This is a genomic window from Vibrio sp. JZG120 (assembly GCF_053890955.1).
The window spans coordinates 1-48874 of sequence record NZ_JBSRRK010000020.1; the positions used below are offsets into that span (position 1 = coordinate 1).

Genomic DNA, 48874 nt, shown 5'->3' on the forward strand with positions numbered 1-48874 from the left:
GGGGTGGAGCAGCTTGGTAGCTCGTCGGGCTCATAACCCGAAGGTCGTCGGTTCAAATCCGGCCCCCGCAACCAAATACAAGACGATAGATTGAATGCTTATTTATTAGCACAATCCTAAGTCGTCGACGGATGCGCCGCTTGATTCAGTTCCTGCTTCTCGCAACCAATCACATCGCTCTTTTCATAATGCTGCGAAGCATGAATCCCCAAAAACTAAATTTTATCCGCATCATATGATGTCGGACGATTTCGTTTGTGTTTAAAACACGATATGAATCGGCTGGCGTACAAGTATGATGAGGTTCTGCATGTTTTATCTACTTTAATTAACAGAGTTATCCACATACGTCGTTCTGTGGATAAGTTAGTTGATAAAGTGTTTTTAGCTTGACTTTTTGCGATGGATAAGAAAGATCTTTTCGCTGAAGGAAAGTCGAAATAATAACGAAACATTGATTAAGTCTTTGTTAAATAAGAGAAAAATAAGTTTTTTGTCGGATCGGATACGTTAAAATACGATCATTAACTGGTATTTTTTTGATCCTAGTCATTTCTCCAAGCTGTGTTTAACTTTTTTCTGCTAGCTTGTTTTTCTTGAATCTCAAATTTTTTTCCACATTACAAAATTGAGAACAAGGTCATGAATTGAACATGTAAAAGTGCTTTCAATCTCTTGCATATAGACTACGCACTATGCGTCTCTTGGTAGCCCCTTCTCGACGATTCTTATTAAGCGCTGCTTTTTCGTCTCTGTAGATGCTTTATTCTCAATGGGGAGTTGATTCAGTTGCTCGGCCAAAGCCCATTTGATGTGTTCATCAAGTAATTTATTTTCACCTTGTCGACTTTCTAACGCATCAATGACTCGTTGACTGTATTCTGCATTACCAAGTGCGACAGCAATATTACGCAGCCACTGTATATGACCAATGCGACGAATAGCGGAGCCTTCCATATTTTTTAGAAAAGTCGCTTCATCCCAGTTAAACATGTCTACGAGGTCCGGGTTTTTGAAACTATCGCGACGATGGAAATCACTCTGCTCCGTTATGTCGGCGTAGCGATTCCATGGGCAAACCAATTGGCAGTCATCACAGCCATAAATGCGGTTACCCATTGGCTTGCGAAACTCTTCAGGGATCACGCCATCGAACTCGATGGTGAGGTAAGAGATGCAGCGTCTAGCATCAACAACTTTGTCTTCAACGATGGCTTGTGTTGGGCATGAGGTAATGCATGCTTTGCATTTACCGCACTGATCAACGCTTGGTTCGTCAACGGGAAGTGGCAAGTCGATAAGTAACTCGCCTAAAAAGAACCACGAGCCACAGTCTTGATCTAAAATCAGGGAATGTTTCCCTGTCCAGCCTAAGCCTGCTTTTTGGGCGAGTGGTCGCTCCAATATTGGTGCGGAGTCGACGAAAGGTCGGTAACCATACTGACCAACTTCTTGTTCAATAAGTTTGCCAAGTTTATTCAGTTGTTTTCTGACGAGCTTGTGATAATCACGCCCTAATGCATAGCGACTAATATAGGCATGATTTTTATTCGCTAGGTTCGAAGCGAATTGTGCTTCTGGTGGTAGGTAGTCCATCCGAACGCTGATCACACGAACGGTTCCCGGGAGTAGCTCATTGGGTCTAGCTCGCATCATACCGTGACGAGCCATCCAGTTCATTGAGCCGTGATAGCCTGCATCGAGCCATTTTTGCAGGGCGGCTTCATGCTCACTCAGATCAACGTCGCAGATCCCAACTTTTTGGAAGCCGAGCTCTTTTCCCCAAATTTTGATTTGTTGTGCGAGTTGTTCGTAGTTCATGCTAACCACCGGAATAAAAGGGGGGCGGATCTTAACGGATCTCTGGCTTTGGTGCTACCCAGTTAGGGACGTTTTTGATGCTGTGAATACTGCTTATTGAAGTCATTTGCATATATTCTAAATCTAGGTCGATACTAAGGTGATTAAGATACCGTTCCTTGAATACTTTTTTCGCACATATGACATTTGAAAGCTTGTCTCTCAAAACCAACACGGTTTACTATTCCTGTTCTTTTGATTTTTATATAGTCAACGATCATTAGTTAGAGAAGCATCAATGAGCACGAAACAATTCAATTTAAAAGATGAGCACGAAACGGTTGCACTAGGTACCGCTCTGGCTCACCTTTGTTCGCAACAAACCACAATTTATCTGCATGGTGATTTGGGTGCAGGTAAAACAACCTTTAGTCGTGGTTTTGTCCGTGCTCTTGGCCATCAAGGTAACGTGAAAAGCCCAACTTATACTCTAGTCGAACCGTATCAGTTGGATCAGTGGCAAGTGTACCATTTCGATCTTTATCGTCTTGCGGATCCTGAAGAGCTTGAGTTCATGGGGATTCGAGATTACTTCACAGATGATGCAATTTGCTTGGTTGAATGGCCTGAAAAAGGGCATGGTTTGTTGCCACAACCGGATCTTGATGTGAACATTCGCTACCAAGGTGAGCAGCGTGTAGCCGAACTAACAGCTAATAATGATTATGGTGTGCAGTTACTCAGTCGATTGGAGCTATGTTGAGTTTTTCAAATTTTAGAGTAGTGGCGACGTTTGTCGCCACTTTTCTCCTTCTCATCCCCAATTTAGCATTTGCTAACGTCGTTAAGAGTTTTCGAGTTTGGCCTTCTCCTGATGAAACGCGTGTTGTCATCGATTTAGGCTCGGAAGCTGACTATTCCTATTTCTCTTTATCCGGACCGGATCGTCTTGTCGTGGATTTAAAAAGCACGACCATGCAGGCCAAACTGCCTGTTACTGTTACGGACAGCCCGGTTTTAAAGCTAGTTCGAAAAAGCTCTCCGCCAGAGAAGGGCACCTACCGTTTGGTGTTTGAACTGAAAAAGAGCGTTCAAGCGGAATTGTTTAAATTAAGCCCAACACCTGGCGGGCAATATGGTCACCGTTTGGTGATTGACCTGCCGCACGGTAAGAAAGCATCGACTTCAGCTTCTAAACCGAGCAAGCCAGCGGCGACCAGCAAAGACATGAGTTCAGTTCAACGAGCTCAAGAAGTCTTGATCGTTATCGACCCTGGTCACGGTGGTGAAGATCCTGGCTCTATTGGCCCTTCACGCCGTAAGTACGAGAAAGACGCGGTATTGAGTATCTCAAGAAAAATTGCTGCTCAGCTCGATGCTACGCCTGGGATTAAAACGCGTATGACACGTACCGGAGATTACTTTGTGAATCTAAACCGTCGTGTAGCCATTGCCCGTGAAAATGATGCGCACTTACTGATTTCCATTCACGCTGATGCGTTTACCTCACCGAAGCCTCGCGGAGGTTCGGTTTTCGTGCTGAATACCCGTCGTGCAAATACTGAAATTGCTCGCTGGGTTGAGAACCATGAGAAACAATCTGAAATATTAGGTGGTTCGGGTAATGCGTTCTTCACTAAGACCAAAGATCGTAACGTGAACCAAACTTTGTTGGACTTGCAGTTTAGTCATTCACAAAAAGAAGGGTATAAGCTGGCAACAGAAATCCTTGGTGAGATGGGACGTGTTGCGCACCTGCATAACACCAAACCGATTAATACTAGCCTTGCTGTTTTACGCTCTCCGCAGATTCCGTCTGTATTAGTGGAAACGGGCTTTATTTCTAACCCAACAGAAGAGCGGTTGCTGTTTCAACGAGCGCACCAAGATAAGTTAGCTCAGGCGATCACTAAGGCGGTCGTTAAGTACTTAAAAGATAATCCACCAGAGGGTACGGTATTCTCGCCTTCAGCGAAGCCAATAGTGCATACCGTAAAACGTGGCGAGTCGTTATCGGTGATTGCGAATAAATATGGGCTTAGCTCTAAAGCGCTGATGTCGGCAAACAACTTGAAGTCGACTGGATTAGCAATTGGTCAGAAGCTCAAAATCCCTTCTGCTGGCACGATTAAAGTACCAAGTAAACCGATTACTGTTGAGACAGAAACCATCATTCATAAGGTTAAGTCAGGTGAGTTCTTAGGTAAGATTGCGAGTCACTATAAAGTGAAGGTTTCAGATATCCGCCGTGAGAACAACTTGAAGTCAGATACCTTGTGGGTAGGACAAAAGTTGAAGATAACCGTTGCTGTCAAAGATAAGCCGATCCGTAAGCACAAAGTTTCTCGAGGTGAATACCTTGGTAAAATAGCGTCCAAATACGGCGTCAGCGTTTCGAATATTCGTAAAGCGAACAACTTACGCTCTGATCAGCTGGCGGTTGGGCAAGTTCTTATCATTCCAAACAAGTAGGTGAGCTTTTAACTCATTATGACGATTAAAATTTTGCCAGCTAGACTTGCAAACCAAATTGCAGCAGGGGAAGTGGTCGAAAGACCCGCCTCTGTAATTAAAGAACTGGTTGAAAATAGTCTTGATTCTGGCGCAACTCGAATCGATATTGATATCGAGAAAGGAGGCGCAAAGCTGATTCGTGTTCGTGATAACGGCAAAGGTATCGCGAAAGATGAACTCGGCTTGGCGCTCAGTCGTCATGCTACATCTAAGATACATACCTTGGATGATCTTGAAGCCATCATGAGTCTAGGTTTTCGCGGTGAAGCGTTAGCCAGTATTAGCTCAGTCTCGCGTTTGACGCTCACATCGCGTCCTGCGGCACAAGAAGAAGCCTGGAGTGCCTACTCCGAAGGGCGTGATATGCAGGTGAAGCTTAAGCCTGCAGCGCACCCGATTGGTACGACTGTTGAGGTGTTGGATTTATTTTTTAATACTCCAGCGCGTCGCAAATTTCTTCGTACGGAGAAAACCGAATTTGCTCATATTGATGAGTTATTGAAACGCATTGCGTTAAGTCGCTTTGATGTCACCATCAATGTGCGTCATAACGGCAAGATCATCCGTCAATATCGCGCGGCGAAAAATCAGCTTCAAACCGAAAAACGTATTGCAGCTGTCTGCGGTAATGCGTTTGTGCGGCATATGCTCAGAATCGAGCTTGAGCATCAAGGGTTAAAGCTACATGGTTGGATTACCACTCCAGAGGGAGCAAGGCAGCAAAGCGATTTACAGTATTGCTATGTGAATGGCCGAATGATGCGTGACAAATTAATCAATCACGCGATTCGTCAAAGCTATGAAATGAGCTTAAAGCCAGATCAGTTCGCTGCCTATGTGCTCTTTATTGAGTTAGACCCACACCAAGTGGATGTGAATGTCCACCCCGCTAAGCATGAAGTGCGCTTTCACCAAGCTCGTTTAGTGCATGATTTCATCTATCAAGCTTTGGCGGATGCACTTGCGCAAAGCGCCGTGATTGATAAACCACAGGTTAATGAATCGGCATTTCATCGTGTGGAACCGAATGAGTCCGAAGAGGTTGAGCATTCGCCTGCGCCTGAAAAAATGCAAAGGCCGACACCTTCACCAGTTCCAGAGCGTGTTTATCAAGCGATAGAGAGTACACCGGCTTATCCTGGACGCAGTGATTATGAAGTTAAACCTCGCGATCGCAGTCCTAGGGATACTTCCGTGCGAGAAGCTCGCGTTGCGGACTCGTTCAAGCGTACTGATTGGGTGGAATCCAAACCCGCACCAAAGCCAAGTCACAGTAAAGAGCGCCACGTAGAACCAGCCCCAACTAAACAAGAAGTACGCGCTTATCACGAGCTGTTGAAAACGCCAGAGTTTGAGTCTCAACCCGTAACGCCGATAGAGCCCCAAAAGGCAACTTCGAATGCATCACTTCCATCGATTAATGCATTAGGCAAAGCGCTAGTGATGGTCGATGAGCAATTTGTTTTGATGAGCAGTGACAGTGGGGCGGCGTTAGTCTCGTTACCTAGAGCGGAATTTTATCGTGTAAAAGGGCAGCTCACTCCAAGCGATGGCGCGCTTAAAGCACAGCCTCTACTCGTTCCTCTATCTATTAAGTTAGAGGCCGAGTTAGTGAAGCTGGCTCAAGATTATCAACAAGATTTGGCGTTACTTGGCATTCAATTGAAAGCGAGAAATGAGCAAGCCTTAATGGTGATGGGCGTTCCCGCGCCGCTACGTCAACAAAACTTACAAAATCTAGTACCAGATCTGTTATCTTACGCGCAATCTTGTGTGAAGGAAGGTATAGCAACAGCTCAGATGCTGTCTGAGTTGATAGATTGGCTCGCATTGCAGGTCACGACAGTGAAGAGTCACTATACTTTTTCTGAAGCAATTCAAATTATTGCGGAACTTGAACAGCTAAGAGATGGTCAATTGCCATTAGAAGATACAAAATTTGTATCCGCTGTTGATTTCTCTGCCACGATAGCCAAATTAAAACCATGACAGATAAACTACCTTTGGCGCTATTTTTAATGGGGCCAACTGCATCAGGCAAAACTGAGTTGGCGATTCGTCTTCGTCAAAAGTTCCCGGTTGAGATCATCAGTGTTGATTCTGCTTTGATCTATAAAGGGATGGATATCGGTACGGCGAAACCGGATGAAAAAGAGTTAAGTTTAGCGCCTCATCGCTTGATTGATATTTTGGATCCGAGCGAATCTTACTCTGTAGCCGACTTTCGTCGTGATGCATTGAAAGCGATGGATGATATTGTTGCAGAAGGAAAAATTCCACTCTTAGTGGGTGGGACAATGCTGTATTATAAGGCGCTACTTGAAGGTTTATCCCCACTTCCTGCTGCAAATCCTGAAATTCGTCAGCAAATTGAACAAGAAGCATTGACTAAAGGTTGGTCAGTGTTGCACGATGAACTCAAAGAGGTTGATCCTGTGTCAGCAGCGAGAATCCATCCCAATGATCCCCAACGTTTATCTCGGGCATTGGAAGTTTTTCGTATTTCAGGTAAAACTTTGACTGAATTGACTCAAACGAAAGGTGAAAGCCTGCCATACCGAGTCAAGCAGTTTGCAATAGCTCCCAAGGATAGGGCAGAACTTCACCGTCGAATTGAACTTCGTTTCGAAAAGATGATGGAAGCGGGCTTTGAAGAAGAAATGAAAGCGCTACATTCGCGAAAAGATCTTCACCCCGATCTTCCTTCCATACGATGCGTCGGTTACCGACAGATGTGGGAGTATTTAGATGGGGAGTGTACACGTGACGAAGCAGTATTTCGTGGCGTATGCGCGACTCGTCAATTGGCCAAGCGTCAAATCACCTGGTTACGCAGCTGGGATGACTTAACTTGGTTGGATAGCGAGAACATTGAACAGGCATTAGAAACGATGTCGGAAGCAATAGCATCTGATTGACATAGCTGTGTATAATGTGATCGTTTTTGCGTGAACGCACTCTCAAAGGATCTGTTGTTGGCGGTTTTTATACTATGCTGCTAATTACTTAGAGTGCATTTTTGATTCGTTTAGCTCAGATGCAAAAGCAGTATCTTTTGCATTGCACCACTAGCTAAATAATTACAACTACAAATTAAATAAGGAAAATAAAATGGCTAAGGGGCAATCTCTACAAGACCCATTTCTAAACGCGCTACGTCGTGAGCGTATCCCGGTATCTATCTACCTTGTGAATGGTATTAAACTACAAGGTCAGATCGAATCATTCGATCAATTTGTGATCCTGCTGAAGAATACTGTTAACCAAATGGTGTACAAGCACGCGATCTCAACAGTTGTGCCGGCTCGTCCAGTGAGCCATCACAGCGGTGAACGTCCACAAGGTGAGCGTCCACAAGAGAAATCAGAAGATTAATTCTTCATCGAGTATTTTTAAAATAAGGAGTTGATTGCTTGTTTGACCGTTATGAATCCGGTGAGCGAGCCGTACTTGTTCATATCAACTTCACGCAAGAAGGTGAATGGGAAGATCTGGCTGAGTTCGAAATGCTGGTTTCTTCTGCTGGGGTAGAGGCGCTACAAGTGGTAACTGGTAGTCGTCAATCCCCACACCCGAAATACTATGTCGGAGAGGGTAAGGCCCAAGAGATTGCTACTGCGGTACAGTCGACAGGTGCCGAAATTGTGATTTTTAATCACGCCCTCTCTCCTGCCCAAGAACGTAACCTCGAAGCACTGTGCCAATGTCGAGTTCTCGACCGCACTGGTCTTATTCTCGATATCTTTGCTCAACGAGCTCGAACACACGAAGGTAAGCTACAGGTAGAGCTGGCTCAACTTCGTCATATCTCTACTCGTTTGATTCGTGGTTGGACGCACCTTGAAAGGCAGAAAGGGGGTATCGGTTTACGTGGCCCGGGTGAAACCCAGCTGGAAACCGACCGTCGCTTATTGCGTGACAGAATCAAAGCCATCCTGCGACGCTTAGACAAAGTAGCGAAGCAGCGTGAACAAGGGCGCCGCGCCCGAAATCGAGCTGAAATCCCAACGGTTTCACTTGTGGGTTACACCAACGCGGGTAAGTCGACACTCTTCAACCGTATTACAGAAGCTGGCGTGTATGCCGCTGATCAACTATTTGCTACTTTGGACCCGACTTTACGTAAGATAGAGTTAGCAGATGTTGGGCCTGCCATTTTGGCAGACACGGTTGGTTTTATTCGACACTTGCCTCACGACTTGGTTGCGGCCTTCAAGGCAACCTTGCAGGAAACGCAAGAAGCTGACATTTTGTTACATGTTGTTGATGCCAGTGATGAGCGTTTTCGTGAGAATATTCAAGCTGTTCATGAAGTACTAGAAGAGATCGACGCACATGAAGTGCCGACTCTGGTTGTCATGAACAAAATCGACAATCTAGATTCGCAGAAACCACATATAGAACGAGACGAGGAAGGCGTACCTCGCGCAGTTTGGGTTTCAGCAATGGATGGGTTGGGCATTGATGTCCTGTTTGAGGCACTGACGGAACGTCTGGCGTCACAAATGGTCGAGCATCAGTTGCGAATTCCTCCACAGTATCAAGGACGATTCCGTAGTACCTTCTTCCAAATGAAGTGTATTCAACGTGAGGAATATGACCAGGATGGTAACTTGTTGATCGATATTCGAATGCAGCAAGTAGATTGGTCTAGACTTGAAAAAAGAGAAGGGGCAGTTTTGACTGGCTTTATAGTCACTTAAAGGACTGCTACAGTATAACGTCATATCAAATGATGGAGCTTTCTAATGGCGTGGAATGAGCCTGGAAATAACAACGGCAACAATGGCCGCGATAATGACCCTTGGGGTAATAATAATCGTGGTGGCCAGCGTCCTGGTGGCCGAGATCAAGGTCCGCCAGATTTAGATGAAGTGTTCAATAAACTGAGTCAAAAACTGGGTGGCAAGTTTGGTAAAAAAGACGGCGGTGGTTCTCCAATCGGCGGCGGTGGTGGTAGTGCAATTGGCTTTGGCGTGATTGCTCTTATTGCTGTTGCAGTTTGGTTCTTCGCTGGTTTTTACACCATCGGTGAAGCAGAGCGTGGTGTTGTGCTGCGTTTAGGTAAATACGATCGTATCGTAGACCCAGGCCTTAACTGGCGCCCTCGTTTTATTGATGAATACGAAGCGGTAAACGTACAAGCGATTCGTTCACTACGTGCATCTGGTCTAATGCTGACTAAAGATGAAAACGTCGTAACAGTCGCGATGGATGTTCAGTACCGAGTGACTGACCCGTACAAATACTTGTACCGTGTAACCAATGCAGACGATAGCTTGCGTCAAGCAACGGATTCTGCACTACGTGCAGTAATTGGTGACTCATTGATGGATAGCATTCTAACCAGTGGTCGTCAGCAAATTCGTCAAACTACGCAAGAAACACTGAACCAAATCATTGATAGCTATGATATGGGTCTGGTACTTGTTGACGTAAACTTCCAGTCTGCGCGTCCACCAGAGCAAGTGAAAGATGCGTTTGATGATGCAATCGCAGCTCGTGAGGATGAAGAGCGTTTCATCCGTGAAGCTGAAGCATACAAGAACGAAATCTTGCCGAAGGCAACGGGTCGTGCTGAACGTTTGAAGAAAGAAGCACAAGGTTACAATGAGCGTGTCACTAACGAGGCTCTTGGTCAGGTAGCACAGTTCGAAAAACTACTACCAGAATACCAAGCGGCACCAGGTGTAACGCGTGACCGTCTGTACATTGACGCAATGGAAGAGGTGTACTCAAGCACTTCGAAAGTGTTGATTGACTCTGAATCAAGCGGCAATCTTCTGTACCTTCCAATCGATAAGTTGGCGGGCCAAGAAGGTCAGGCAGACACAAAACGTAAATCGAAGTCATCTTCAACCTACGATCAAATTCAACTGGAGTCTGAGCGTACACAAGAAGACACTTCGAACACGCAGTCTCGTTCAACAGGTTCACGTCAAGGGAGATACTAAGAATGCGTAAGTTAATGATCCCTGTATTGGTAATCGCACTGGCATTAATGTTGATGTCTTTGTTTGTGATTCCTGAAGGTGAGCGCGGTATCGTGGTTCGATTTGGTCGTGTTCTTAAAGACAACAACGACATCACTCGAATTTACGAACCTGGTTTGCATTTCAAGATGCCTCTGTTTGACCGTGTGAAACAACTTGATGCACGTATCCAAACGATGGATGGCCGTGCAGACCGTTTCGTAACGTCTGAGAAAAAAGACGTTATTATTGATACCTACGTGAAGTGGCGTATTGAAGACTTTGGTCGTTACTACCTAGCAACAGGCGGTGGTAATTCGCTAACGGCGGAGGCACTACTTGAGCGTAAAGTAACAGATGTGCTTCGTTCTGAAATCGGTGCTCGTGAAATCAAACAGATTGTATCTGGTCCACGTAACGATGATGTACTACCAGAAGATGCAAGTGCAGATGTTGTCGCAACTGAAGCGGCACGTGAAGCGCTTGAGATTGATGGTGAACGTGACCTAATTATGTCTGAAGTATTGAAAGACACGCGTGAAAGCGCGATGAAAGACTTAGGTGTTCGTGTTGTTGATTTCCGCATGAAGAAAATCAACCTGCCTGATGAAATCAGTGAGTCTATCTACCGCCGTATGCGTGCAGAGCGTGAGTCTGTAGCTCGTAAGCACCGTTCTCAAGGTCGTGAGAAAGCGGAAGTTATTCGTGCTCAAGCTGAGCTAGAAGTGGCAACCATTCTAGCTGAAGCTGATAAGACTGCTCGTGTAACACGAGGTGAGGCGGATGCTGAAGCTGCGAAGATTTATGCTGAAGCATACAACAAAGACCCTGAATTCTTTAGCTTCCTACGTTCGCTACGTGCGTATGAGAAGTCCTTCAGCTCTAAGAGCGATATCCTGGTACTTGATCCGAAGAGTGAGTTCTTCCAATACATGAACCAGTCGAAGGGCGGCATGGAGAAATAATCTCAGCGTCAAATGAAACACAAGGCTCCTTAGGGAGCCTTTTTTGTATCTGATGCTAAGTGCTAGCTCATCATTATGGCGATTACGGCTCCAGCAACTACTAGGCAGCCACCGATGCGTCGTAGCTGATTGTTGGGCTGTTCACTTAATTGAGCCACCATATTCCGCCAACCGTTTGGAGCAATGAGTGGTCCAATGCCTTCCACGATCAAGACGAGCCCAATCGCCAACCATATGGATTCAGACATACCGCTTTCCAGTCGAATAAAGAAAACTAAATACTATCAGTGATATGCTGATTTCAAAATGAGCAAAGCAGCAAGATGACATTCTGGTAGCAACTCTGTGAACAAAAAATGACTGCAAGAAGCGTGATTCGGTGCTAGAATCCATTTTTAACTAGCAATCAGACTTGGAAAGATGGGAAATAACGTAGTCGTTCTAGGCACCCAATGGGGTGACGAAGGTAAAGGTAAAATCGTAGACCTTTTAACTGAAGATGCAAAATACGTGGTACGCTACCAAGGCGGTCACAACGCAGGTCATACTCTCGTAATTGACGGTGAAAAAACCGTTCTTCACTTAATTCCATCAGGTATCCTTCGCGATAACGTAAAATGTGTTATCGGTAACGGTGTTGTACTATCACCTGAAGCTCTACTTAAAGAAATGAAACCTCTTGAAGAGCGCGGTATTCCAGTACGCGAGCGTCTTTTCATTTCTGAAGCATGTCCGCTAATTCTTCCTTACCACGTTGCAATGGACCAAGCTCGCGAAATCGCTCGCGGTAAAAAAGCTATCGGTACAACAGGTCGTGGTATCGGTCCAGCATACGAAGATAAAGTTGCTCGTCGCGGTCTACGCGTTGGCGACCTATTCGATATGGAATCGTTCGCTGAGAAGCTAAAAGAAGTCATGGAGTTCCATAACTTCCAACTCGTTAACTTCTACAAAGCGGAACCAGTAAGCTACGAAGCTGTGCTTGAAGAAGCAAAAGGCTACGCAGAGCTACTTACTTCAATGGTTATCGACGTAACTGACGAACTAGACGCAGCACGTAAGCGCGGCGATAAGATCATGTTCGAAGGTGCACAAGGTACGCTACTTGATATCGACCACGGTACTTACCCATACGTAACGTCTTCTAACACGACTGCTGGTGGTGTTGCTGCAGGTTCAGGTTTTGGTCCTCGTCACATCGGTTACATCTTGGGTATCGCGAAAGCGTACTGTACTCGCGTTGGTGCAGGTCCATTCCCGACAGAACTATACGATGGTCTAGATAAGCAAGATCCAATTGGTAAGCACTTAGGTGAAGTTGGCCACGAGTTCGGTGCGACAACTGGTCGTCTACGCCGTACAGGTTGGTTCGATGCTGTTGCTATGCGTCGTGCAATCCAAATCAACTCTGTATCTGGTTTCTGTCTAACTAAACTAGACGTACTAGATGGTCTAGAAGAGCTAAAAATCTGTACTGGTTACAAGATGGAAGATGGCTCTGTGCTAGAAGTTTCTCCGATGGCTGCTGAAGCATTCGAAAAAGCAACGCCAATCTACGAAACAATGCCTGGTTGGTCTGAGAACACATTCGGTGCTAAAGCGCTAGAAGATCTACCACAAGCGGCTCTTAACTACATCAAGCGTATTGAAGAGTTAACAGGTGTGCCTGTAGATATCATTTCAACAGGTCCTGACCGCAACGAAACTATCATCAAGGTTCATCCATTCGAAGCTTAATTGATAGTCGTTAAAGATTGCAAAAGCCGACCTTCTGGTCGGCTTTTTTGTATCTGAACAAAAACGGCAGTGATTCTCATATGGCAAATTTTTGCCGCTGAGTCTAAGTCAGAGGCAAAAATTGTCTAAAGCTTAGCTGGTTTTTGCCGATAAGGTTATCAAGCAGAGGAGATCCTTCATCGATCTTTGGTTTCTTAGATACCTTAAAGAGTACGTTTATGAAGTTACGAACAGTGGCTGCTTCACTGTTATTGACCTTGGTAGCTACCACAGCGAAAGCCAATGTTGCTGATGTGGGGGCGCCAGTTCCTATCTACACCGAAGCAGAGCTGATAAAGCTTATTGAGCAAAATAAGCACTTACAACGTGTGCGCGCTGATAACTGCCAGCTGGTGGAGGATATCGTTGCTCGTGCGACTCGAATTAACTTACCCGCTTATGAATTTCTATACGGAGATATGTTGGCTTGGGGTGTGTGTGTTGAGCAAGATGTCGAACTGGGTCTTTACTACATAGAAAATGCAGCACATCAAGGATTACCAGCCGCGCTAGAGCAGATTGGTCGATACTATTCGCGTGGCACTTTAGTGCAGCAAGATAAAGAGCGAGCGATTCCTTACTTGCGAGAAGCCGCCTCAATGGGAAACCTAAATGCGCGTATTCATTTAGCCGAATTACTCCTGCGTGATTACGGCAGCCCACTTGATTACGAAGATGCGTATCGTTGGCTATATAACTCTGTCACAGCAGATAAGCGGCAGCATAAGCGCATCACTGTATTGAGAAATGGCCTCGAGCAGCGCATGCCACAAAACGTTATTGCTCGAGCTAAAAGGCGAGACACCTTTTGGTAACGTCCTATCAAGGCAAACAACTTCATACAACAAAGCTCACATAATGTGGGCTTTGTTGTTTTCCCGAAGAGTAATCTTGAGCGATTAAACGACTTTGTGTGGACCGAAGCATTCGTAATGGAATTGCTCTTGTGGTACGCCAAGTTCTAATAGTTGTTTCGCTACGTGCTGCATGAACCCGACAGGGCCACAGAAGTACACCTGCACGTTATCTTGCTTTAATGCGGCTTCAATTTCATACAGATTGACAAAACCCTTGAAGTGGAAGTCTTCACCTAGCTTGTCTTCTGCCGTTGGGTGGTTATACCAAACGAGCGCGTTCATGTTTTCTTTCGCCGCGACTAGTTGGTTCACGTGTTGCTTGAAAGCATGCTGTTGACCATTTTCTGTTGCATGAACCCAAGTTACAGGTGCTTGATGTGCTGAGAGACTTTCTAGCATGGACAGCGTTGGCGTAAGTCCTACACCTGCAGAAATTAGAACAACGGGTGTTTGTGGTTCGGCATCCATAAAGAAATCACCGGCAGGGGCGGCAAGCTGCACTTTTTCGCTAATGTTCAGGCTATCGTGCAGGAAGTTCGATACTTTTCCGCCTTCTTCACGTTTTACTGAGATACGGTAGGTGTTCTCTTGGACCGCAGAAGATAGGCTATATTGGCGAATTTCTTGGTTTTCTAACTGGTCACTGTTGATATAGATGCCAAGATATTGTCCCGGTTTATACGGTGCTACTTTTTGGCCATCGGTTGGCTTAAACACAAAGCTGCAAATGTGTTCGCTCTCTATTTGTTTATCGACTAACTCAAATTCGCGTAGACCGCGCCAACCGCCTTCCAAAGCTTCATTTTGTTGGTAAATTTGTTCTTCGCGCTGAATAAATACATTCGCAAGTACGCCGTAAGCCTCAGCCCAAGCATCCAACACTTCCTGACCTGGATTAAACAACTCATCAATCGTCGCAAGTAAGTGTTTACCAACGATTTGGTACTGATCTTCTGTGATCAAAAAGCTCGTGTGTTTATGCGCAATTTTTTCTACTGCGCCAAGTAGGGCTGGCAAATTTTCAATATTGGCAGCATAGGCGCAGATGGCGTTGAATAGCGCTTCACGCTGATCGCCGTTACGCTGGTTACTCATATTAAAAATATCTTTCAACTCAGGGTTATGAGTAAACATACGTTCATAAAAGTGTGCGGTCAGTTTTGGTCCCGTTTCGGCGATAAGTGGTGCGGTCGCTTTGACGATCTCGATGGTTTGATTGCTGAGCATATGGGCTTCCTACTTTAAGTTGTATTTATAATGCATGTTTAAAGTTGTATCTCAAATGTATCTTTCGATCAAGAAAAGATTTACACTTTTATCGATAGCTCAAGTTTGGCGTTTTAGTGTCACCAGCGAGTTATTGAGTCGCACTTTGGGAGAGAATATGCAGTTAACGAGCTTTACTGATTATGCGTTGAGAACCTTAATTTTCTTGGCTTCGTTGCCGGAAGATGAGTTAACTAATATCACTGAAGTGACGGATTTATTTGGTGTGTCACGTAACCATATGGTTAAAGTTATCAACCGTTTAGGGCAACTAGGCTATGTCCACACCGTGCGTGGAAAAAACGGTGGTATTCGGCTGATGAAACCTGCTTCTGAAATCACAGTAGGTGGTGTCGTGCGAGATTTAGAGCCGTTAGATTTGGTCAATTGCGGCGTAGATTTTTGCCATATTACCCCTGCCTGTCGCCTCAAAGATAAATTGGCAAAAGCAAAAAGTGCCTTTTTGGCGGAGCTGGATGATTGCACGATCGAATCCTTGCTGAGCGACAATTCTGAGTTGTTGATCTTACTGGCTCGTCCTTAACTCATTTGCACGTCTAGAGTCGATCTCGATCATTCTTTTTTCAAAGCAATTCTGTAGCTTATCGAGAGACTCAGATATACTAGCCATATACCTTCCTTGCTAGATAGGCGTGCCTATGTCAGACAATATTCCAAACGATCCTTTTGCAGATCGTGAATCCAAAAATTACGAAAATCCAATTCCAAGCCGAGAGTTTATCATCGAGTTTCTAGAGCAAGCGGGCGTTCCAATGAATCGCAACGACTTGTATGAGGCACTAAAGCTTGAGGGCGAAGAGCAATACGAAGGGTTGCGTCGTCGGCTACGTGCGATGGAGCGAGATGGTCAACTGGTGTTTACCCGCCGTCAGTGCTACGCATTGCCTGAAAAACTTGAAATGGTGAAAGGTTACGTGATTGGTCATCGTGATGGCCACGGTTGGGTGCGTCCAGAAGGCAGCGTCGGCAAGGATGATGATATTCTGTTACCGCACCATCAAATGAAGAACATCATCCACGGTGACTTTGTTTTAGTGCAACCTACAGACAACAGCAAGCGCGGTCGTCGTGAAGGGCGCTTGGTTCGAGTGTTAGAGGAGCGTAATGATCAAATCGTCGGTCGTTTCTTCCTCGAATATGGTTATTCCTATGTTGTCCCTGATGACTCGCGTATCAGCCAAGATATTCTGATCCCAAATGAGCACAAAGCGGGTGCACGCATGGGTAACGTGGTCGTGATTGAAATTACTGATCGTGGCTCACGCTCACGTGGCATGATGGGTAAAGTGGTTGAAGTACTTGGTGAAAATATGGCACCAGGTATGGAAACGCAAATTGCGATTCGTACACACCAAATCCCTCACGAGTGGCCAGAGGCCGTCGATAAACAAATCGAAAACTTAGGCGAAGAAGTACCAGAAGAAGCCAAAGTTGGTCGTGTGGATCTACGTGAGTTACCACTTGTGACCATTGACGGCGAAGACGCACGAGACTTTGATGATGCTGTTTACTGTGAGAAGAACAAAGAAGGTGGTTGGCGTTTATGGGTAGCGATTGCTGACGTCAGTTACTACGTTCGCCCTGACTCTGCGCTGGATAAAGAAGCCATCAACCGTGGTAACTCGGTGTACTTCCCATCGCAAGTAGTGCCAATGCTACCGGAAGTGCTATCAAATGGTTTGTGTTCACTTAACCCACAAGTTGATCGCTTGTGTATGGTGTGCGAAATGACCATCTCAGAGACGGGTAAACTATCGGGCTACAAGCACTACGAAGCCGTGATGAACTCGCACGCTCGTCTCACATATAGCAAAGTGAGCGCGATTCTAGAAGGGGATGAAGAACTACGTGAGCGCTACCAGCCGCTTGTTTCTCATCTAGAAGAGCTGCACAAGATGTACAAAGTGCTGAAAGAAGCACGAGATCAACGCGGTGCAATCGAATTTGAAACCGTTGAAACCAAATTTATTTTCAATGCGGAACGTAAAATCGAAAGCATTGAGCCAGTAATTCGTAATGACGCGCATAAGATCATCGAAGAATGTATGATTTTAGCCAACATTGCTTCGGCATCGCTGGTAGAAAAAGCGAAAGAGCCCGCGCTCTATCGTATCCACGAATCTCCAGGTGAATTACGCCTGCAAGGTTTCCGTGACTTCTTAAGTGAACTTGGTCTTGAGCTAAAAGGTGGTTTAGAGCCTTCACCAACGGACTATGCCGATCTCGCACGTCAAATCTCCGGGCGTCAAGATCAAGAGTTGATTCAGACTATGCTGCTACGCTCAATGAAGCAAGCGGTATACAACGCAGATAACGCGGGGCACTTTGGGTTGGCATTGAAACGCTATGCGCACTTTACGTCGCCAATTCGTCGTTACCCTGACTTGTTACTTCACCGTGCAATCAAGTATCTGATTGCTAAAGAAGAAGGTAGTAATCAAGATCGCTGGACACCAACAGGTGGCTATCATTACTCGTTTGACGACATGGATTTTTACGGCGAACAATGTTCGATGACAGAGCGCCGTGCTGATGATGCAACACGTGATGTTGCGGATTGGCTGAAGTGTGAATATATGCAAGACCACGTCGGTGACGAACTAGACGGTGTTATTGCTAATGTCACTAGCTTTGGCTTCTTTGTACGTTTAACGGATTTGCACATCGATGGTTTGGTACATATTTCTACCCTTGCGAACGACTACTATCAATTTGACCCGATTGGTCAACGACTTATTGGTGAAAGTTTCGGTAACATCTACCGCTTAGGCGATGCAGTAAAAGTAAAAGTACTGGCTGTTAACCTCGATGATAAGCAAATTGACTTTGAATTGGTCGAAACAAGTCGTAAGCTACGCGGCGAAGGTAAGACTGCGAAGAAACGCGCAGCGGAAGCAAAACGCAAAGCGAAAGATAAAAAACGCGCTGCGACTCGCTCTTCATCGAAAGAAGGTGGCGCGGCTCGTGCAGTTCCTGCGATAGAGCCAACTAAACGCCCAGAAGAAACGGGCGCAGTGAGTAAGCGCAATGGCCCCAAACGTGATGACGCCGAAGGCAAAAAGAAGCCTAAAGTGAAAAAAGCACGTAAAAAAAAGCCACACAGTAAGCCGAAGAAAACCAAGCGCACTAAAAAAGAAGCGTAGTAGGCTGAAGCGCCAGCTCAGTTCAAACTCAGCTGGCGCAGGCAATACGACCCGAACAACAGGTTAAACAATGAGTAACGAATTTATCTACGGCATTCACGCAGTGAAAGCGGTATTGGAGCGCGAACCAGAGCGTTTTATCGAGGCATACGTTTTAAAAGGTCGTCAAGATGATCGCCTAATGCCAATCCTAAATGATCTTCAGGTTTGTGGTGTCTCTATTCAACAAATGACGCGTAAAACACTGGATGACAAAGCGCGTGGTGCAAATCACCAAGGCATCATTGCTCGCGTAAAACCAGCAAAACAGCTGAACGAGAACGACATTGATGACATCTTAGCGCAGCATGAATCACCGCTACTGTTAGTGCTGGATGGTGTGACGGACCCGCACAACCTTGGTGCGTGTTTGCGTAACGCAGATGCGGCAGGCGCTGCGGCGATCATCGTACCGAAAGATCGTTCTGCACCAATGAATGCCACGGTAAGTAAAGTAGCATGTGGCGCTGCAGAGGTTGTGCCTTTGATTCGTGTAACCAACCTTGCACGTACAATGCGTACGCTACAGGAAAAAGGTATTTGGTTTGTGGGTACGGCTGGTGAAGCTACGCACGACATTTATCAAGCTAAGCTTACTGGTCCTCTTGCTATCGTGATGGGTGCTGAAGGTGATGGTATGCGTCGTCTTACTCGCGAAACCTGCGATGATTTAATTAAGATCCCTATGGCGGGCAGTGTATCAAGCTTGAACGTATCAGTGGCTTCTGGTATCTGTTTGTTTGAAGCGGTTCGTCAGCGTTTGGCTACCCAAAAATAAGGCGAGCACACTAAGCGTCGCTGAGTGTGACACTGAGTGACATCAAGATTAAGCACACAGGATGGGGAACCATCCTGTGTTATTTTAGCTAGGGAATTTATGACCCAACAAGATATTAAATTGATTGCTTTTGATCTGGATGGAACACTGCTTGATAGCGTGCCAGATCTTGCCGTAGCGGCCGATCAAGCAGTTCAGGCGTTAGGCTATCCTTCTGTATCAGAAGAGCAGGTGCGTGATTACGTTGGTAATGGTGCAGATATATTGATTGGACGTGCATTAAGCCAAAGCATGACCATCAGCAGTGATTTGAGTGATGAGCTGCGTGCTAAAGCGCGTGAGCTGTTTGATGAATACTACAAGCAAAGCGGCCATAAGCTAAGTCACCTTTACCCAACAGTAAAAGAGACGCTTGAAGAGCTACACCAAGCTGGTTTTACGATGGCGATTGTGACGAACAAGCCCTCGAAATTCGTACCAGAAATTCTAGAGCAGCATGACATCGCCAAGTACTTCGTAGACGTATTAGGTGGTGACGCGTTTCCAGAGAAAAAACCAAACCCGGTGGCGCTGAACTGGCTAATGGAAAAGCACCAGGTAAAACCAGCAGAGATGCTGATGGTTGGTGATTCGAAAAACGATATCTTGGCGGCGAAAAATGCGGGTTGTGCTTCATTTGGTTTAACTTACGGTTATAACCATGGCGAGCCCATTTCAGCTTCGAACCCTGACGTAGTGGCGAACCGCCTCGCGGAATTACTGGAAGTCGTCGCTGTTTCTGCATAACGGCAACAAAAGATCTTCCAAAATACTTGTTAATGAGTACACTGAGTAAACCGTGCGCTAAAAGCCGCACGGTTTTTCATTTTAATTAGATTAAGAAGTCAAAGGAATCATTCTAATGAGCAAACCCATTGTATTGAGTGGTGTTCAACCGTCAGGTGAACTAAGTATCGGTAACTACTTGGGTGCTCTACGTCAATGGCAGCAGATGCAAGACGATTATGATTGCCAATACTGTGTAGTAGACCTTCATGCGATTACGGTTCGTCAGGATCCTAAAGCACTGCATGAAGCGACATTAGACGCACTGGCAATTTGTCTGGCAGTTGGTGTTGATCCGAAGAAGAGCACGCTATTTGTTCAGTCACACGTACCAGAGCATGCTCAACTTGGTTGGCTTCTTAACTGTTACACGCAAATGGGTGAGCTGAGCCGTATGACTCAGTTTAAAGACAAATCGGCACGTTACGCAAATGACGTAAACGTGGGGCTGTTTGATTACCCTGTGTTGATGGCAGCAGATATTTTGCTTTACGGCGCACACCAAGTGCCAGTTGGTAGCGACCAGAAACAGCATCTTGAGTTAGCACGTGATATCGCAACGCGTTTTAACAACATCTACTCACCAGAGAGTCCGATTTTTACCGTTCCTGAGCCGTACATTCCAACAGTCAATGCACGTGTGATGAGTCTTCAAGACGCGACGAAGAAAATGTCGAAGTCAGATGATAACCGTAAGAACGTGATTACTCTGCTTGAAGAGCCAAAGTCGATCATCAAGAAGATCAACAAGGCGCAAACAGACACCGAAACCCCACCAAGCATTCGCCATGATATCGAGAACAAAGCGGGTATCGCGAACCTAATGGGACTTTACTCTGCGGCGACAGGAATGAGCTTTGAAGATATCGAAGCCAAGTACAAAGGCGTAGAAATGTATGGCCCATTTAAGAAAGATGTTGGCGAGGCGGTTGTAGCAATGCTGGAGCCAATTCAAGCAGAATACCATCGTATTCGCGCTGATCGTGCTTACATGGATGAGGTAATGCAGCAAGGTGCAGAAAAAGCATCGGCTCGCGCTGCTGAAACGCTGAAGAAAGCATACAAAGCGGTAGGCTTTGTCGCTCGCCCATAGTCGCTAAGAATAGATTACAAAAAGCTCCACGTTGGTGGAGCTTTTTTTATACTTTTTACTGGAATGGCGTGTCTTTCATGCAACGTTCCATATCGTAATATTCAACACGTCCTCGAGCACCTAAAAAGGTGGACTTCACCACCATGCCTCTATCAATGAAGTAACTGAGCTGCACGCATGATATATCGTAGCTAAGTTCTTTAATTCTTGCTGGGATCCAGTAGGTTCCTGGTGTTCTTAGACGCTGGGTAAAAGTAATAACACCCTCGTCACTGACCTCTAACTCTTCAATTCCATCCAGCTCATTTTTGGCTGATTCGATGATGTTTTGATTCGCGGTAGGTTGAAGTGGCTCACTGGCGGTCAATTGACATCCCGTTATCAAGCCAAGTAAGAAGAGAGCTAGCGCACTGCGTTGAATTTTTTTCATTTATCGTTCCTGGGTTTACAGCTAATGAGATCTTAATGTCTCGCGCAGGTGTTATATCTTTTGTGTATGAATTTGGCTAGTGAATAAGGAGAAGTTATTGAGCAAATGATGAAAATTTTGAAGTATGAGGGTCATGCGTAAGAAAAAGCCGAGCGAATAATAGGTGACTTAAGTTTAGACATGGCTATAAAAATGAAAATCAAAGCTTTCTAAATTAGTGATTAATTATATTTTCATTTATAACAAAGTGAGCTTGGTTAATAAGCCACTTCACGAGCGATGTATTTTCTACTCCTTAACATGAAGTGAAAAAATAAACTGAGTAATTAATCTAAATTTTGATTTGTTTATCAATAGCGTTATGTATTTATTACAAAAAATGTTTGAATGGGATGTTCTGGCATATTTTCTTACATTCACATGTGATTCATTTCACGGCTTTAATTGCTCATTCTTATTTATTTCATAAATAAACCTGATAGTAGACGCAAATGGTAGGCTCTGATCAGAGCTAAGTTTGCATTTACATAAATATCAGGTATGACAATGGACACGTTAATCAAACCCTCAATACTCGCACTAACCATCGCCAGTGCACTTAGCGCAAACGCGAACGCAGAGATTATTATTTCCCAGTATGTGGAAGGCGGCGCTTATAATAAAGCGGTCGAGATCGCCAATACAGGTGATACTGCGGTGACACTCACAGGCTATGAATTAGCAAAATCTTCGAATGGTGGCGGCTCGTGGGGCAGCACTCTTGATCTTAGTGACGTAACGTTACAAGCGAAGCAAGTGTATGTGCTTGCTCATGGCGATGCGAGCGAAGCAATAAAGGCGGTTGCGGATTACACTGATAAAAATGTAGCGAACTTTAACGGCGACGATCCGTTGGCACTTCTTAAAGATGGGGAAGTGCACGATATATTAGGTGTGATGGGGGACGTGGATTTCGCTAAAGACACCACGTTAGTTCGTAACAGTGATGCGCTTACACCTTCAACTACCTACCAATCCACTCAGTGGACAGCCTTACCTAAAGATAATATTGATGGTTTAGGGGAATTAAATACAACTGAGCCACCTGCGCCATTTGCTTGTGAAGTAGGTGGACAAGAACCAGCCTTTACCACCATCCAAGAGATTCAAGGTGAAGGTGCTTCTTCTCCATTTATTGATGGTTACCCTTACATCACGACCGAAGATCACTTCGTAACTGGTGTGGTCAGTGCGGTAACAACAGGCTTAACTAAAGGCTTCTACCTGCAAGCACTTGAGAATGATGGCAACGACAAGACATCTGAAGGTTTGTTTATTCACACCGATGTTGCCGATACAGAGCTGAAAGCCGGTGATGTTGTTTGTGTGAAAGGGAAAGTACAAGAGTATTACAGCAACACTCAGCTTTCTTCTGATGCAAACAGTTATATAAAAACAGGCACATCTAACGCCTCTTTGGTTACTCCGTTAACGATTAAGGAAGGGGAAACACTACGTGATGCACTAGAGCGTCATGAAGGTATGCAAGTTGAGCTCAGCTCGGCTAGCGAACTTTTCGTTACTCGTAACTTTTCTTACGATTATGACTCTCGACGCAACAACATGATGTTGTCTCATGAAGCACCGTTGTTTAAGCCGACTCAATTGCATGCAGCAGAGAGTGACGCTGCGGTTGCCCTTGCCAAAGAGAATGCGGCCAACCGTATTTACTTGGAATCGGATAGCAAAGCGCCAAATGGTCAAATCCCATATTTCCCAACGTTTGCACAAGATCTTGACCAAAATGGCTCTTCAGAGCAGCACATTCGCCTAGGCTCTCGTGTCGAAGGCCTGCAAGGTGTGGTGAATTACAGCTACAACGAGTACCGCCTAATTGCGACCAATGAAGTCGATAGCAGCAACTTTGTCACGTCAGGTGATGACTTTGACGTTGCGCGTAAAGCGGCGCCAGCCATAGCCGATTCTGATTTACGAGTAGCGAGCTTCAACGTTCTTAACTACTTCACTTCGGTTGCTGACAGCGGGCACGACAACCCAACCGGGCAAAATCGTGGCGCAACAAACCTTGATGAGTTCTTGATCCAGCAAGCGAAAATCGTTTCAGCGATGAATAAGATGGACGCGGACATCATTGGCTTGATGGAAGTGGAAAACAACGGCTTTGGTGATGGTAGTGCTATCCAAAACTTGGTTGATGCTTTAAACGCTGAGATTGATGACGTGGAAGATCATTACACGTATGTCGAAATCGAAGAGCAAGATAAATACCAAGAGGAATACTTTGGCAGTGATGCGATCATGGTGGCGATCTTATATCGTGCTAACGCAGTAACACCAAAAGAAGCAGCAAAAGTCATTGTGACGCCAGAGCAACATATTGCAGAGAACACCATTACTCGTAAAGAGGGCACTGAAAGTAACCCTGCATACGACAAATATCAACGCCATAGCTTATTACAGACCTTTACAGTGAAAGAGACTGGCGAAGATCTTTCAGTGGTCGTGAACCACTTTAAATCGAAAGGTTCTGAATGTATTGAAGAGTGGATTGCTGGTGTAGAAGACTCAGAACCCGCGGATCTGCAAGGTAACTGCAACAACTTCCGTGTTTCTGCTGCGAAAGTCGTTGGTGAAGCGCTGAAAGATATTGATGGCGATGTGCTCGTTATGGGCGATTTGAACGCTTACGGCAAAGAAGATCCGTTACTGACCCTCACTGATTACTCACAAGAGAAATACGGCCGTGATATCTACACTGCCGCTTACACAACCATTGGTGGCGGTGAGCTTCAAGTAGAGAAAACCAAGATTGAAAAAGGCTACGGTCTGCACAATTTAAACACCTTGCTGCATGGCGCTGATACGTTCTCATACACCTATTCAGGTGAGTTGGGGAACTTGGACCATGCATTGGCAAGCAGCAGTTTAGCGCAAAAAGTGGTGGCGATTGAAGATTGGCACATCAACTCACTAGAAAGTAACTTGTTTGAATACAGCAGCAAATACACGGGTGACATGCCGAAGTACAAAGATGCGTTCTCAGCGTCTGATCATGATCCAGTGATTATTGCTATTGATTTGCCAGATGATGATATCGATTTACCGAAAGCGGGTGAAAACTTAGCTATTGATGTACGTCTACCACCAACTGCGGTTGCGGGCGATATTGTGACAGTGAACTTAACAGCATCTACGCAAACGGCCGCGACAAGCAGTGATGCAAAAGTTTACTCGGCTAGCCAAACCTTGACTCAAACTGACATTGACGCACGCAGCGTGAATATTGAGTTTGAACAAGCGCCAGAACAAGGTAATTACCAGTTAGAAGAGAAAGTGACAGACTCGACAGGCAACGTCGTTAAGTTTAGCTCTGTTCGTGATGTCTCAATGACGCAAACTGAAACGGGTGCAGAAGGTTCGAAGGACTCAGATGGTGGTTCGTTTGGTTTTGGCGCGCTACTCGCGATGCTTGGACTTGGCTTAGTACGTCGCCGCAACTAAGCCTTTATCTCCTAAAATACAGCTGTAAAGACCAAAGGCCAGCCGATGCTGGCCTTTTTATTGCACAAAGACTTGCCTTTCTAGTTTGGTGTTGCAAAATACCGCCCTTAATTGTCGCAAACCAGACAATCATCTCTTAAGTCTTGCCTAAACGGATTGGAGCAGCTGACACTCTATGTTGTTGATCATCGATAACTACGATTCTTTCACTTACAACCTCTACCAATACTTTTGCGAGCTTGGCGCTAGTGTAAAAGTCGTGCGTAACGATGAAATCGACATTCAAGGGATTGAAGCGTTGAACCCAACTCACTTGGTGATCTCACCTGGACCGTGTACGCCAAACGAGGCAGGTATCTCTCTACAAGCTATAGAATACTTCGCTGGTAAGCTTCCAATATTGGGTGTTTGCCTTGGTCATCAAGCGATAGCGCAAGTGTTTGGTGGGGAAGTCGTGCGCGCTCGACAAGTAATGCATGGGAAAACGTCACCTATTCGTCACAATGGTCGCAGTGTGTTTAAAAACCTGAATAACCCACTCACCGTAACCCGTTATCACTCTCTCGTGGTGAAAAACGGTACGTTACCCGATGTGTTTGAACTGACCGCATGGACTGAGCTGCCGGATGGAAGTATGGACGAAATCATGGGTTACCAACATAAAACTCTGCCAATTGACGCAGTGCAGTTTCACCCAGAATCGATCAAAACAGAGCAAGGTCACGAGTTGCTCGCGAACTTTTTAGCACGTAAAGCGATCTGATCGCGATCACTTTTCTTAACAAATCATTCATCTTTTTGCCGAGGTGAGTGGATTGCAAAACTATGCGGTTCATTCTGGCCTCTTTGTCTATTCATGTCTTTTTAAACCTTCTATCCCCTGTATTACATAACATTTATAAAAAATCGCTTCTCTATTTTACTTTCTTGATGCATAAATAGTCATAAGCAGTGATTAATGGAAGTTGCTTTCGAGAACGAAAAGAATAAATCACTATTGAAATGGTTAATTAAATGTAAATACAATGCCGCAATAGCTTAAATGCAAAACATTATTTGCTGGCAAAGAGCGCCGGTTAAATTCGCTTATCTGCTACGCATGCGGTATCAAGAAGGAATGTGCAATGACAACGGAAATTAAAGTAGAGCGCGGTTTATTCGATGAGGTAATGGTACCTTGCTATAACCCGATGGAAATGATCCCTGTTAAAGGTGAAGGTTCACGTGTTTGGGATCAGGAAGGTAATGAATATATCGACTTTGCTGGTGGTATTGCAGTGAGCTGTCTTGGCCATTGTCATCCAGTAATGGTAAATGCATTAACAGAGCAAGCTAATAAGCTTTGGCACTTAAGTAACGTGATGACGAACGAACCAGCACTTCGTCTGGCGAAAAAGCTAACAGAAGTGAGCTTTGCTGAGCGCGTATTCTTTGCTAACTCTGGCGCAGAAGCGAACGAAGCGGCACTTAAGCTGGCACGTCGTTACGCTGCTGACGTACATGGTGCTGAGAAATCAGAAATCATCGCATTCAAACAAGGCTTCCACGGTCGTACGTTCTTCACCGTAACGGTTGGTGGTCAAGCGGCTTACTCTGACGGTTTTGGTCCTAAGCCTGGTGACGTTACCCACTTACCTTACAATGATATCGAAGCACTACAGGCACACATGTCTGATCGCACATGTGCGGTGATGATGGAGCCGCTACAAGGTGAAGGCGGTATCGTGCCACCAACGCCTGAGTTTGCTCAAGCAGTACGTGAGCTGTGTGACAAACACAACGCGCTACTGATCTTCGATGAAGTGCAAACCGGTAATGGTCGTACAGGTAACTTCTACGCTTACCAAGGTTTAGGTATTACACCTGATATTCTAAGCACCGCGAAATCACTTGGTGGCGGTTTCCCAATCGGTGCAATGCTGACTACTGCAAAATTAGCAGAGCACATGAAAGTCGGTACACACGGTTCAACATACGGCGGTAACCCACTCGCGTGTGCTGTAGCAGAAGCAGTTGTGAAAGAAGTTACTAAGCCTGAAGTGTTGGCTGGTGTGCTAGAACGCGAAGCGATGTTCCGCGAAGGTCTAGAGAAGATCAATGCTAAGTACAACATCTTCTCAGAAGTGCGCGGTCAAGGCCTATTGCTTGGCGCTGCACTAAATGAAGAATGGCAAGGCCGCGCACGTGATGTTCTCGTCGCTGCGGGCAAACAGGGTCTAATGGTATTGGTTGCGGGTGCCAATGTCGTACGTTTCACACCATCACTCGTTATCACACAACAAGAAATTGAAGAAGGCTTGGCGAAACTGGATAAAGCGATCGCGACTTTAGTTTAAGCGCGATATCAGTTTCAACGTCAACGCAGCCCCCCGTCAAGGATCTCTGATGGGGGAATTGTTCCTACAATATAGTTAGGATCTTCTTGCATCTGGAGGGAGTATTGATGCTAGTAGTTCGCCCTATCGCGATGTCGGATTATGACGCGCTGCACACTTGTGCGGTGGAGTCTGGTCACGGATTTACATCTCTACCGGTTAACGAAGAACTGTTAACCAATCGAATCAAACACTCAGAGTACAGCTTTGGTAAGCCAGATGTGGCAGAACCAGGTGATGAAGGCTACCTGATGGTCGGCTTTGACTCTGAAACGGGTGAGGTTGCGGGTACCACCGGAATCGAAGCATCTATCGGCTGGGATGTCCCATTTTACTCGTATCACATTAGTAAAGTGGTGCACTCGTCACCAAAGCTTGGCGTCAATAATGTCGTCAAACTGCTTACTTTTGGTAATAACTACACGGGTAACAGCGAAATTTGTACCTTGTTCTTGCGTGAGAAATTCCGCCAAGGTCTGAATGGTCGTCTAATGTCGAAGTGTCGTTTCCTCATGATGGCTGAGCACCCAGAGCGTTTCTCTGAAACGATCTTTGCGGAGATGCGTGGTGTTTCAGACGACGCAGGCAACTCGCCGTTCTGGCAATGGTTACAAGAGCATTTCTTCTCCATCGATTTCACGCTTGCGGATTACCTCACAGGTATCGGCAAGAAAGGCTTTATTGCTGACTTAATGCCGAAGCTGCCTATTTACATCAACCTGTTGAGTCCAGAAGCGCAAGCCGTGATTGGTCAAGTACATGACAATACTCGCCCAGCATTAAAGCTGCTTGAGCGTGAAGGCTTCACTAACCGTGGCTACGTGGATATTTTCGATGCGGGTCCAACCGTTGAATGTGACTTACGCAATATTGAATCGGTACGTCACTCGTTCCGTGCGCAAGTGAAAATTGCACAACATAGCAGTACGCAAGACTTCTTGATGTGCAACTCATCGTTCGAAAACTTCCGCGCAGCAGTCACCAAAGCGGCGTATGACCCTGAAACACAAAGCGTCATGATCGCACCAGACGTTGCGGATGCACTTTTGGTTGAGGAAGGGGATTTTGTTCGCCTTCTTCCGCAGTAACAGACGACAGAATTTAAGGATAGAAACAATGACACATTGGATTGCAGGTGAATGGGTACAAGGTCAGGGTGAAGCATTTACGTCTCTGTCGCCTTACAACCAAGAAGTGATCTGGCAAGGCAACGGTGCAACGGCAGAGCAGGTGAATCAAGCGGTATCTGCAGCGCGTGAAGCGTTTATTGACTGGAAAAAACGCCCATTTGCAGAGCGTGAAGCGATCGTGTTGGCTTTTGCTGAGAAAGTAAAAGAGAACAGCGAAAAAATCGCCGAAGTCATTGCCAAAGAAACTGGTAAGCCAATTTGGGAAACGCGCACTGAAGCAGCGGCAATGGCAGGTAAAATTGCCATCTCTATTCGTGCTTACCATGACCGCACCGGTGAAGCGAGCCGTGAAGCGGCGGGCAACCAAATTGTGTTACGTCATCGCCCACTGGGCGTGATGGCGGTATTTGGGCCATATAACTTCCCTGGTCACTTACCAAATGGTCACATTGTGCCTGCGTTACTAGCGGGTAACACTGTTGTGTTCAAGCCATCCGAGCAAACACCTTGGACTGGCGAGCTAGCTATGAAACTTTGGGAAGAAGCAGGTCTGCCGAAAGGCGTGATCAACCTTGTCCAAGGTGCGAAAGAAACCGGTATTGCGCTTGCTGATGCGAAAGGCATTGATGGCGTACTGTTCACGGGCAGCGCGAACACAGGGCATGTATTGCACCGTCAATTTGCGGGTCAACCTGGCAAGATGTTAGCACTAGAAATGGGTGGTAATAACCCGATGGTGATCTCTGATAAATACGGTGATTTGGATGCCACGGTGTACACCATCATCCAGTCAGCGTTTATCAGTGCTGGTCAACGTTGTACGTGTGCTCGTCGTTTGTACGTGCCATTGGGTGAGAAAGGTGATGCGCTCATCACGAAACTGGTTGAAGCGACGAAGAATATTCGCGTAGACCAACCATTTGCAGAGCCTGCGCCATTTATGGGGCCGCAAATTTCCGTTGCCGCAGCCAAGTTCATTCTCGATGCACAAGCGAACCTACAATCACTTGGTGGTGAAAGCTTGATTGAAGCTAAAGCAGGAGAGGCGGCGTTTGTTTCTCCCGGCATTATTGATGTAACGAACATTGCTGAGCTACCAGATGAAGAGTACTTCGGTCCACTTCTGCAAGTGGTGCGTTATGAAGGGCTAGAAAAAGCCGTAGAACTGGCGAATGACACGCGCTTTGGTCTCTCTGCTGGTTTAGTTTCAACTGACGACCAAGAATGGGAATACTTCGTTGACCATATTCGTGCTGGGATCGTGAACCGTAACCGCCAGCTCACAGGTGCAAGTGGTGATGCGCCATTTGGTGGTCCTGGTGCGTCAGGTAACCTACGTCCAAGCGCTTATTACGCAGCAGACTACTGTGCGTACCCGATGGCATCAATGGAAGGTCAAGAGACTATCTTGCCTGCAACATTAAGCCCAGGTGTGGCGCTATAAGTTTTAATAACAGAGTCGCAACCATGTATTGCGGCTCACTTTGCCGGCGAATCATTTAGGTATGGGTTGTAGTGATCGTTGGCAGAACACGGAAAGTGAGCAAAGACTCGGAAAAGCGTGTTGACTGACTGGCATTTACCGTCACAGGTTGATGGCTGCTCGTTCATTATTCTGGACAACTTTTCGTTGTGAACGAGCAGTCAACTTCCGCTTACCTTTTAACTCTACATCTCGTAACAAGGAGTCGTTATGACGCCCGATGTGTTATTTGAATCGCTATGGCAAGATTACATTCAACGTCTTTGCCCCTCTGCTGCGAAAGTACATCAGCTGCTTCAAGAAGATGAGCCTCTGATTAATGATCATATAGCTTTACGTACCTTCAATATTGCGCCTCTTGGTATCGAAACCTTAGCTAAACCATTTGTAGCCATTGGCTATCAGGCATGTGGTGACTACGTTTTCGAAAGTAAAAAGCTGGTTGCTAAACACTATGAGCACCCTGATCCGAAGCAACCTAAAGTCTTTATTAGTGAGCTAAAAGTTGAGGAGTGTTCACCTGAGCTGCAAGAGATTGTGAAAAAGCTGGTGGCACAAGTCGATGCAGGCAAGCTGAACGATAGCGCATTCTTACATGGTGGACGCTTGTGGGATTTAAGCTTTGCTGACTACCAAACGTTGGCTAAAGAAAGTGAGTATGCATCTTGGTTGGCTGCGCATGGTTACGGCGCAAACCACTTCACGGTGAGCGTTAACCAGCTCAATGAATACGAAGAAGTGAAGCAAGTAAACGATCACTTACGTACGGCCGGATTTACCATTAATGAAAACGGCGGGGAAGTGAAGGGCACTCCTGAGGTGCTGCTAGAACAATCATCGACCATGGCGGATAAAGTGGCGGTTCGCTTTAGCGAAGGCACTGAAATTATCCCTGGTGGCTTTTACGAGTTTGCTAAGCGCTACCCGATGGAAAACGGTGAGCTGTACCCAGGTTTTGTGGCGGCTTCAGCGGACAAAATCTTTGAAAGTACGAATGGCTAACTTTTAGGGTTAACCTTTCGGCTAACCAACTTGCTCATTAGTCTTTTGTTGCTCTGAGCTTAATGTGGTTACAAGACAAATAAAAAGCCACCAATGTCGCCATTGGTGGCTTTTATAATTTTGTTCGCGTCACTCTGGTTTGAGATTAACGAGTACCGTAAACCACGATAGTTTTACCGTGCGCAGAGATTAAGTTCTGCTCTTCTAACATTTTCAAGATACGACCTACTGTCTCACGAGAACAGCCAACGATTTGACCGATTTCTTGACGAGTGATCTTGATTTGCATGCCGTCTGGGTGAGTCATTGCGTCTGGTTGTTTTGCAAGGTTCAGAAGCGTCTGAGCGATACGACCAGTTACGTCTAGGAACGCCAGGTCACCCACTTTTTGGCTAGTTACTTGAAGACGACGAGCCATCTGCGCAGAAAGGCGCATTAGGATGTCTGGGTTTACTTGGATAAGCTGACGGAATTTCTTGAAAGAAATTTCAGCAACTTCACAAGGAGATTTAGCACGAACCCAAGCTGTGCGCTCTTGGTCTTCCTCGAATAGACCAAGTTCACCAATAAAGTCTCCTTGGTTTAGGTAAGAAAGGATCATCTCCTTACCTTCTTCGTCTTTGATAAGAACCGCAACAGAACCTTTAACGATATAGTACAAAGTTTCTGCCTTTTCGCCCGCGTGAATTAGCGTGCTCTTTGAAGGGTACTTATGAATATGACAGTGTGAAAGAAACCACTCTAATGTTGGGTCGGTTTGAGGTTTACCTAGAACCATAATATCTCACTTCCTCTGCAGGGTACGCTTGCGCTATCCATATTTTAGCTAAGCCTGAATTAGGCCTACTAGAATAAGAGCACTTTTTATATGCTGCAAGCTCTCTTGTGTTTCGGTAAGAAATAGTATCCTTTTTCGAAAACGATTTCTTGATTTTAATCGTGCCATGATTGAGATTTTGTAAGCAAAACTGTGCACATGATCACGGTATGAAAAGTAAACATCTTCGCAGGCAGGTTTTTAGCCAATTTTCCCTGTTTCGATGAGCTGTTGTAGGATAGGCCGAACTATGAGCTCCATTGCAAAGCTCATCTTACCGCCTGGCACGACAATCGTGTTGTGGCGTGACATGAATGAGCCATCAATCATAGCCAGGAGATATGGGAAGTCGACTTTCTTTATCCCACGCAAGCGAATTACGACAAAGCTCTCATCCAGGCTTGGGATACCCTTCGCATTAAGGGGGTTGGAGGTATCGACCGTTGGGACGCGCTGAAAGTTAATATGAGTGCGAGAAAATTGCGGAGTGATGTAGTTAAGATAATCGTCCATCGAGCGCACGATAGAATCCATTACTGCTTCTCGTGAATGACCGCGGTCACGAGTATCACGCACAAACTTTTGGATCCACTCTAAGTTTACGATTGGTACCATACCAATCAAGAAATCCACATGCTGCGCAACATTAACATCGCCATCCACAACACCGCCGTGCAAGCCTTCATAGAAGAGAACGTCACTGTTCTCCGGTAAGTCCTGCCACGGTGTGAAGGTTCCAGGCATTTGATTATAAGGTACGGCCTCGTCAAAGGTGTGTAGGTAGCGACGTACGCTGCCTGCGCCATCGTGACCATATTTACGGAAAAACTCTTCCAATCCTGGAAAGTCATTAGCTTGAGGGCCAAAGTAGCTAATGTGTCGACCTTGCTCGCGCGCTTTACGGATTTCTATATCCATTTCAGGGCGAGTAAAGCGATGGAAGCTGTCGCCTTCAACCCATGCGGGTTTAACGTTCATCATATTGAACATCTTACGGAAGGCTTCAGATGTAGTGGTCGTGCCGGCACCGGATGAACCAGTAACCGCAATAATTGGGTGTTTAGCTGACATGACAAACCTTGTCGAAAATTACTTACCTGTAATGTGCAGTAGGCTGCTACTGCACGGTCGATAACCCACTATAGCACGTAACAATGCCTTGTCATTGAGTGGGGTACGGTAAAATGTGAAGGGTCTAAAATTTTGTTTTTACCTGAATATCGACGGTTTCGTGCAGTTCAGAGAACACGATAACCGCTTCGCCTTTTTCTAATTGAGTTTTTACTTGATCCACTTTGTCTTGCAAAGAAATCTCGACGGTTCCGTAATCCGTGCCTTCACGTAAGACGAATTCACGAATTAAGTTTTCCAATGTTTCTGGCGCAATGTCTTGCCATGGAATGATCATAAATACCTCGAACTTTTATGATGAGCGGCTAGTTTACTGCTTTCGCTGCTTGGATACAGCAGAAAGGTAATCTGCAGCAATACTTTCGTAATACGCTGGCAGCGCTTCTTCCAACCAAAATTTCGGCTTGAGCGCTGAACCTGTAAGGAAACCAACATGCCCACCGTGCTCAAAGAGACGGTAATCAATATTATCTGGCAGAACAAATTTCGGGATCACATCGTCGGTCATGAATGGATCGTCTTTGGCGTGAATGATCAGTGTCGGTAGCGTGATCTGTTGTAATTTACTTAAGCCAGAACATTGATCGTAATAATCTTGTGCGTCTTTAAAACCGTGCAGTGGTGCCGTGATCAAATCATCGAATTCATACAATCGTGTGACACGTTTTATTGAGTTGTAGGACAAAGCGAGCTCGCCATGCAACAAGTGATGTTTTTGCAATGCGTTGCGTTTGAGCGAAGAGAGCAGGTAACGGCGATACACTTTCGAAAAGCCTTGTTCAATACGGTTCGCACACGCTGCTAGGTCTAAAGGCGCTGAGATAATGGTCGCCGCGTTCAAAATGGGGTGGTCTTTGTATTGGGCTAAATAATTCGCCAACATGTTACCGCCAAGAGAAATACCAACCGCAACTTTGGGGTTATCAGGAAAGCGTTGCTCAAGGTGCTCTAAGAAGTGGCGGGCGTCAGTCACTTCACCAGAATGATAGGCGCGAGCTTTCTTGTTTGGCTTACCGCTACAACCGCGGAAATGCATCATCACCGACAGCCATCCGGATTGAGCAAATGCATTCATTAGGCCATTGGCGTAAGGGCTATAGAAGCAGCCTTCTAGTCCATGAAATAAAACAAAAATCGGCTTTTTTTGCGCAGGTTCTTGGGTTGGGTCCTCGCTCCATGCGAGATCGAGAAAGTCTCCATCGGATGTATCGAGGGTTTGCCAAATCGGCGTAAACAACGCTTTTTTGCGAATAAAACGCGGTAAAAGCGTTTGAAGATGCGGGTTTTTGATCCCGGCGGCTGCGAAAAATTGTGTCATACCTAACTGCTCTTATGCGGTTCTTCGGTGTCAGTTGAAGAACTTATTAATATAATCCTTTATAAAGATTATAGGTATTCTACAGATTTATGGGCGTTTTGGTGGGTGAATGTTTGGCACCGGAATAGCAAAGGCCTGTTGCAAATGCTCACCACCAAGTTGACGACAGTATCTCAGCGTGAGTGGGGCGCCATCATTTTTGACCAGCGTGAGCGAGTTAATGCAGTTCACCAAATCCGCTTGTTGCTGCTTTTCTAGTTGCAGCTCAAACTGCAAGGTTTCACGATATAAAGCGTCATTGACTTGAGACTTAAGATGGCGACGTAAGTCGCGAAAAGAGTGCAGTAAGGTTTCGCTTCGGCCCAGACAGCTTTGTACCAGAGGCCAGTCTTTTTCTTGGAAAATGAGTTGCTGCTCATCGAGCCATCTGAGCAGCAGGAGTAGGTTCACGTTGCCGTGATAATTGTTCTGTAATGATAAACACGCTTCTTTCACTTCTCGCACACCATAAAATTGCAGACTGAACTGCCAAAGGTGTTCTAGGGTGAGTGTGTATTCAGCGTGTTGATTACTCATTGATTAAACTCTAGCTCCATCTGCTCCAGTTCTTCCTGAGCAGACATCCATTCCATTTCAATTTCTTCGAGCTCTGCCTTACTAGAAGCTTGAAGAGCCAGCACTTGGTTAAGTTTAGCTTTATTTTCGGCTTCATACAGTGAGTTATCTGCCAATTGTTCTTCAGCTTCGGCCAGTGCAGCACCTAACTTATCCATTTTATTTTCTAATTGTGTCAGCGTTTTGCGAATTGGCGCCGTCTGCTTACGAAATTCTGCATCGCGACGTTTCTGCTCTTTTTTCGCTGCCGCGCTGTTGGCGCTATCTTTGGCTGGCTGTGCAGCTTGTGCTTCTTTGCGTTCCGCTCTTTGTTGCTCAGTTAACCATTTGTAGTAGTCGTTTAAGTCACCATCGAACGGCGCAACTTGACGATCATGCACCAAGTACAAGTCATCGGTTGTAGCACGCAGTAAGTAGCGATCGTGCGAAACAATCACCATTGCACCTTCGAACGTTTGCAGTGCCATCGTCAATGCCTGACGCATGTCCAAATCCAAGTGGTTGGTTGGTTCATCAAGTAGCAACAGGTTTGGCTTTTGCCACACAATTAAGGCCAGCACTAAACGGGCTTTTTCACCACCCGAAAACGGCGCGACTTTCTCCAGTGCTTTGTCGCCTTGGAAGCCAAAGCTGCCTAGGTAATCACGTAGCTGTTGTTCGGTTTGATCCGGCGCGATCTGCATCATGTGTTGCAGCGGCGTTTCCTCTGGGTGCAGCGTTTCTAATTGATGCTGAGCAAAGTAACCTATTTTTACGCCTTGTGAGTAAGTCAGATCGCCACCTTGCGCGTTAAGCTCGCCAGAGAGCAATTTGATCAAGGTCGATTTACCTGCGCCATTACGGCCGAGTAGACCAATGCGACTGCCAGGAACCAAGTTCAAGCGGATCTTCTCTAAGATCAGGTTGTCACCGTAGCCTGCCGATACTTCATCCATCATCATGATTGGGTTTGGCAGCGCCGCAGGCTCACGGAATTGGAAGCTAAATGGGTTATCGAATTGAGCGGGTAACACTTTCTCCATGCGCTCCAAAGCTTTAATACGGCTTTGAGCCTGGCGTGCTTTAGAGGCTTTATAACGGAAACGGTCGATGTAGCTTTGCATGTGCGACATCTGTTTCTGTTGCTTCTCGAACATCGCTTGCTGCAGCACCATTTTTTGCGCTCGTTGGTTTTCGAACGACGAATAGTTACCCGTGTATTCGTTCAATTGTTGGTTTTCGATGTGGATAATACGGCCAACAATTGGGTCAAGGAAGTCACGGTCGTGCGAGATCAGGATCAGTGTGCCTGGGTAGTTTTGTAGCCAACGTTCAAGCCACATCACCGCGTCTAAGTCCAAGTGGTTGGTTGGCTCATCGAGTAGCAATAAGTCAGAACGGCACAATAGCGCTTGAGCTAAGTTAAGGCGCATACGCCAACCACCAGAGAATTGAGTCAAACTCCAACTCATTTGCTCTTGACTGAAACCTAAACCGTCGAGCAATTCTGCCGCGCGAGCGCGAATGCTATAACCGCCGATGGTTTCAATTTTACCGTGGATCTCGGCAACCAAGGTGCCGTTGTCTTGTGCTTCCGCTTCAGCCAACTGCTTTTCGAGCGCTCGGTACTCGCGATCACCATCAATGACGTATTCCAGTGCAGTGCGCTCTAGCGCAGGCGTTTCCTGTGCGACCCAGGCCAGTTCCCAATGTTGAGGTTGGCTAAATGAGCCTGCATCAATCGACAGTTCATCTTTCAGCAATGCAAATAGCGTTGATTTACCGCAGCCGTTTTTACCCACAAGGCCGACTTTATCGCCAGGATGGATAGTCGCTGAAGCTTGATCTAAAAGAGGTTTACCGCCACGCAGTAACTGAATATCAGAAAAGGTAATCATAAAGTTTTCATTCACTTTGCGCAGTGCGCGTTGCTTGGTTACATAGCGAAGTGGTTTCAATCGTTTTTAAAGCCACTTGGGTATATATCTAGCGGTGAATAGTAGGGGTATTGGCCGGAAAAGTCGATTGATTCGCTTTAATTGCATTATGCTGTACAAAAAAGTATAACAATTTGATAACGGATAAAAATAACCACAAGGACGACCATTTGGCTGTTGCACCGTCTATTCTCCCAAGAGTTCTGGTCATTTATGCTCATCCAGAGCCACATAACTCGATTGCTAATCAAGTGATGATTAAAAAAGCTCAGTCGCTTGATCACGTCACTGTGCACGATCTTTACGGTGTTTACCCTGACTTCTTTATTGATGTGAATTACGAACATGAGTTGTTGCTCATGCATGATGTGATCGTGTTTCATCACCCGCTTTATATGTATTCATGCCCAGCCCTGTTAAAAGAGTGGTTGGACCGAGTGCTGGGCAAAGGTTTTGCTTTTGGTGGAGGTTCGGCACTAGAGGGAAAATACTGGCGCAGTGTGATTACAACGGGGGGGAAAGAAGAGGCCTTTAGCGCGAAGGGGTACAACAAATATCCATTAGAGCAAATCTTACAACCGTTTGAACTGACGGCTGCCTTGTGTCAAATGCACTGGATTGAACCTTTGGTGTTGTATTGGTCGCGTAATGTCTCGGATATTGAGCGGTATGAGCACGCCGAACTGTATCGTCGGTGGTTGAACAACCCACTTGAAAACTGGGAAGCAACAGACCAAGGAGGTCAGTATGGCGATAACCAGTGAGTTTCTTCAAAGTAGCGTGGTCTTTCTCTCGGCTGCGGTTATCGCGGTGCCGATTGCTCAGCGTCTCGGACTTGGCTCGGTTTTAGGTTATTTACTTGCCGGTGTGTTGATTGGCCCTTGGGGTCTTGGCTTAATCAGTGATGTTGATGCTATTTTGCACTTTGCTGAACTTGGGGTCGTGTTGTTACTGTTCTTGATCGGCCTTGAACTAAATCCTAAAAAACTGTGGCAAATGCGAGGACCGATTCTAGGCTTAGGCGGCGCGCAGGTGGTGGTTACGACCGCCGTGCTGGGCAGTGTCGTCAGTATGTTCGGCGTAAGCATGCAAGTGAGTTTGGTGATTGGGATGGGATTGGCGCTGTCCTCGACGGCAATTGCTCTTAAAGTGATTGAAGAGCAAGGGCTCAATGGCACCGAAACGGGTCAGTCTGGTTTTGCGGTATTGCTCTTTCAAGATATTGCCGTGATCCCAATGTTGGCAATGTTGCCCTTGCTTGCTGGCGGGCAGAGTGGCGGTAGTTGGTTGGATGTCTTCACGGTATTAGGCAGTGTGGTGGCACTGTTGATTGGTGGCCATTTTTTATTGCGTCCACTGTTTCGTTTTGTTGTGATGAGCGGCGTTCGTGAGCTCTTTACCGTCGCCGCACTATTGGTCGTGCTTGGGATTTCTGTCGTGATGCAAAAGCTCGGGCTTTCTATGGCTCTAGGGACTTTCTTAGCCGGCGTTCTGCTGGCTGAGAGTGAATATCGACATGAATTGGAAATCGCTATCGAGCCGTTTAAAGGTTTGTTGTTGGGGTTGTTCTTCATCGCGGTTGGCATGGCGGTAAATTTGGGGTTATTGGCATTACACCCTTTAGAGATTCTGGGCGCGGTGGTGGCTTTGGTCGTGGTTAAGGGCTTGGTTTTGTATGCATTGGCGAGAGCTGCCCGTGTCGGAGCCAAAGCGAGAAGCCGTATGGCCGCGATTTTAAGCCAAGGTGGTGAGTTTGCCTTTGTCATATTTACCGCAGCGAGCCAAGAGGGCATTTTATCCAAAGAGCAAGTGGCGTTTTTGTTGGTGGTGGTCAGTTTATCCATGGTGACGACACCACTTTTGCTGATGGGACAAAAAAAATGGTTTGCTCATACCCTGAATCAAGAAGAAGAGGGCATGACCACGAAAGTAGTGGATCGCCGACCTCGCGTGATCATTGCAGGCTTTGGACGTTTCGGTCAGATCGTCGGACGTTTAATGTATGCCAATAAAATCAAAGTGACGGTATTAGAAAGTGATGCCAGCCAAATCCACCTACTGCGCAAGTATGGTTACAAAGTGTTTTATGGCGATGCTACCCAAATTGATCTTTTGCGGGCTGCTGGCGCAGATAAAGCAGAAGCATTGGTCATTTGTACCGATTCACCTGATGAGGTGATGGCCATCGTTGATATCTGCCGCGTGCACTTCCCGAAACTTAAGTTGCTAGCCCGAGCAAGAAGCCGTGTCGAGGCGTATCAGTTAATGAGCCACGGTGTCGAGAATTACTCTCGTGAAACATTTTTAGGGGCATTGGATCTCGGTCGCCAAGCGCTCGTAGAACTTGGTATGCACCCTTATCAAGCAAAGCGGGCAGAAGCACATTTTCGTAAGTTAGATAATGCTATGCTTAAGGACTTATTGCCTCAGCACAATGAAGATAAGAAATTGGCTCAGAGAGCGAAAGAGGCACGCAAAGAGCTAGAAGAAATTTTTGGTCGTGAGATGGAGAGCGACCATCAGTCACCTAATCATTGGAAGTAGTACTTGAGCCAAGACTCAAGCTAAGGAAATAGCGTGAAAATCAAGAAACGTTTTATTGCCGGCGCTAGCTGCCCAAATTGCAGCCAGCAAGATACCCTGCGCTGGTGGATTGAAAATAATATCGAGTTAGTTGAGTGTGTCGAGTGTGAGTTTACTGAGCAGCGTAAACCGCAATCTGTAGAGAAAAATAAACACTCAGATCAGGAAATGATCGGAATTTTTAAGCCGGAATAATTGAACTTCGATAATTGATCCCCATAATACACCCAGATATCTCAGTACTTAACCCCATTCAGGTTAAGTCAATTAATCTCCCTGGAGTTAGTATGAAAATTGAAAAGAACGTTGTTGCAAGCCTTGCATACAAAGTAATGTTGGAAGACGGTGTGGTTGTTGATCAATCAACAGCAGAAGCGCCTCTAGATTACCTTCACGGTCACAACAACCTAATCACTGGTCTTGAAAAAGAGCTTGAAGGTAAAGTGGCTGGCGACAAGTTCTCAGTAACGGTAGCTCCTGAAGAAGCTTACGGCGAGCACAACGATGCGCTAGTACAACGCGTTCCTGCGGACGTATTCCAAGGCGTTGACCAAATCGAAGTGGGCATGCGCTTCCTGGCTGACACTGACCAAGGTCCAATCCCTGTAGAAGTAACAGAAGTTGACGGCAACGAAGTGGTTGTTGACGGTAACCATATGCTAGCTGGTCAAACACTAACTTTCGAAGTAGAAGTTATGTCTACACGTGAAGCAACAGCAGAAGAGATCGAACACGGTCATATCCATCAAGCTGGTGGCTGTGGTCATGACCATGATCACGATGATGAAGGCTGCTGTGGCGGCGGCAGCTGTGGTTCTCACTAATCACAAGCTCCTTCACTAGATAATCTTATCTAGTAAAGCTTTGAAAAGCGCAAGTTGAGGTTTCAACTTGCGCTTTTTGTTTATCTAAGGTGTAGTGCATAGAAGAAAAGAACAACTCATGGAAAAAGCGATGACAAAACCTTTCTCGATTGCGATTCATGGTGGCGCAGGCACCATTTTACGTGAACAGATGAGCAATGAACTTCAGCAATCGATCTTGGCTGATTTGGAAGCGTCGGTAAAAGCTGGCTATCAAATTCTAGAGAAAGGCGGCGACGCTTTGGATGCGGTTGTGGCTGCAGTAAAAGTATTGGAAGACTCGCCTAACTTTAATGCGGGTAAAGGCTCGGTGCTGACCAACAACGAAATGGTAGAAATGGATGCCTCTGTCATGGATGGTCGAAACCAAGCCGCAGGCGCGGTCGCTGGTGTTCGTCATATCAAGAATCCAATTGAGCTCGCTCGTGACGTAATGCGAAACAGCAATCACGTGTTGTTGGTGGGTGAGGGCGCAGAGAAGTTTGCTTTTGAACAAGGCCATGAGTATACCGAACAGGATTACTTCTTTACTGATCGCCGTTATGAGCAACTGCTTTCGATGCGAGAGAAGGGGTTGTTTGCACTATCGGAATCTCGCTATCCAGATGATCGTAAACATGGCACCGTCGGAGCCGTAGCGTTGGATCAACAAGGTAACTTAGCCGCTGCAACCAGCACGGGTGGCGTGACGAATAAGAAATACAACCGAGTTGGGGATTCGGCTTTGATAGGCTGCGGCACGGTGGCCGAAAATGGCGTTGTCGCGGTTTCAACTACGGGTGTCGGTGAGTTTTTTATCCGTAAACGTGTCGCAGAAGACGTCGCCGCACGGATGCGTTACTTACAAGAAGATATTCATACTGCTTGTGAGCATATTATTCAGGGGGAACTGAAAGAGATGGGCGGCGAAGGCGGTTTAATCGCAATTGACGCGCAAGGTGAGCTGCACTTTGCGATGAACAGCTCTGGTATGTACCGAGCTGGCATCAACACTCAAGGCGAGTTGAGCGTCAAAATCGACGCTGACGAATAGCTTCCTCTTGAGTGCCTCTTAAGTAATCAATACAACAAAGCCCAGAACACGTTCTGGGCTTTATGCTATTTGAGCCTGCATTTTAATAATGCGGTGGTGGGGTTTCTTCTGACGGATCGGCTAAATTCGACGAGTCCATATTTTTTACTTTACCTACCACATATTTCATCTGATCGATCATCTTGGTAATTTGCAGTTGCTGCTGCGATAAGGCGCCGTTCAGATCTTCAATAGTCTGTTCTTGGAACGCAAGCTGACATTCTAAGTCATTAATGCGTGCTTCCAATTGCTGAATGATTTTTTCTGTCATGATCCGTTCTCTAACTGCCAAGCTTGGGCAATACCTGCTGAAGTAGCAGTAATTACGCGTTGTTTTGAATCAAAGGCTGCATCATACACGAGCGCACGGGGAGGGCGAGTGTCTTTTTTTGGCTCAACTTCAAATCCGCCAATCCGTTTTCCGGTTTGAGTATCCCATATTGAAACGCGGCCAGAAGGCGTTCCTGTCACTAACTGAGTTCCGTCATCAGAAAATCGCGCAGTAGAGAAGATCAATTGGCGCGACCAACTGCTCAACTGTGTGACCTCTTGTCCAGTTTTTAAATCCCAAATTACCGCTTGGTTTCCGCCATCGGATGTCATTGCTAACTTGCCATCTCGTTGCAGGGCAACACGAACAACCCGTTGTTCATGTTCGAAGGTCCGCAGCACTTGTCCGGTTTCGGTGTCCCACAAATACGCTTTGTAGTCATTACCACCAGTCAGTGCGAAGCGGCCATTAGGAGAAATGGCGACGGAATTGACTTTTTCACGATGCGCAAGGAACTCCAAGCGACGTCCGGTGACTAAGTTGACGTAAATTGCTTTACCGTTGGATAACCCGAGCAGAACTTGTTCACCGTTACTGGTGATATCAACGTCGCGAATGAGCGCATCAGAAATAGACCAAAGGCCTTTGGATTGCGTCCAGCCTAAGTCCCAAACTGCGAAGTTCATTTGGCTCGCTGTGACTGCATAGCGACCATTGTCTGAGATACGAATATGGGATACCACGTTGGCATCGGCATCGAGCTCACCCAGGTTGGCTAGTTGTTCATTTTGCTCTAGGTCCCACAACATCAAATGGTGTTGCTGAGAATAGAGCAGAGCAAATCGTCCATCTCTGCTAAGTGCGAAGCTCGTCGCACCCTGAGGCTCTATCGGCCAACGCTGCACTTCACGCTCGGCGAAAAAGCAACCATTTAACGTGGTGATGACAATTAAATATAGGAATAAATGAGAAATTCTTTGCATCACATCTAATAATCCGGTTTGTGTCTTAAGACATATAGCTAGTATATTGGTATAACGATTGTCTTCACTAGTCTCATAGAAGATTTGTGCACAACAACCAATGGCAAAGCCATTATTGGGAGAATTTAATGAAATCAGTTTTAAAAGTGTCGCTACTTGCTGCAACAGTTATGCTAGCGGTAGGTTGTCAGAAAGAAGAAACTAAAACAGAAGCCGCACCTCAAGCAGAACAAGTTCAAGCAGAAACCGGTAAAGCGGTTCACTTTAAAACCGACGACGATAAAGCGGCATACGCAATCGGTGTTTCATTTGCTAACTACCTAAGCACAAGCATCGACAAGCCAAGCGAAATCGGCATTAATCTTAACAAAGACTTGGTACTAAAAGGTATCGAAGACGTCTTCAAAGGCAATGCTGAATTGAATGAAGAAGAAACACGTGCAGCACTAGAATCTCTAGATAAGCGTGTTGCTGAAAAGATGCAAGCACAAGCAGCTGAGAAAGCAGCTGAAGCAAAAAAAGCTGGCGATGATTTCCGTGCTGAGTTCGAGAAGCAAGAAGGCGTAGTGAAGACAGATACAGGTCTTCTATACCAAGTTATTACTCCAGCTGAAGGCGAGAAGCCAAAAGACACTGATACGGTTCAAGTACACTACAAAGGTACGCTAATCGATGGTACGCAATTTGATAGCTCTTACGATCGTGGTGAACCTGCAACATTCCCACTTAACCGTGTAATCCCAGGTTGGACAGAAGGTGTTCAGCTAATGCCTGTGGGTTCTAAATTCAAATTCGTTATCCCGCCAGAGCTAGCATACGGTGATCAAGACACACCAAGCATTCCTGCTAACTCAACGCTAGTATTTGAAGTTGAGCTGCTAAAAGTCGAGAACGACAACGCAGAGCAATAACAATAAGCCGCGATAAGTTATTGAAAAAGGTCCGTTTAACGGGCCTTTTTTGTTCTAGGTCACTAGTTGGTGAGTTTGCTAGGTTGATTTTCAAATTTTCTGATAAACTTACACCAATTTGTTGATTTTTCGCTCGAAGGCTTATGACAACTACAGAAACAATAAACGCGGAGATGTTGCTCGAAATGGAATCCGTTAACGTGATGCCGTTTACCGAGCACGACAAAATCATTTTAAGATCTTATGAGGCGGTCGTTGATGGTATCGCCAGCCTGATAGGTCCCTTTTGTGAAATCGTTCTTCACTCGCTAGAAGACTTAAATACCTCTGCAATTAAAATCGCTAACGGTGAAAACACGGGTCGCCAAGTCGGCTCACCGATCACTGATTTAGCGCTTAAAATGCTAAAAGACATCGAAGGCTCGGAGCGCAACTTCTCACGTTCGTACTTTACCCGTGCAAAAGGTGGCGTGTTGATGAAGTCGATCACTGTTGCCATTCGTAATGGTGAAAATCGCGTGATTGGTTTGTTGTGTATCAACGTCAACTTGGATGCGCCTTTCTCGCAAGTCCTTCAATCTTTCATGCCAACGCAAGAAGCAAAAGAAGCGGCTTCCTCGGTTAACTTTGCTAGTGACGTAGAAGAGCTGGTGGACCAAACTGTTGAACGCACCATCGAAGAGATCAATGCGGATAAATCCGTATCGAACAACACCAAGAATCGCCAAATCGTGATGGAATTGTACGACAAAGGCATCTTCGATATTAAAGATGCCATCAACCGCGTTGCAGATCGTCTTAACATTTCAAAACACACCGTCTACTTATACATTCGTCAACGTAAAACCGAGGACGATGAAAAGTGAGTAAGCTGACTTACACGTTGGTGGTGAACGGTCCTGTTTACGGTAGCCAGTCAGCACGCAGTGCTTATCAGTTCGCCAAGGCGGTGATTGAGCAAGGCCATCAGTTAGTGAGCGTTTTCTTTTATCAAGAGGGCGTGACCAATGGTAATGCTTTGAGTGTGCCTGCCAACGACGAATTTGATCTCAATAAGGCATGGCAATCTTTGGCAAAAGAGCATGGTGTTCGTCTAGAAACTTGTGTTGCTGCGGCTTTGCGTCGCGGGATCGTAAGTGAAGAAGAAGCGAATCAACATGGTTTGGTCCAGAGCAATCTAGCGGAAGGTTTTGAGCAAGCCGGCTTAGGTAGCTTAGCCGAAGCGATGTTAACCCAAGACAGAGTGGTACAGTTTTGAGTCAGCTAACTTATCTATTTCGTAGCGCACCGCATGGCAGTGCGGCTGGTCGTGAAGGTGTGGATGCACTGTTAGCCGCGTCGGCTTACTGTGAAGATATCAGCGTCATTTTCATGGGAGATGGGGTTTACCAGCTTCTACTAGGACAAGAACCGAGTAAGATCTTGAGCAAAGATTATGCGCCGATGCTGAAGCTTTTCGATTTATACGATATCGAACAAGTCTTTGTGTGCTCAGAGTCATTAGCTCAGCGAGGTTTGGCTCAAGCGGATTTAGTCATTGAAGCTCAAGCGTTAAGCTCAGAGCAGCTCAAAGATAAGTTGCAACACGCTGGCAAGCTACTGTCGTTCTGAGGAAGTTATGCTACATATTATAAAAACGGTCTCCGCCCTAGAAGACGCCATGCCCTTATGTAATGTACAGGATGACATCTTACTTATAGAAGATGCCGTGTACGCTGCTAACTCGCAGCATAAAGCGTTTTCCCACCTAAAAAACCGCAGTGTATTTGTGCTAGAGAGCGATATTCACGCTCGCGGTATTGCGAATCGTATCAGTCCATCACTGACGATCGTGAATTACTCAGGCTTCGTTGAGCTCACAGTTAAACAGGATAAATCGCTTACTTGGGATTGAACGTGATTTACTGTCGCTAAAGCTTTACGGATGAATTGTCCTAATTGAACAAAAAAGATCCGTATATTTCTTGACACACCTCTCACTGCTGCATAGAATTTTGCGTCCCTAACTGCAATGGTAGTTGGGGATAGATTTTTCACAAAGCTTACTTTCAAGTAAATCAGGAGCTAGTTAATGGCAACTATTAACCAGTTGGTACGTAAGCCTCGTGCAAAGCAAGTTGTTAAAAGCAACGTGCCTGCACTAGAAGCGTGCCCACAAAAACGTGGTGTATGTACTCGTGTTTACACTACTACACCTAAAAAACCTAACTCAGCACTTCGTAAAGTTTGTCGTGTACGTCTGACAAACGGCTTCGAAGTTACATCGTACATCGGCGGTGAAGGTCACAACCTTCAAGAGCACAGTGTTGTACTAATCCGTGGCGGTCGTGTAAAAGACCTTCCGGGTGTACGTTACCACACTGTTCGCGGTGCACTTGACTGTGCTGGCGTTAACGACCGTAAACAAGGTCGTTCTAAGTACGGTGTGAAGCGTCCTAAGTCTTAATGGATTCCGTTAAGTAAGGCCAAACACTAAATTATTTTTAATTTTTTGAAAAAACTGAAAAGTTTTGGATAAAACCTGAAGAAGACAACGGAGATAAATCCATGCCACGTCGTCGCGTCATTGGTCAGCGTAAGATCCTTCCAGATCCAAAATTCAAATCTGAATTGCTGGCAAAATTCGTTAACATCCTAATGGTTGACGGTAAAAAATCTACTGCAGAGAAAATCGTTTACACTGCACTAGATGCTATGGCTGAAAAGTCTGGTAAAGACCACTTAGCTATTTTTGAAGAAGCTCTTGAAAACGTACGCCCAGCGGTAGAGGTTAAATCTCGCCGTGTTGGTGGTTCAACTTACCAAGTACCTGTAGAAGTACGTCCGGTTCGCCGTAACGCACTTGCTATGCGTTGGTTGGTTGAAGCTGCGCGCAAGCGTGGTGAAAAATCTATGGCTCAACGCCTAGCAGCTGAAATGCTAGACGCGTCTGAGAACAAAGGTACTGCGGTTAAGAAACGTGAAGACGTTCACCGCATGGCTGACGCAAACAAAGCGTTCGCTCATTACCGCTGGTAATACCTTCTGTGCTGCGAGGTTCTCTCGCAGCACTTTTCTATACTCTAAGGTACACCTTAGTAAGAGGATACAATCGTGGCTCGTAAAACTCCTATTGAGCGCTACCGTAATATCGGTATCTGTGCTCACGTAGATGCAGGAAAAACAACCACAACTGAGCGTATTCTGTTCTACACTGGCCTTTCTCACAAAATCGGCGAAGTTCACGATGGTGCAGCAACCATGGACTGGATGGAGCAGGAGCAGGAACGTGGTATCACTATCACATCCGCTGCGACTACTACATTCTGGCGTGGTATGGAAGCACAGTTCCCTGAGCATCGCGTAAACATCATTGATACCCCTGGACACGTTGACTTTACTATCGAAGTAGAGCGTTCTCTTCGTGTACTTGATGGTGCTGTGGTTGTGTTCTGTGGCTCATCTGGTGTTGAACCTCAGTCTGAAACTGTATGGCGTCAAGCAGACAAATACCACGTTCCACGTTTGGTATTTGTAAACAAGATGGACCGTGCGGGCGCAGACTTCCTACGCGTTGTGGACCAAATTAAAAATCGTCTTGGTGCGAACCCTGTTCCAATCCAACTGAACGTTGGTGCGGAAGATGAGTTCAGAGGTGTCATCGACCTTATCAAGATGAAGATGATCAACTGGAATGAAGCCGATCAAGGCACTTCGTTTACTTACGAAGACATCCCAGCTGACATGATCGAACTTGCTGAAGAGTGGCGCAACCACATGGTTGAATCCGCTGCTGAAGCTAGCGAAGAGCTGATGGACAAGTACCTTGAAGAAGGTGAATTGACTGAAGCTGAGCTCAAACAAGCTCTACGTACTCGTACACTAAACAACGAAATCGTATTGGCCACTTGTGGTAGTGCGTTTAAGAACAAAGGTGTTCAAGCGGTACTAGATGCAGTGATCGAGTTCTTGCCATCGCCAGTTGACGTACCTGCAATTAAAGGTGTTGACGAAAGAGAAAATGAAGTTGAGCGTCACGCTGACGACAACGAACCATTCTCTGCGCTAGCATTTAAGATCGCGACTGACCCATTCGTGGGTACGCTAACGTTCATGCGTGTTTACTCTGGTGTAGTAAACTCCGGCGACGCTGTTTACAACTCTGTAAAAGAGAAGAAAGAGCGTTTTGGTCGTATCGTTCAGATGCATGCGAATAAGCGTGAAGAAGTAAAAGAAGTTCGCGCTGGTGATATCGCTGCTGCTATCGGTCTGAAAGACGTAACAACAGGTGACACACTGTGTGATCAGAACCACAAAGTGATTCTAGAGCGCATGGAGTTCCCTGAACCAGTTATTCAGATTGCTGTAGAACCTCGTTCTAAGGCAGACCAAGAGAAAATGGCTATCGCGCTAGGTAAACTGGCTGCGGAAGATCCATCATTCCGCGTGGAAACGGACGACGAATCAGGTCAGACTCTGATCTCAGGTATGGGTGAACTTCACCTAGACATTATCGTTGATCGTATGAAGCGTGAATTCAGCGTTGATTGTAACGTTGGTAAACCTCAGGTTGCTTACCGTGAAACCATTCGTGGTAAAGCGGAAGTTGAAGGTAAGTTTGTTCGTCAATCAGGTGGTCGTGGTCAATACGGTCATGTGTGGGTCAAACTTGAGCCTTCTGAACCTGGCGAAGGTTTCGTATTCGTAGACGAAATCGTGGGTGGTGTGATTCCTAAGGAATACATCAGTTCGGTATCGAAAGGTATCGAGGAACAAATGAATAGTGGTGTTCTAGCGGGTTACCCTGTACTAGATATTAAAGCTACACTATTTGATGGTTCTTACCACGATGTAGACTCAAGCGAGATGGCGTTTAAGATCGCTGGCTCGATGGCATTCAAGAAAGGTGCACTAGAAGCACAACCTGTGATTCTAGAACCAATGATGAATGTCGAAGTAACCACTCCGGAAGACTGGATGGGTGACGTTGTTGGTGACCTAAACCGTCGTCGCGGTATCATTGAAGGCATGGACGAAGGTGTGGCTGGTCTTAAGATCATCCGTGCTCAAGTACCACTATCTGAAATGTTCGGTTACGCAACTGATCTACGTTCTGCAACTCAAGGCCGTGCGTCTTACTCTATGGAGTTTCACGAGTACGCTGAAGTGCCGAAAAACTTCGCAGATAAAATTATTGCAGAGCGTGGTTACTAATTGACGATTGAACTACAAAAAGTTTACGACTTTTTGCGAGATCAGGGCGTCCAAATATTGCGCTAACGGGCGTTGGCGCATAAAATAACAATTTCTGGCGCGTCGTCGATCAATAATGATCACGACGAATCATAACTAGGAAGGAACACGATCGTGTCTAAAGAAAAATTTGAACGTACGAAACCGCACGTTAACGTTGGTACTATCGGCCACGTTGACCACGGTAAAACA

46 protein-coding genes are annotated in these 48874 nt (G+C 45.9%); 34 read left to right on the forward strand and 12 right to left on the reverse strand.

Translation table 11 applies throughout. The features are described from left to right. Positions 1-693 precede the first annotated feature (693 nt). Positions 694-1821 carry a tRNA epoxyqueuosine(34) reductase QueG gene (gene queG / locus ACWPOD_RS22225; RefSeq protein ID WP_167426173.1) on the reverse strand — a complete coding sequence of 376 codons (1128 nt, stop codon included), beginning with the start codon at positions 1819-1821 and terminating at the stop codon, positions 694-696. 277 nt (positions 1822-2098) lie between these two features. Between queG and tsaE the strand changes: the two genes are divergently transcribed. The 8 genes from tsaE to hflC all read left to right on the forward strand — a co-directional run bounded on the left by tsaE (position 2099) and on the right by hflC (position 11251). After that, on the forward strand, positions 2099-2563 hold the full coding sequence (gene tsaE, locus ACWPOD_RS22230) for a tRNA (adenosine(37)-N6)-threonylcarbamoyltransferase complex ATPase subunit type 1 TsaE (protein ID WP_005395381.1): 465 nt from the start codon (positions 2099-2101) through the stop codon (positions 2561-2563). Further along, positions 2557-4272, forward strand: a complete 1716-nt coding sequence (locus tag ACWPOD_RS22235; protein WP_167426174.1) for a LysM peptidoglycan-binding domain-containing protein — start codon at positions 2557-2559, stop codon at positions 4270-4272. Before tsaE ends, ACWPOD_RS22235 begins: the two co-directional genes overlap by 7 nt. 18 nt (positions 4273-4290) lie before the next feature. Further along, positions 4291-6303, forward strand: a complete 2013-nt coding sequence (gene mutL, locus ACWPOD_RS22240; protein ID WP_456232245.1) for a DNA mismatch repair endonuclease MutL — start codon at positions 4291-4293, stop codon at positions 6301-6303. Continuing rightward, positions 6300-7232: a tRNA (adenosine(37)-N6)-dimethylallyltransferase MiaA gene (gene miaA / locus ACWPOD_RS22245; RefSeq protein WP_005395375.1), complete on the forward strand. Its 933-nt coding sequence runs from the start codon at positions 6300-6302 to the stop codon at positions 7230-7232. The genes mutL and miaA overlap by 4 nt, the downstream gene beginning before the upstream one ends. Positions 7233-7425: 193 nt before the next feature. After that, entirely contained in the window at positions 7426-7689 is a 264-nt protein-coding gene (gene hfq / locus ACWPOD_RS22250; RefSeq protein ID WP_005381379.1) for an RNA chaperone Hfq, read from the forward strand. 38 nt (positions 7690-7727) lie between these two features. Beyond that, positions 7728-9017 (forward strand): ribosome rescue GTPase HflX, encoded by a 1290-nt coding sequence (gene hflX / locus ACWPOD_RS22255; RefSeq protein ID WP_167426176.1) that lies wholly within the window; start codon positions 7728-7730, stop codon positions 9015-9017. Positions 9018-9062: 45 nt separating this feature from the next. After that, positions 9063-10268 (forward strand): FtsH protease activity modulator HflK, encoded by a 1206-nt coding sequence (gene hflK / locus ACWPOD_RS22260; protein ID WP_167426177.1) that lies wholly within the window; start codon positions 9063-9065, stop codon positions 10266-10268. A gap of 2 nt (positions 10269-10270) precedes the next feature. After that, positions 10271-11251, forward strand: a complete 981-nt coding sequence (gene hflC / locus ACWPOD_RS22265; protein ID WP_005395373.1) for a protease modulator HflC — start codon at positions 10271-10273, stop codon at positions 11249-11251. Positions 11252-11313: 62 nt separating this feature from the next. On the opposite strand, the gene ACWPOD_RS22270 is transcribed toward hflC, so the two are convergent. After that, positions 11314-11499 carry a DUF2065 domain-containing protein gene (locus ACWPOD_RS22270; RefSeq protein ID WP_005381383.1) on the reverse strand — a complete coding sequence of 62 codons (186 nt, stop codon included), beginning with the start codon at positions 11497-11499 and terminating at the stop codon, positions 11314-11316. 172 nt (positions 11500-11671) lie between these two features. Here ACWPOD_RS22270 and ACWPOD_RS22275 point away from each other — a divergent pair, with 172 nt between their 5' ends. Continuing rightward, the gene (locus ACWPOD_RS22275) at positions 11672-12988 is read left to right on the forward strand and encodes an adenylosuccinate synthase (protein WP_005395372.1); all 1317 of its coding nucleotides are present in this window, start codon (positions 11672-11674) and stop codon (positions 12986-12988) included. Between the two features lie 218 nt (positions 12989-13206). Further along, positions 13207-13842: a flagellar protein MotX gene (gene motX / locus ACWPOD_RS22280; protein ID WP_005387944.1), complete on the forward strand. Its 636-nt coding sequence runs from the start codon at positions 13207-13209 to the stop codon at positions 13840-13842. A gap of 84 nt (positions 13843-13926) precedes the next feature. Here motX and hmpA read toward each other — a convergent pair whose 3' ends face one another. After that, a complete protein-coding gene (gene hmpA / locus ACWPOD_RS22285) occupies positions 13927-15111 on the reverse strand; it encodes an NO-inducible flavohemoprotein (RefSeq protein ID WP_167426178.1) in 1185 nt (394 codons plus the stop codon). 157 nt (positions 15112-15268) lie between these two features. Here hmpA and nsrR point away from each other — a divergent pair, with 157 nt between their 5' ends. The 5 genes from nsrR (at position 15269) to trpS (ending at position 21049) form a co-directional block, all read left to right on the forward strand. After that, complete coding sequence (nsrR, locus tag ACWPOD_RS22290) at positions 15269-15694, forward strand: nitric oxide-sensing transcriptional repressor NsrR (RefSeq protein ID WP_005387939.1); 426 nt, start codon at positions 15269-15271, stop codon at positions 15692-15694. A gap of 115 nt (positions 15695-15809) precedes the next feature. Next, positions 15810-18314, forward strand: coding sequence for a ribonuclease R (gene rnr / locus ACWPOD_RS22295; protein ID WP_167426179.1), 2505 nt, complete (start codon positions 15810-15812; stop codon positions 18312-18314). A 70-nt stretch (positions 18315-18384) separates the two neighbouring features. Further along, positions 18385-19131 carry a 23S rRNA (guanosine(2251)-2'-O)-methyltransferase RlmB gene (gene rlmB, locus ACWPOD_RS22300; protein WP_167426180.1) on the forward strand — a complete coding sequence of 249 codons (747 nt, stop codon included), beginning with the start codon at positions 18385-18387 and terminating at the stop codon, positions 19129-19131. Positions 19132-19230: 99 nt separating this feature from the next. Next, entirely contained in the window at positions 19231-19917 is a 687-nt protein-coding gene (locus ACWPOD_RS22305) for a phosphoglycolate phosphatase (RefSeq protein ID WP_005395368.1), read from the forward strand. 115 nt (positions 19918-20032) lie between these two features. Next, the gene (trpS, locus tag ACWPOD_RS22310) at positions 20033-21049 is read left to right on the forward strand and encodes a tryptophan--tRNA ligase (RefSeq protein WP_005395367.1); all 1017 of its coding nucleotides are present in this window, start codon (positions 20033-20035) and stop codon (positions 21047-21049) included. A gap of 55 nt (positions 21050-21104) precedes the next feature. Here the strand turns inward: trpS and ACWPOD_RS22315 are convergent, their stop codons facing one another. Continuing rightward, entirely contained in the window at positions 21105-21479 is a 375-nt protein-coding gene (locus ACWPOD_RS22315; protein WP_167426181.1) for a hypothetical protein, read from the reverse strand. 546 nt (positions 21480-22025) lie between these two features. Here ACWPOD_RS22315 and ACWPOD_RS22320 point away from each other — a divergent pair. The 6 genes from ACWPOD_RS22320 (at position 22026) to ACWPOD_RS22345 (ending at position 30970) form a co-directional block, all read left to right on the forward strand. Next, positions 22026-24980, forward strand: coding sequence for an ExeM/NucH family extracellular endonuclease (locus ACWPOD_RS22320; RefSeq protein WP_456232246.1), 2955 nt, complete (start codon positions 22026-22028; stop codon positions 24978-24980). Between the two features lie 175 nt (positions 24981-25155). Beyond that, positions 25156-25743 carry an aminodeoxychorismate/anthranilate synthase component II gene (locus ACWPOD_RS22325; protein WP_005397690.1) on the forward strand — a complete coding sequence of 196 codons (588 nt, stop codon included), beginning with the start codon at positions 25156-25158 and terminating at the stop codon, positions 25741-25743. 361 nt (positions 25744-26104) lie between these two features. Beyond that, positions 26105-27316: an aspartate aminotransferase family protein gene (locus ACWPOD_RS22330; RefSeq protein WP_167426183.1), complete on the forward strand. Its 1212-nt coding sequence runs from the start codon at positions 26105-26107 to the stop codon at positions 27314-27316. A gap of 107 nt (positions 27317-27423) precedes the next feature. Then, the gene (gene astA, locus ACWPOD_RS22335; RefSeq protein WP_124009053.1) at positions 27424-28443 is read left to right on the forward strand and encodes an arginine N-succinyltransferase; all 1020 of its coding nucleotides are present in this window, start codon (positions 27424-27426) and stop codon (positions 28441-28443) included. Between the two features lie 28 nt (positions 28444-28471). Beyond that, a complete protein-coding gene (gene astD / locus ACWPOD_RS22340) occupies positions 28472-29929 on the forward strand; it encodes a succinylglutamate-semialdehyde dehydrogenase (RefSeq protein ID WP_005397684.1) in 1458 nt (485 codons plus the stop codon). Between the two features lie 249 nt (positions 29930-30178). After that, on the forward strand, positions 30179-30970 hold the full coding sequence (locus ACWPOD_RS22345; RefSeq protein ID WP_005397681.1) for a DUF1338 domain-containing protein: 792 nt from the start codon (positions 30179-30181) through the stop codon (positions 30968-30970). Between the two features lie 145 nt (positions 30971-31115). Here the strand turns inward: ACWPOD_RS22345 and crp are convergent, their stop codons facing one another. From crp to ACWPOD_RS22375, 6 genes are all read right to left on the reverse strand, one after another. Beyond that, positions 31116-31748 carry a cAMP-activated global transcriptional regulator CRP gene (gene crp / locus ACWPOD_RS22350; RefSeq protein ID WP_005381432.1) on the reverse strand — a complete coding sequence of 211 codons (633 nt, stop codon included), beginning with the start codon at positions 31746-31748 and terminating at the stop codon, positions 31116-31118. Positions 31749-31988: 240 nt separating this feature from the next. Next, a complete protein-coding gene (locus ACWPOD_RS22355) occupies positions 31989-32858 on the reverse strand; it encodes a phosphoribulokinase (protein ID WP_005397679.1) in 870 nt (289 codons plus the stop codon). A 124-nt stretch (positions 32859-32982) separates the two neighbouring features. Next, positions 32983-33195, reverse strand: a complete 213-nt coding sequence (locus tag ACWPOD_RS22360; RefSeq protein ID WP_048626696.1) for a YheU family protein — start codon at positions 33193-33195, stop codon at positions 32983-32985. Between the two features lie 33 nt (positions 33196-33228). Beyond that, on the reverse strand, positions 33229-34236 hold the full coding sequence (locus tag ACWPOD_RS22365) for a hydrolase (protein ID WP_046874535.1): 1008 nt from the start codon (positions 34234-34236) through the stop codon (positions 33229-33231). Between the two features lie 87 nt (positions 34237-34323). Continuing rightward, positions 34324-34812, reverse strand: a complete 489-nt coding sequence (locus tag ACWPOD_RS22370) for a TIGR02444 family protein (protein ID WP_005397673.1) — start codon at positions 34810-34812, stop codon at positions 34324-34326. Further along, positions 34809-36728 carry an ABC transporter ATP-binding protein gene (locus tag ACWPOD_RS22375; protein ID WP_031780646.1) on the reverse strand — a complete coding sequence of 640 codons (1920 nt, stop codon included), beginning with the start codon at positions 36726-36728 and terminating at the stop codon, positions 34809-34811. The genes ACWPOD_RS22370 and ACWPOD_RS22375 overlap by 4 nt, the downstream gene beginning before the upstream one ends. A 209-nt stretch (positions 36729-36937) precedes the next feature. On the opposite strand from ACWPOD_RS22375, the gene kefG reads away from it, so the two are divergent. The 5 genes from kefG to ACWPOD_RS22400 all read left to right on the forward strand — a co-directional run bounded on the left by kefG (position 36938) and on the right by ACWPOD_RS22400 (position 41246). After that, on the forward strand, positions 36938-37531 hold the full coding sequence (kefG, locus tag ACWPOD_RS22380; protein WP_145474426.1) for a glutathione-regulated potassium-efflux system ancillary protein KefG: 594 nt from the start codon (positions 36938-36940) through the stop codon (positions 37529-37531). Beyond that, positions 37515-39311: a glutathione-regulated potassium-efflux system protein KefB gene (gene kefB, locus ACWPOD_RS22385; RefSeq protein ID WP_046874533.1), complete on the forward strand. Its 1797-nt coding sequence runs from the start codon at positions 37515-37517 to the stop codon at positions 39309-39311. The genes kefG and kefB overlap by 17 nt, the downstream gene beginning before the upstream one ends. Before the next feature lie 33 nt (positions 39312-39344). Then, positions 39345-39545, forward strand: coding sequence for a YheV family putative zinc ribbon protein (locus ACWPOD_RS22390; protein WP_005381449.1), 201 nt, complete (start codon positions 39345-39347; stop codon positions 39543-39545). Positions 39546-39637: 92 nt separating this feature from the next. After that, complete coding sequence (slyD, locus tag ACWPOD_RS22395) at positions 39638-40174, forward strand: peptidylprolyl isomerase (RefSeq protein ID WP_047010415.1); 537 nt, start codon at positions 39638-39640, stop codon at positions 40172-40174. Between the two features lie 130 nt (positions 40175-40304). After that, a complete protein-coding gene (locus ACWPOD_RS22400) occupies positions 40305-41246 on the forward strand; it encodes an isoaspartyl peptidase/L-asparaginase family protein (protein ID WP_167426184.1) in 942 nt (313 codons plus the stop codon). A gap of 82 nt (positions 41247-41328) precedes the next feature. On the opposite strand, the gene ACWPOD_RS22405 is transcribed toward ACWPOD_RS22400, so the two are convergent. Together ACWPOD_RS22405 and ACWPOD_RS22410 are read right to left on the reverse strand one after the other, a co-directional pair. Next, positions 41329-41556: a SlyX family protein gene (locus tag ACWPOD_RS22405; protein WP_167426185.1), complete on the reverse strand. Its 228-nt coding sequence runs from the start codon at positions 41554-41556 to the stop codon at positions 41329-41331. Further along, the gene (locus tag ACWPOD_RS22410) at positions 41553-42539 is read right to left on the reverse strand and encodes a WD40 repeat domain-containing protein (protein WP_167427053.1); all 987 of its coding nucleotides are present in this window, start codon (positions 42537-42539) and stop codon (positions 41553-41555) included. Before ACWPOD_RS22410 ends, ACWPOD_RS22405 begins: the two co-directional genes overlap by 4 nt. Positions 42540-42667: 128 nt before the next feature. On the opposite strand from ACWPOD_RS22410, the gene fkpA reads away from it, so the two are divergent. The 8 genes from fkpA to fusA all read left to right on the forward strand — a co-directional run bounded on the left by fkpA (position 42668) and on the right by fusA (position 48643). Then, positions 42668-43450: an FKBP-type peptidyl-prolyl cis-trans isomerase gene (fkpA, locus tag ACWPOD_RS22415; protein WP_005397659.1), complete on the forward strand. Its 783-nt coding sequence runs from the start codon at positions 42668-42670 to the stop codon at positions 43448-43450. 143 nt (positions 43451-43593) lie between these two features. Then, positions 43594-44316 carry a helix-turn-helix transcriptional regulator gene (locus ACWPOD_RS22420; protein WP_031780643.1) on the forward strand — a complete coding sequence of 241 codons (723 nt, stop codon included), beginning with the start codon at positions 43594-43596 and terminating at the stop codon, positions 44314-44316. Beyond that, positions 44313-44708, forward strand: coding sequence for a sulfurtransferase complex subunit TusD (gene tusD / locus ACWPOD_RS22425; RefSeq protein ID WP_085344620.1), 396 nt, complete (start codon positions 44313-44315; stop codon positions 44706-44708). Before ACWPOD_RS22420 ends, tusD begins: the two co-directional genes overlap by 4 nt. Further along, positions 44705-45061 (forward strand): sulfurtransferase complex subunit TusC, encoded by a 357-nt coding sequence (gene tusC, locus ACWPOD_RS22430; protein ID WP_005397648.1) that lies wholly within the window; start codon positions 44705-44707, stop codon positions 45059-45061. The genes tusD and tusC overlap by 4 nt, the downstream gene beginning before the upstream one ends. Before the next feature lie 7 nt (positions 45062-45068). Beyond that, on the forward strand, positions 45069-45344 hold the full coding sequence (gene tusB, locus ACWPOD_RS22435; protein ID WP_047010412.1) for a sulfurtransferase complex subunit TusB: 276 nt from the start codon (positions 45069-45071) through the stop codon (positions 45342-45344). A gap of 177 nt (positions 45345-45521) precedes the next feature. Continuing rightward, positions 45522-45896 (forward strand): 30S ribosomal protein S12, encoded by a 375-nt coding sequence (gene rpsL, locus ACWPOD_RS22440; protein WP_004399892.1) that lies wholly within the window; start codon positions 45522-45524, stop codon positions 45894-45896. A 101-nt stretch (positions 45897-45997) separates the two neighbouring features. Then, complete coding sequence (rpsG, locus tag ACWPOD_RS22445) at positions 45998-46468, forward strand: 30S ribosomal protein S7 (RefSeq protein ID WP_005382796.1); 471 nt, start codon at positions 45998-46000, stop codon at positions 46466-46468. Between the two features lie 75 nt (positions 46469-46543). Beyond that, complete coding sequence (gene fusA, locus ACWPOD_RS22450; protein ID WP_005397643.1) at positions 46544-48643, forward strand: elongation factor G; 2100 nt, start codon at positions 46544-46546, stop codon at positions 48641-48643. Positions 48644-48874 lie beyond the last annotated feature (231 nt).

Excerpts from the sequence above, each read along its gene's own strand:
- astA (WP_124009053.1), top strand. The coding sequence starts at position 27,424 with ATGCTAGTAGTTCGCCCTATCGCGATGTCGGATTATGACGCGCTGCAC.
- rlmB (WP_167426180.1), top strand. The coding sequence starts at position 18,385 with ATGAGTAACGAATTTATCTACGGCATTCACGCAGTGAAAGCGGTATTG.
- mutL (WP_456232245.1), top strand. The coding sequence starts at position 4,291 with ATGACGATTAAAATTTTGCCAGCTAGACTTGCAAACCAAATTGCAGCA.
- queG (WP_167426173.1), bottom strand. The coding sequence starts at position 1,821 with ATGAACTACGAACAACTCGCACAACAAATCAAAATTTGGGGAAAAGAG.
- ACWPOD_RS22345 (WP_005397681.1), top strand. The coding sequence starts at position 30,179 with ATGACGCCCGATGTGTTATTTGAATCGCTATGGCAAGATTACATTCAA.
- fkpA (WP_005397659.1), top strand. The coding sequence starts at position 42,668 with ATGAAATCAGTTTTAAAAGTGTCGCTACTTGCTGCAACAGTTATGCTA.
- ACWPOD_RS22330 (WP_167426183.1), top strand. The coding sequence starts at position 26,105 with ATGACAACGGAAATTAAAGTAGAGCGCGGTTTATTCGATGAGGTAATG.
- ACWPOD_RS22400 (WP_167426184.1), top strand. The coding sequence starts at position 40,305 with ATGACAAAACCTTTCTCGATTGCGATTCATGGTGGCGCAGGCACCATT.
- ACWPOD_RS22235 (WP_167426174.1), top strand. The coding sequence starts at position 2,557 with ATGTTGAGTTTTTCAAATTTTAGAGTAGTGGCGACGTTTGTCGCCACT.
- ACWPOD_RS22305 (WP_005395368.1), top strand. The coding sequence starts at position 19,231 with ATGACCCAACAAGATATTAAATTGATTGCTTTTGATCTGGATGGAACA.
- ACWPOD_RS22360 (WP_048626696.1), bottom strand. The coding sequence starts at position 33,195 with ATGATCATTCCATGGCAAGACATTGCGCCAGAAACATTGGAAAACTTA.
- ACWPOD_RS22325 (WP_005397690.1), top strand. The coding sequence starts at position 25,156 with ATGTTGTTGATCATCGATAACTACGATTCTTTCACTTACAACCTCTAC.
- ACWPOD_RS22275 (WP_005395372.1), top strand. The coding sequence starts at position 11,672 with ATGGGAAATAACGTAGTCGTTCTAGGCACCCAATGGGGTGACGAAGGT.
- kefB (WP_046874533.1), top strand. The coding sequence starts at position 37,515 with ATGGCGATAACCAGTGAGTTTCTTCAAAGTAGCGTGGTCTTTCTCTCG.
- trpS (WP_005395367.1), top strand. The coding sequence starts at position 20,033 with ATGAGCAAACCCATTGTATTGAGTGGTGTTCAACCGTCAGGTGAACTA.
- rpsG (WP_005382796.1), top strand. The coding sequence starts at position 45,998 with ATGCCACGTCGTCGCGTCATTGGTCAGCGTAAGATCCTTCCAGATCCA.
- rnr (WP_167426179.1), top strand. The coding sequence starts at position 15,810 with ATGTCAGACAATATTCCAAACGATCCTTTTGCAGATCGTGAATCCAAA.
- motX (WP_005387944.1), top strand. The coding sequence starts at position 13,207 with ATGAAGTTACGAACAGTGGCTGCTTCACTGTTATTGACCTTGGTAGCT.
- ACWPOD_RS22365 (WP_046874535.1), bottom strand. The coding sequence starts at position 34,236 with ATGACACAATTTTTCGCAGCCGCCGGGATCAAAAACCCGCATCTTCAA.
- hflC (WP_005395373.1), top strand. The coding sequence starts at position 10,271 with ATGCGTAAGTTAATGATCCCTGTATTGGTAATCGCACTGGCATTAATG.
- ACWPOD_RS22370 (WP_005397673.1), bottom strand. The coding sequence starts at position 34,812 with ATGAGTAATCAACACGCTGAATACACACTCACCCTAGAACACCTTTGG.
- ACWPOD_RS22355 (WP_005397679.1), bottom strand. The coding sequence starts at position 32,858 with ATGTCAGCTAAACACCCAATTATTGCGGTTACTGGTTCATCCGGTGCC.
- tsaE (WP_005395381.1), top strand. The coding sequence starts at position 2,099 with ATGAGCACGAAACAATTCAATTTAAAAGATGAGCACGAAACGGTTGCA.
- hfq (WP_005381379.1), top strand. The coding sequence starts at position 7,426 with ATGGCTAAGGGGCAATCTCTACAAGACCCATTTCTAAACGCGCTACGT.
- ACWPOD_RS22375 (WP_031780646.1), bottom strand. The coding sequence starts at position 36,728 with ATGATTACCTTTTCTGATATTCAGTTACTGCGTGGCGGTAAACCTCTT.
- nsrR (WP_005387939.1), top strand. The coding sequence starts at position 15,269 with ATGCAGTTAACGAGCTTTACTGATTATGCGTTGAGAACCTTAATTTTC.
- rpsL (WP_004399892.1), top strand. The coding sequence starts at position 45,522 with ATGGCAACTATTAACCAGTTGGTACGTAAGCCTCGTGCAAAGCAAGTT.
- hmpA (WP_167426178.1), bottom strand. The coding sequence starts at position 15,111 with ATGCTCAGCAATCAAACCATCGAGATCGTCAAAGCGACCGCACCACTT.
- ACWPOD_RS22410 (WP_167427053.1), bottom strand. The coding sequence starts at position 42,539 with ATGCAAAGAATTTCTCATTTATTCCTATATTTAATTGTCATCACCACG.
- astD (WP_005397684.1), top strand. The coding sequence starts at position 28,472 with ATGACACATTGGATTGCAGGTGAATGGGTACAAGGTCAGGGTGAAGCA.
- ACWPOD_RS22320 (WP_456232246.1), top strand. The coding sequence starts at position 22,026 with ATGGACACGTTAATCAAACCCTCAATACTCGCACTAACCATCGCCAGT.
- tusB (WP_047010412.1), top strand. The coding sequence starts at position 45,069 with ATGCTACATATTATAAAAACGGTCTCCGCCCTAGAAGACGCCATGCCC.
- hflK (WP_167426177.1), top strand. The coding sequence starts at position 9,063 with ATGGCGTGGAATGAGCCTGGAAATAACAACGGCAACAATGGCCGCGAT.
- slyD (WP_047010415.1), top strand. The coding sequence starts at position 39,638 with ATGAAAATTGAAAAGAACGTTGTTGCAAGCCTTGCATACAAAGTAATG.
- ACWPOD_RS22420 (WP_031780643.1), top strand. The coding sequence starts at position 43,594 with ATGACAACTACAGAAACAATAAACGCGGAGATGTTGCTCGAAATGGAA.
- miaA (WP_005395375.1), top strand. The coding sequence starts at position 6,300 with ATGACAGATAAACTACCTTTGGCGCTATTTTTAATGGGGCCAACTGCA.
- crp (WP_005381432.1), bottom strand. The coding sequence starts at position 31,748 with ATGGTTCTAGGTAAACCTCAAACCGACCCAACATTAGAGTGGTTTCTT.
- ACWPOD_RS22270 (WP_005381383.1), bottom strand. The coding sequence starts at position 11,499 with ATGTCTGAATCCATATGGTTGGCGATTGGGCTCGTCTTGATCGTGGAA.
- ACWPOD_RS22405 (WP_167426185.1), bottom strand. The coding sequence starts at position 41,556 with ATGACAGAAAAAATCATTCAGCAATTGGAAGCACGCATTAATGACTTA.
- ACWPOD_RS22315 (WP_167426181.1), bottom strand. The coding sequence starts at position 21,479 with ATGAAAAAAATTCAACGCAGTGCGCTAGCTCTCTTCTTACTTGGCTTG.